Source organism: Vibrio sp. 704, from assembly GCF_033339295.1.
The window spans coordinates 776,522-834,192 of record NZ_JAWOUH010000001.1 but is presented as its reverse complement, the minus strand read 5'-3'; the positions used below and the strand labels follow the sequence as shown (position 1 = coordinate 834,192).

The 57,671-nt window shown below is 42.8% G+C and carries 48 protein-coding genes (1 of these 48 cut by a window edge); 38 read left to right on the top strand and 10 right to left on the bottom strand.

Features of this window, described 5'->3' with window-relative positions; genetic code table 11:
* The 4 genes from R7R24_RS03490 to R7R24_RS03475 form a co-directional block, all read right to left on the bottom strand.
* Positions 1–1,464, bottom strand: the 5' portion of a protein-coding gene (locus R7R24_RS03490; RefSeq protein WP_318119418.1) for a S8 family peptidase. It extends 315 nt beyond the left edge of the window; 1,464 of the gene's 1,779 nt are visible here — the first part of the coding sequence; the start codon lies at positions 1,462–1,464; its stop codon lies off the left edge, out of view.
* 249 nt (positions 1,465–1,713) lie between these two features.
* Positions 1,714–2,055: a hypothetical protein gene (locus R7R24_RS03485; protein ID WP_017820239.1), complete on the bottom strand. Its 342-nt coding sequence runs from the start codon at positions 2,053–2,055 to the stop codon at positions 1,714–1,716.
* Between the two features lie 10 nt (positions 2,056–2,065).
* Positions 2,066–3,979 (bottom strand): tetratricopeptide repeat-containing diguanylate cyclase, encoded by a 1,914-nt coding sequence (locus tag R7R24_RS03480; RefSeq protein ID WP_206946470.1) that lies wholly within the window; start codon positions 3,977–3,979, stop codon positions 2,066–2,068.
* 610 nt (positions 3,980–4,589) lie between these two features.
* Positions 4,590–5,846, bottom strand: coding sequence for an aromatic amino acid transport family protein (locus R7R24_RS03475; RefSeq protein ID WP_206946472.1), 1,257 nt, complete (start codon positions 5,844–5,846; stop codon positions 4,590–4,592).
* Positions 5,847–6,225: 379 nt separating this feature from the next.
* Here R7R24_RS03475 and R7R24_RS03470 point away from each other — a divergent pair, with 379 nt between their 5' ends.
* The 11 genes from R7R24_RS03470 to nirD all read left to right on the top strand — a co-directional run bounded on the left by R7R24_RS03470 (position 6,226) and on the right by nirD (position 19,677).
* On the top strand, positions 6,226–6,660 hold the full coding sequence (locus R7R24_RS03470; RefSeq protein ID WP_031781129.1) for a GNAT family N-acetyltransferase: 435 nt from the start codon (positions 6,226–6,228) through the stop codon (positions 6,658–6,660).
* Between the two features lie 292 nt (positions 6,661–6,952).
* A complete protein-coding gene (locus R7R24_RS03465; protein ID WP_191115826.1) occupies positions 6,953–9,616 on the top strand; it encodes a nitrate reductase in 2,664 nt (887 codons plus the stop codon).
* A gap of 20 nt (positions 9,617–9,636) precedes the next feature.
* On the top strand, positions 9,637–10,542 hold the full coding sequence (cobA, locus tag R7R24_RS03460; RefSeq protein ID WP_191115825.1) for a uroporphyrinogen-III C-methyltransferase: 906 nt from the start codon (positions 9,637–9,639) through the stop codon (positions 10,540–10,542).
* Positions 10,539–11,492 (top strand): glycosyl transferase family protein, encoded by a 954-nt coding sequence (locus R7R24_RS03455; protein WP_191115824.1) that lies wholly within the window; start codon positions 10,539–10,541, stop codon positions 11,490–11,492. Before cobA ends, R7R24_RS03455 begins: the two co-directional genes overlap by 4 nt.
* 229 nt (positions 11,493–11,721) lie before the next feature.
* Complete coding sequence (locus R7R24_RS03450) at positions 11,722–12,639, top strand: dienelactone hydrolase family protein (RefSeq protein WP_191115823.1); 918 nt, start codon at positions 11,722–11,724, stop codon at positions 12,637–12,639.
* A 73-nt stretch (positions 12,640–12,712) separates the two neighbouring features.
* Positions 12,713–13,294 carry an ANTAR domain-containing response regulator gene (locus R7R24_RS03445; protein ID WP_012129218.1) on the top strand — a complete coding sequence of 194 codons (582 nt, stop codon included), beginning with the start codon at positions 12,713–12,715 and terminating at the stop codon, positions 13,292–13,294.
* A gap of 265 nt (positions 13,295–13,559) precedes the next feature.
* A complete protein-coding gene (locus tag R7R24_RS03440; RefSeq protein WP_005375887.1) occupies positions 13,560–14,924 on the top strand; it encodes a CmpA/NrtA family ABC transporter substrate-binding protein in 1,365 nt (454 codons plus the stop codon).
* A gap of 73 nt (positions 14,925–14,997) precedes the next feature.
* On the top strand, positions 14,998–15,963 hold the full coding sequence (locus R7R24_RS03435; protein ID WP_191115821.1) for an ABC transporter permease: 966 nt from the start codon (positions 14,998–15,000) through the stop codon (positions 15,961–15,963).
* A gap of 11 nt (positions 15,964–15,974) precedes the next feature.
* Positions 15,975–16,811: an ABC transporter ATP-binding protein gene (locus R7R24_RS03430; RefSeq protein WP_191115820.1), complete on the top strand. Its 837-nt coding sequence runs from the start codon at positions 15,975–15,977 to the stop codon at positions 16,809–16,811.
* A gap of 10 nt (positions 16,812–16,821) precedes the next feature.
* Entirely contained in the window at positions 16,822–19,341 is a 2,520-nt protein-coding gene (nirB, locus tag R7R24_RS03425; RefSeq protein WP_053307744.1) for a nitrite reductase large subunit NirB, read from the top strand.
* Entirely contained in the window at positions 19,342–19,677 is a 336-nt protein-coding gene (gene nirD, locus R7R24_RS03420) for a nitrite reductase small subunit NirD (RefSeq protein ID WP_053307743.1), read from the top strand.
* Positions 19,678–19,775: 98 nt separating this feature from the next.
* Here the strand turns inward: nirD and R7R24_RS03415 are convergent, their stop codons facing one another.
* Entirely contained in the window at positions 19,776–20,180 is a 405-nt protein-coding gene (locus tag R7R24_RS03415; protein WP_053307742.1) for a PPC domain-containing DNA-binding protein, read from the bottom strand.
* Between the two features lies 1 nt (position 20,181).
* A complete protein-coding gene (locus tag R7R24_RS03410; protein WP_009701863.1) occupies positions 20,182–20,757 on the bottom strand; it encodes a TetR/AcrR family transcriptional regulator in 576 nt (191 codons plus the stop codon).
* A 284-nt stretch (positions 20,758–21,041) separates the two neighbouring features.
* Between R7R24_RS03410 and R7R24_RS03405 the strand changes: the two genes are divergently transcribed.
* From R7R24_RS03405 to R7R24_RS03390, 4 genes are all read left to right on the top strand, one after another.
* Complete coding sequence (locus R7R24_RS03405; protein ID WP_005375905.1) at positions 21,042–21,656, top strand: glutathione S-transferase family protein; 615 nt, start codon at positions 21,042–21,044, stop codon at positions 21,654–21,656.
* Between the two features lie 220 nt (positions 21,657–21,876).
* Positions 21,877–22,137: a hypothetical protein gene (locus R7R24_RS03400; RefSeq protein WP_053303685.1), complete on the top strand. Its 261-nt coding sequence runs from the start codon at positions 21,877–21,879 to the stop codon at positions 22,135–22,137.
* Positions 22,138–22,166: 29 nt separating this feature from the next.
* Complete coding sequence (locus R7R24_RS03395; protein ID WP_053307741.1) at positions 22,167–23,396, top strand: PP2C family protein-serine/threonine phosphatase; 1,230 nt, start codon at positions 22,167–22,169, stop codon at positions 23,394–23,396.
* On the top strand, positions 23,377–23,838 hold the full coding sequence (locus R7R24_RS03390) for an ATP-binding protein (RefSeq protein ID WP_005375914.1): 462 nt from the start codon (positions 23,377–23,379) through the stop codon (positions 23,836–23,838). Before R7R24_RS03395 ends, R7R24_RS03390 begins: the two co-directional genes overlap by 20 nt.
* 70 nt (positions 23,839–23,908) lie before the next feature.
* On the opposite strand, the gene R7R24_RS03385 is transcribed toward R7R24_RS03390, so the two are convergent.
* From R7R24_RS03385 to R7R24_RS03375, 3 genes are all read right to left on the bottom strand, one after another.
* Complete coding sequence (locus tag R7R24_RS03385) at positions 23,909–24,100, bottom strand: hypothetical protein (protein ID WP_005375916.1); 192 nt, start codon at positions 24,098–24,100, stop codon at positions 23,909–23,911.
* A gap of 34 nt (positions 24,101–24,134) precedes the next feature.
* Entirely contained in the window at positions 24,135–24,470 is a 336-nt protein-coding gene (locus R7R24_RS03380) for an Hpt domain-containing protein (RefSeq protein WP_005375918.1), read from the bottom strand.
* A gap of 446 nt (positions 24,471–24,916) precedes the next feature.
* Complete coding sequence (locus tag R7R24_RS03375; protein ID WP_318119417.1) at positions 24,917–27,067, bottom strand: serine/threonine-protein kinase; 2,151 nt, start codon at positions 27,065–27,067, stop codon at positions 24,917–24,919.
* A gap of 312 nt (positions 27,068–27,379) precedes the next feature.
* On the opposite strand from R7R24_RS03375, the gene tagH reads away from it, so the two are divergent.
* The 22 genes from tagH (at position 27,380) to R7R24_RS03265 (ending at position 56,328) form a co-directional block, all read left to right on the top strand.
* Complete coding sequence (tagH, locus tag R7R24_RS03370) at positions 27,380–28,573, top strand: type VI secretion system-associated FHA domain protein TagH (protein ID WP_054578971.1); 1,194 nt, start codon at positions 27,380–27,382, stop codon at positions 28,571–28,573.
* 11 nt (positions 28,574–28,584) lie between these two features.
* Positions 28,585–29,040 carry a type VI secretion system lipoprotein TssJ gene (gene tssJ, locus R7R24_RS03365; RefSeq protein ID WP_005375933.1) on the top strand — a complete coding sequence of 152 codons (456 nt, stop codon included), beginning with the start codon at positions 28,585–28,587 and terminating at the stop codon, positions 29,038–29,040.
* 21 nt (positions 29,041–29,061) lie between these two features.
* Positions 29,062–30,387, top strand: coding sequence for a type VI secretion system baseplate subunit TssK (tssK, locus tag R7R24_RS03360; protein WP_080276943.1), 1,326 nt, complete (start codon positions 29,062–29,064; stop codon positions 30,385–30,387).
* 11 nt (positions 30,388–30,398) lie between these two features.
* Entirely contained in the window at positions 30,399–31,691 is a 1,293-nt protein-coding gene (tssL, locus tag R7R24_RS03355; protein WP_213883570.1) for a type VI secretion system protein TssL, long form, read from the top strand.
* 16 nt (positions 31,692–31,707) lie between these two features.
* Positions 31,708–35,226: a type VI secretion system membrane subunit TssM gene (gene tssM, locus R7R24_RS03350; protein WP_047100988.1), complete on the top strand. Its 3,519-nt coding sequence runs from the start codon at positions 31,708–31,710 to the stop codon at positions 35,224–35,226.
* Complete coding sequence (gene tagF / locus R7R24_RS03345) at positions 35,208–35,903, top strand: type VI secretion system-associated protein TagF (protein WP_005375944.1); 696 nt, start codon at positions 35,208–35,210, stop codon at positions 35,901–35,903. The genes tssM and tagF overlap by 19 nt, the downstream gene beginning before the upstream one ends.
* 9 nt (positions 35,904–35,912) lie before the next feature.
* Positions 35,913–36,707, top strand: a complete 795-nt coding sequence (locus tag R7R24_RS03340) for a PP2C family protein-serine/threonine phosphatase (RefSeq protein WP_005375947.1) — start codon at positions 35,913–35,915, stop codon at positions 36,705–36,707.
* The gene (tssA, locus tag R7R24_RS03335) at positions 36,700–37,815 is read left to right on the top strand and encodes a type VI secretion system protein TssA (protein WP_054578969.1); all 1,116 of its coding nucleotides are present in this window, start codon (positions 36,700–36,702) and stop codon (positions 37,813–37,815) included. The genes R7R24_RS03340 and tssA overlap by 8 nt, the downstream gene beginning before the upstream one ends.
* A 15-nt stretch (positions 37,816–37,830) precedes the next feature.
* Positions 37,831–38,361 carry a type VI secretion system contractile sheath small subunit gene (gene tssB, locus R7R24_RS03330; protein ID WP_005375949.1) on the top strand — a complete coding sequence of 177 codons (531 nt, stop codon included), beginning with the start codon at positions 37,831–37,833 and terminating at the stop codon, positions 38,359–38,361.
* On the top strand, positions 38,361–39,854 hold the full coding sequence (gene tssC, locus R7R24_RS03325; RefSeq protein ID WP_042520999.1) for a type VI secretion system contractile sheath large subunit: 1,494 nt from the start codon (positions 38,361–38,363) through the stop codon (positions 39,852–39,854). The genes tssB and tssC (R7R24_RS03325) overlap by 1 nt, the downstream gene beginning before the upstream one ends.
* A gap of 52 nt (positions 39,855–39,906) precedes the next feature.
* A complete protein-coding gene (gene tssC, locus R7R24_RS03320) occupies positions 39,907–41,418 on the top strand; it encodes a type VI secretion system contractile sheath large subunit (protein WP_021707734.1) in 1,512 nt (503 codons plus the stop codon).
* Positions 41,419–41,428: 10 nt separating this feature from the next.
* Positions 41,429–42,223 (top strand): type VI secretion system accessory protein TagJ, encoded by a 795-nt coding sequence (locus tag R7R24_RS03315; RefSeq protein WP_017820215.1) that lies wholly within the window; start codon positions 41,429–41,431, stop codon positions 42,221–42,223.
* Positions 42,224–42,230: 7 nt separating this feature from the next.
* Positions 42,231–42,695 (top strand): type VI secretion system baseplate subunit TssE, encoded by a 465-nt coding sequence (gene tssE, locus R7R24_RS03310; protein WP_017635621.1) that lies wholly within the window; start codon positions 42,231–42,233, stop codon positions 42,693–42,695.
* Positions 42,692–44,515: a type VI secretion system baseplate subunit TssF gene (gene tssF, locus R7R24_RS03305; RefSeq protein ID WP_017820213.1), complete on the top strand. Its 1,824-nt coding sequence runs from the start codon at positions 42,692–42,694 to the stop codon at positions 44,513–44,515. Before tssE ends, tssF begins: the two co-directional genes overlap by 4 nt.
* Complete coding sequence (tssG, locus tag R7R24_RS03300; protein ID WP_005375963.1) at positions 44,512–45,477, top strand: type VI secretion system baseplate subunit TssG; 966 nt, start codon at positions 44,512–44,514, stop codon at positions 45,475–45,477. The genes tssF and tssG overlap by 4 nt, the downstream gene beginning before the upstream one ends.
* Before the next feature lie 10 nt (positions 45,478–45,487).
* Entirely contained in the window at positions 45,488–48,055 is a 2,568-nt protein-coding gene (gene tssH / locus R7R24_RS03295; RefSeq protein WP_054578968.1) for a type VI secretion system ATPase TssH, read from the top strand.
* A 208-nt stretch (positions 48,056–48,263) separates the two neighbouring features.
* Entirely contained in the window at positions 48,264–48,743 is a 480-nt protein-coding gene (locus R7R24_RS03290) for an Hcp family type VI secretion system effector (RefSeq protein ID WP_005375967.1), read from the top strand.
* A 49-nt stretch (positions 48,744–48,792) separates the two neighbouring features.
* Positions 48,793–50,628: a type VI secretion system tip protein TssI/VgrG gene (tssI, locus tag R7R24_RS03285; protein ID WP_017820211.1), complete on the top strand. Its 1,836-nt coding sequence runs from the start codon at positions 48,793–48,795 to the stop codon at positions 50,626–50,628.
* An 11-nt stretch (positions 50,629–50,639) separates the two neighbouring features.
* The gene (locus R7R24_RS03280; protein ID WP_005375969.1) at positions 50,640–50,930 is read left to right on the top strand and encodes a PAAR domain-containing protein; all 291 of its coding nucleotides are present in this window, start codon (positions 50,640–50,642) and stop codon (positions 50,928–50,930) included.
* Positions 50,931–51,770 (top strand): hypothetical protein, encoded by an 840-nt coding sequence (locus R7R24_RS03275; protein ID WP_054578967.1) that lies wholly within the window; start codon positions 50,931–50,933, stop codon positions 51,768–51,770.
* Positions 51,771–52,128: 358 nt separating this feature from the next.
* A complete protein-coding gene (locus R7R24_RS03270; RefSeq protein ID WP_017820209.1) occupies positions 52,129–53,262 on the top strand; it encodes an exonuclease SbcCD subunit D in 1,134 nt (377 codons plus the stop codon).
* A 9-nt stretch (positions 53,263–53,271) separates the two neighbouring features.
* Complete coding sequence (locus R7R24_RS03265) at positions 53,272–56,328, top strand: SMC family ATPase (RefSeq protein WP_318119416.1); 3,057 nt, start codon at positions 53,272–53,274, stop codon at positions 56,326–56,328.
* A 58-nt stretch (positions 56,329–56,386) separates the two neighbouring features.
* Here R7R24_RS03265 and R7R24_RS03260 read toward each other — a convergent pair whose 3' ends face one another.
* On the bottom strand, positions 56,387–56,767 hold the full coding sequence (locus tag R7R24_RS03260) for a cystatin domain-containing protein (RefSeq protein WP_017633640.1): 381 nt from the start codon (positions 56,765–56,767) through the stop codon (positions 56,387–56,389).
* Between the two features lie 307 nt (positions 56,768–57,074).
* On the opposite strand from R7R24_RS03260, the gene R7R24_RS03255 reads away from it, so the two are divergent.
* On the top strand, positions 57,075–57,608 hold the full coding sequence (locus R7R24_RS03255) for a lipocalin family protein (RefSeq protein ID WP_005375974.1): 534 nt from the start codon (positions 57,075–57,077) through the stop codon (positions 57,606–57,608).
* Positions 57,609–57,671: the final 63 nt, after the last annotated feature.

Here is a 57,671-nt window from a genome sequence, read left to right as displayed (position 1 = left end):
ACGAGCGTGGTCCAGTGTCAATGTCACTTGAACGGATTCTACTGTCAGCTCATCGGCAATGGCGATACTTGAAGAACCACCAACTAGACTTGCATCGGGTACACTTACTTCTGTAGCGTTATTAACCCATGGCGTAATGACTTGAGTTGGCAAAACACGATTCGTCATGCGAGCACGTTGCATCGCTTCATCTAAATCTACAGCGCCGAAGCCATAAAAAGTATGGAAATCTACGCCTGCTGCGTTTTTTTGCCAAGGGGCAATTGCCTCGTAGCTAACCTGTTCACCTTTATGGTTAGTAAATTCAAGCTGTACGCCTGGATGCGCTTTATCCGTTACTTTTGCTGTCTCCGCTAGTAAAGCACGTACATCACGAGCAGAAAGTGCGTGGTTGGTTGACATGATTGCCGCGATGGCACCCGATGTGTTCGGCGCAGCCGATGAGGTTCCGTTCATCGTACTGGTATAGTTACAGTTCGGATCGAGCGCCGTTCCGCCGTGTAACCCATTAATGCCAAGGCCATCACTGGTATTTTGCCCTTCTTCACAACCCATTAAATCAGTGGTGACCATAGCAGGGAAATCTTGCCCATATTCACCTGCTGGTGCTGCAACCCACACGTTCGAACCCACAGATGAGTAACTCGCTCGCGTACCATCCGCTCGTAGTGCACTAGTGACTAAATTGAAGTAATTGGCGTTATCATAAGACTGAGCAGAGTTGTGCATCGGTAAGCCTTGATTGTCTCCACCAGCAAAGAAGTTACTTGGCAATACGAAGAATCGCCCTGCATTGAAATAACGGTAACCATTACCTGCTGACTTTACAAATACAGCACCTCGACCCCAGGCGTTACTCTCGCTGACGTTTTTCATCACGTCCATTTCAAGTTTTAGTTGAGGGTCGCTTTCATCAAAAGTAATCGGGTTTATAGGGCTGAAACCGTAACTTTGGTTAAATACGCGAACATCACGTGTTGCTGGGTCCATGCCATGGGAGATTAACCAGCCTTCTAATGTCTGGTTGGCTAACCAGTTAAAACCGATGAGGGAAGAGAGAGAAGCGACACCGCGTCCGCCTTCACCGTTGTTGCCGACGGCGCTAATCAAACCGGCTACAGCAGTGCCATGACCATTAGTATCAACCGGATAACTTGGTGGGAATGAAGAGTCTTCGACGAAGTTTCTGCTACCTGTAACTATATTACCTGCAAGGTCGGGGTGATCGATCTGCACTCCAGAATCAATAACGGCAACTTTCACACCAACACCTGCAATCCCCATTGCCTGAGTGAGCTTAGTGTTTAAGTCGTTCCCAGCAACAGCAGGATTAGCCGCAAACGCAGTTTGCCCCGTGTTGTCTAAGTGCCATTGTTCAGAATAGAGTGGATCAAACGCCGAGACGGCAGGTGCAATGCCTACTGCCAACATAGCAGCAAATAGGCGATTAATGCGTATTTCCATTTTTGACCTCATGTCTTTGTTTGGAATTTTTTAGTTCCTGTTTCATATTCCGCTAACAGGAACAAACAAAGCTAACGACAAAGAATAAGGACGAAAACCATTTACAACTTGTTTACATTAAAAGTTCGATGGACAACATAAGTCTTTGTTAATTTACTGAAACCATGAGGTTTTTATATGTCGCATCGAACATGCATGAAAAGTGAAAAGCAGAAAATACGAGTGTACCGTCTGCTTCAAGAGGGGGGGTTATTTAGTTGGAGCGGGTTGAATAGTTGCCATTGGTTTCTTAGGTTCGGCTTTTTCCTTAGGCAGCACGTTATCAATCCACTTTTTAATGTACAACTTATCGAATTCTTTATCACACCACTTTTTGTTTAATCCACGTCGATTGAACTCAGCACCAATCGCCACTTTGGTTTGGTTGGTTGCACGGTTGTAGTAGAGAGTTTCACATAGTTGAGTGTTACTCATTTGCTGGGCATATACATTGACACTGCTGCTGCGCATTCCCAGTTGAGATGCTTGCTGATTACTACACGCCATAAGAAATAGAGGCGCAAAAGTAATAATGATTAGATTTTTTTTCATGTGTGCTTTTTTATGATGTAGGATGAATGATGAACTGGTTTCTACCAGCTTGCTTCGCATCATACAAAGCTTGGTCTGCCAAGAAAAACCACTGATCCCATTCTTGTTTAATTGTTTGTGCCGACAGTTTGTCCACTGCTCCAAGGGAAATTGTCGCGCTTAATGGTTTAGAGTCAACCACCAATGGCGTGTTTTCAACAGTATATCTCAATCGCTCCAAAAACTTAGCGCAATCTTCAGCTCGCTGTACTTCGAATAATAGGACAAACTCTTCTCCACCCCAACGAATGAGTAGGTCACCAGAGCGAGTGGATTCATTAAATAGCGTGGCAATATGAGTCAGCATTTTATCGCCAATATCGTGTCCATATTGATCATTAAAGGTTTTAAAATGATCAACATCTAAAACTGCTAAGGCAAATGTTCTATCTGGGCTTCTACGAGCCATTTTGTCCAGCCAAATGTGAAGATAGCGACGGTTATGCAGTTGAGTTAACGGATCGGTAGTATTTTCTTGAGTGAGTGCTTTATTAATACGTCTAACGCGCAGTACGTAACGAAAACCAACGACACCAATTGCCGTAATAGCGATAAAGTAGAACATTTCTCGATAGCGCTGCGAACGCAGTTCAGACGCTTGTAGCGCATTTTTTGTTTCTAGCAATTTGAGTTCTTTCTGGGCTAACTTAGCTTCGAGATCAAACTTAATGTTAATCATCTCTTCACCATGAATATGATGAGAAAACTCAGCCTCTAGCTCTCTTAATTGGGTTAAATAATGAAAAGCAGCTTCATAGTCATTAAGAATTTGATGAGCGTTTACCAGTACCGAAAGCATATCAATACGCTGCCGCAGCTCTAATTCACTGGTTGACTTGGTTTGTTCTAGAACGTTAAGCGCTGTTGTAATAGCTTTATCGTATTGTTTGTTTGCGAGGTAAGCCTCTGCAAATGCCTCGTAACAAGACGTTTTTAGCATTTCTAGATTTTTTGGAATGGGCAGGTCTACGCAACGCTGTGCGACCATTAATGCATCATCAATTTTTCCTACCGAGCTCAACATTTGTGAAAAGCTGGATAAAGAGTGGTGCTTGACTGTGTCCGACCCCGTTTGCATTGAAAGTCGAATGGCTTCATTGAAATAATATTCCGCTTTTTTGTTATCTCCGAGGCTCGAGTGAACGATGCTAAGGTTTGCGTAGATAACCCCCATAAAAAAGCTATTATCGTATTGATATTCGCTCTCTAGGTAAGTGTCGAGAGCTTGCGTTAGGTAACTGTTGGCCCGAGCCCAATCTGATGCATCGATGTAGACCGTCCCAATGTTGTTCAGTGTCATCGCGACTTGTATTTCAAATACTGTTTTTTCTAATAACTCATAGGCATTGCGATAATATTTTAGGCCACTGCGTAGTTGATTTCGAGATACTTCTAGATTGCCTAACCAGCGGTAAGCACGGCCTTCTAATGCTAGATAACCAAGATCACGGGCTGTAGAAACAACGTCATGGAGTAACAATTCTGCGTTCCAGTTATCGTCTTGCTCAATCATTGTTACAGCCTTATTGAGCTGTGCTTCAGCGACGACCCATTCCAAATGGTGCTTTTTACCGAATTCGATTAAATCGGGCATATCTTTCGGTAATGGAACGCCTTCGTAACGCTTAAGGTACTTTCGTGCAAAGTAATACAGAGCAAGAGACTCCGCTGATGCATTCTGTGGCGCATTTAACTCATCTTTTTGAATTGATCGCGGCTTACCCATCGAGCGAAAGTAGAGTTTTAACATGGGCTTGCTTTCTGCTGAAATGTGTTCTTCCAGATAAGCTTGCTTTTCGGTACTCGCCAGTACGTTGGTGGGATGCAAGAAAAGTCCAAGTGCAGTACAAAGTGCGCAAGCCAGTTTTTTAATTGAGAAGTGCATGAGCGTATTAATAAAATGTGATCTCTTAACCGAATACCAGTTAAGTCTACCATTTCTTGTTGGTTAAGTGCGGATGGATTCCCAGTGGCAAAGTGTTTTGGGAGTGAGATACGAGAAGGATCTCTATAATATTATGATTTATAAAACAAAATCTATTGAAAACTTATGCAATGATTAGGCGATGGTATAGATAAGGTAACGATGACAGGTAGGCGAGCATATTCGGTGGACTCAATCTAATGATTTAAGCCGCGGATTCATCGCTCAAAATCAGGGCGAAGTGTAAAAAATTACGTTTCTGTCATAAATATTTAATGTTTGTATGGGTTGTTAAAAAACTGGATATTAGACATAGTGTTATTAAGCCAATAAAAAATGGCTTTTATAATAAATAGGAGATTAACTATGCATAATGAAATGATTCAACCTTCGCACTTCGGCATTATCGGCCGTACCTGCATCGCTTCAGTACTTATGATTGCGGGTGTTTTCGCTCTTATTTAAGAGTCAAGGGTAACGATGATTACCTTTTAAAGAGTAAGAAAATTCAGGGAATCACCTTAACCTTGTGTAAGGTATTCCCCTGAAAATCCAAGCTAGTCTTTAGTTATTAGCTGAAGAAGCTAAAAATCAATGCACTTACCGCCACAATGCCTGCTGCTAGAACAAAGTAAGTAGAGACATTTCCTCGATATTGTTTCATCGCCTCGATTTTATACACCGCTAACATTGGCATAATAAATAAGATCATTGCAATAACAGGCCCTGACAATGCTTCCATCATACCAAGAATACTTGGGTTCATGATCGCGGCCGCCCAGATTGAGAAGAACAGTGCTGCCACGCTGATACGATCAACACGCTTCTCAGATAGGTTAAAATGCTTGTTAATTAAACCATTTAAGCTTTCACGCGCACCTAAAAAATGCCCAAGGAAAGATGAAGTGATAGCAACAAACGCTACTAAAGGACCAAGTGTTGCAATAAATGGATTATCGGTTGCGTTCGCTAAGTAAGACAATACAGATACGTTTTGTTCTTTTGCTTGAGCCAATTGTTCAGGTGACAGTGTTAGCACACAGGAAAATACAAAAATAAGAACAAAGGCAATCAGCATGATGCTAGTGCGGCGAAGAATAACTTCGGATTTGGCATCTGCCTGCTTACCGTAATGGCGACGTTGTACATTTGCAAAGCTTGAAATTGCAGCTGCGTGACTAAACGAAAAAATCACTACAGGAACTGCTAACCACATAGTGCTAGCAAAAGCTGACGCTTCTGGCACATCCATGACAGGCATGGTCCAGTTCGGTATTAAGTAAAATGATAGAAAGGCAAGAATGGCAACAAGTGGGAACACCATAATGGCAAAGGCCCGTAGCATTACTTTTTCACCCGCCATCATAATAGCAATTAGTGCAAACACTAGTACGCCAGAAAGCAAAGGTCTAGGTAAAGAAGCCATATCAGCCTGATTTACCATGAAGCTATCTACTGTGTTTGTTATTCCAACACCATATATCAACAGGATCGGGAAGATCGAAAGAAAATACAGTAGTGAAATAGAACGGCCTGCTTTTGCGCCGAAGTGCTCTTCCACTACATCAGTGAAGTCTGCGTTTTTGATCTTAGAAGATAGTACAAAACGAGCTAAGCCACGGTGCGCAAGATAGGTCATTGGAAAAGCAAGTACTGCCATCGCGACTAAAGGCCAAAAACCACCAATCCCAAGGTTAATTGGCAGAAACAGGATGCCTGCGCCAACGGCTGTTCCAAATAGGCTAAGAACCCAATGTGTATCATGTTTTGACCAAGCTATGGTTGTGTTTATTTCACTAGGATTTAAGGCATTTCGAGATTCTTTCACTTTAAAACTCGCTTTTATAAAAATAATAATGCTGAAAATGGTAAAGGTTTTAGTGTTTATTATCACACGCAAAGCTTGGTGAATAATGCTGTGAATTTGGGGTGGTTGTAAATTATCCAACTATGAATTTTTCAATAAACCAGAATAAAGTTCTTAAATTTAATGCGTTTAATGGTTGTATGTGTTGAAATTTTCATCTTGTGTGGTTTTTGATTTTGCGGTTAAAACTTAATCACGGATGTATGTTCTAAGTGAGTTAGGCCTAATTTTCAGGAAGAATATTACATTTCTTAAGCACTTAATTGAGATGTTTGTGTCCCGTCATTTAGATGAGATTTAGGTATACTGCTGCCATTCATGTTAAAGAAGGAGTCATTGAATGGACATCTTGTCTGCGCAAAAAGAGGACTTATTTGCCATATATAAGCTCGAAAATACTTTATTTGGAGAGCACGCCTATCCTCAATTTTTCTTTCGGCAAGCTTTTGATTGTTGGGGAGAGAGCTTACTGGTAGCAAAAGAGGGAGAGCAGGTCGCAGGGTATATATTGCTAACGACTAGCACAAATGCACATCAATATTGGATCATGTCATTGGCCGTCGATATTCAACATAGAGGTAAAGGTATTGCGCGTTCCCTCCTAGAAAACGTTATTGCGCCGTTGAAGTTAGGCTCAAGCGTGAAATTGACTGTCGATCCTAAGAACCAACCTGCATTGTCTTTATACCTCTCCCTTGGCTTTAAAACGTTAGAAGAAGAAGCGCATTATTTTGGTGACGAAGAATCCAGGTTAGTCATGGAATTAGTAAAGTAATTCTGCACGATAATGATCGAAATTTGCACACAATCAGTGCGTAGCATTACGTTGCTATAATTGGTTTTAAGCTAACCTTTTGTATAGTAAAGGTTTTTAATCTTGGCACCTCACTTGCTTTACATAAACGTTCATCGATAACTCGATGCGCCGCTCTCAATAGCAGGCGAGAGCGGTATAGGGTATTACTTTTTGAAAATGTACTAACAGCGTTAAAGGCATTGCTGCCTCTCTCGATTCGGGAGAGGCTTTTTTTTGCTAGTAAGTTGGGCTGAATCGCACTGGAGGTGTTATGTCGCAAGGATGCAAAAAAACCACTTGTCCCTATTGTGGTGTTGGATGTGGTGTCGAGGTCAATGCGAAAGGAATCGTTGGGGATGCGTGTCATCCTGCAAATGCGGGATCACTGTGCGTAAAGGGCGTCGCGCTGGCAGAGAGTTTGAATATGCCTTCGCGCTTGCTGTATCCAAAGCTTGTCACCAAGCAGCGACCTCAAGGGCAAGAAGTACAATGGCAACAAGCCACGGATCTGATTGCAGAAAAGATTCATCAAGCGAAAGCGGAGTTTGGACCTGATTCCGTCGCTATGTATGTTTCTGGTCAGTTGTTGACGGAAGACTATTACGTCGCCAACAAACTCATGAAAGGCTATGTTGGCAGCGCTAACATCGATACTAACTCCCGTTTGTGTATGTCTTCGGCGGTTGCGGCTCATGTACGAGCATTTGGTGAAGATGTCGTTCCCGTCAATTACGACGATATTGATAAGACTGAGCTATTGATAATTTGCGGTGCTAATACCGCTTGGACGCATCCTGTTTTATTCCGACGTATTCAACAAGCGAGAGAAAACAATCCTAACCTCAAGCTGGTGGTCATTGACCCGCGTGAAACGGTCACTGCACAGCAAGCCGATTTGCATCTATCGATTAAAAACGATGGGGATGTATCACTTTTTAATGGGCTGCTTAAGTTTCTTATTGAGCAGCAATGTATTGATTCTGAATACATAAATTCCTATACCGACGGGTTTGATACACTTAAAGAAGAAGTCTCTGACTTGCGTTACGATGTCACTAATCTAACGTCTTCCATTGGGATTTCAGAAGAAAAACTCACGACATTCTTCCAATGGTTTGCACAAAGCCCAACCGCAATCACGTTGTTTTGCCAAGGGGTTAACCAAGCCGAAAATGGTGTCGATAAAGGCAATGCCATTATTGATGCACACTTGGCGACAGGTAAAATTGCCAAGTCAGGTTGCGGGCCATTTTCTATTACAGGTCAACCGAATGCGATGGGTGGACGAGAAGTGGGTGGTTTGGCAAATCAATTAGCGGTTCATCGTGCTTTTGACGCAGAGTCTATTAAGCAAGTGCAGGCGTTCTGGGATTCACCAGAAATTGCCACTCAGCCCGGTTTAAAAGCCGTTGAACTGTTTGAGGCGGTAGAACGTGGTGAGATTAAAGTTCTGTGGATCATGGCAACCAATCCTGTTGTCTCTTTGCCAGATAACCAATTGGTAAAACGAGCACTAGAGATTTGTCCGTTTGTGATTGTTTCCGATATCACAGCGGATTCGGATGTTGCGCATTACGCGGACCTATTGCTGCCCGCCGCTGGTTGGGGGGAGAAGCAAGGCATGGTGACCAACTCTGAGCGTCGACTTTCAAGGCAGCGCCAGTTTCAAACGCCTCCGGGTGAAGCAAAATCAGATTGGTGGGCGATATGCCAAGTCGGACAAGCTCTGTGTGCATTGGAAAAGACACAAAATGGCTTTGCGTTTACTTCTGAGCGGGCGGTATTCAGGGAATATGCGGCGATGACAGGTATGAATGCAGATTCGCCATTGAAGCTAGATCTTTCTCAATACGCCAACTTAACCGAGCAAGAATACGAAGAGTGGGTGCCAACACAATGGGGAGGAGAGCGTCCTTTTGCTGATGGCGTCTATTCGCACCCAGATGGTAAAGCGCGTTTTGTCGTGACCAGTGAATCTCCAACGCGTTTAGAAAGAACAAAAGGCTGGTGGCTCAATACGGGCAGGCAACGCGATCAATGGCATACCATGACGCGCACAGGTCATATCGCACACCTTGCCGCCTCTGAGTTAGAACCAACCGTGTACATGAACACACTCTCTGCTACTCAAAATCGCTTGAAAGCAGGACAACTCACTAAGCTGTTTCAGCCTACTTCAAACACCGGTATTTATGCCAAAGTTGCCATTGATGAAGGTTTGGGTTTTCAGGAGCTGTTTATGTCAATGCACTGGGCGGGTCGATATGGTGGTGAAAGCAGTGTTAACACGATAGTAAACAGCGCAAAAGACCCTATTTCTGGGCAGCCTGCGTTTAAGTCATCTTATGTTGAAGTGCAAGAGGCGGCGGTAAAAACTTACGGTACGTTCATTGGTACACAGTTTGATTCCGGCAAGTTTCTCTACAGCGCATTTCAAGCAGAAAGTAATTTAGGCATCTGGCGCTTTGCACACGACAAACGACCAAAGAAGCAGAGTTTTTGTCGAACGGAAAAGAGCCGCAGGATTACGATAGATATTGCCCAAGGTTGGCTAGCGGTGGATTACGACCTTGTTGGAGACGTTCGTATCATTCGCTCTGTTTTAGTGGTGTCTAATGAACCGATTCAGACCGACTGCACCAACTTTACCGGCTTGATTGGCAAACCTATGGAGCTATCGCAACTGCTTACCATCACTCAATCGCAAAGCAGTGCCAAACTGGTTTGTAGTTGTTTCCGGGTTACTGATAAACAAATACATGACGCGATGGAGAAGCAAGACTGCACGTCACTGACTCAACTTCAAAACAAACTCAAATGCGGCACTAACTGTGGTTCGTGCGTTTCTCAAATCAAACAAATGGTCGACAGCCATCAGCATCAAAAGGGCAAACAGCAAGCGAACCAGCAAAGTCTGGCTATTCAAATCAAGTAAGTCATAAAGAGGATAAGCACATGGAAGCGCCTTATCAAAAGTCTTGGTTTAAGAAAGGACAAGCGAGTCAGAATCAAGAACGCTCGTCTCGCTTTTCTAAGCATGATCAAGCAAGCAAACTGAACCAACTTTTAGAAGACCATTCAATAGACCTCGACGCGAACCACAAAGGTTTTGTCTCGATTGTCGGAGCAGGGCCCCACGATCCTGACTTGTTAACGGTAAAGGCTGTAAAAGCGATTATGTCGGCAGAGGTTCTGTTGTACGACCGTTTGGTTAACAAAGATATTTTGGAGTTGGCTTCGCCACAAGCCGATTGGATTTACGTGGGCAAACGATGCGGACAACCTAGTATTGGTCAGGAAGAAATTTGTGATTTGATGGTGTCGCTCGCTCAGCAAGGAAAGCGAGTTGTACGCTTAAAAGGGGGAGATCCATTCGTATTTGGCCGTGGAGGCGAAGAGGCGTTAGCACTCGTCAAACACTCAATCGCTTACGAAGTTATTCCCGGCATTACTGCTGCGATTGGATGTTCAGCAAACAGCTTGATTCCGCTGACTCATCGTGGCGTTGCTCGCAGCGTTACCTTTGTTACGGGGCAAGTGGTAACTGGCGCATTTGAGGCTTGGAGCCAACTGATGCAAAGCGGACAAACGTTAGTCTTCTATATGGGGTTAGAAAAGTCATCGCAAATACAAACGGGATTAATCAACTCTGGTTTGAGAGAAGACTTCCCAGTCGCGATCATCACTCATGGTTGCAGCCCTCAACAGCAAGTTCATGTTACCCAACTCAATCAGCTCAATGATTTATCGATTACACTTAAAGGCATCAGCCCAGCATTGATTGTGATGGGAGAAGTTGTCAAACTGCGCGAACAACTAATAGAAACCGTACAGTCAGTGACGGAATACGAGGGAATATGAGCAGCATTTTGGAGTGTATCAGAACAGTCGGTCGTGGCGAACGTGGTAGAAAACCACTGAACTTTGACCAAGCGTTTCGAGTTATGGATGAATACCTAAACGGAGAGTGCGATGATGATCAAATGGCAATGCTGCTGATGCTGATCCGCGTACAAAACGAGACTCAACAAGAAATCGCTGGCTTTGTGAAAGCATTCCAATCCCGCATGCCTGCTATTGGTGCAGACATCGACTGGCCATGTTATGCAGGCAAACGTGAAGCGGCAGGTCAGCCTTGGCACCTGTTAGCAGCGAAGATCCTTGCCGATAATGGTCATAAAGTGCTGATGCATGGCTATCACGACCGTCAATCTGGACGTTTACACGCAGAAGATTACCTCGACAAGTTTGCTATCGAGAAAGCGGAATCAGCAGAAGAAGCAAAGCGTGTCTTAGAAACACAAAACATCGTGTATCTACCGCTCAGCGCATTTGCTCCACAAGCAGAAACCATGACCGGTTGGAAGAATCGTTATGGGCTTAGAACGCCGATTAATACCGTGGTTCGAGCATTGAATCCGGGGCAAGCAACGGTTGGTATTCGTGGTAGCTTCCATCCTGGTTTCCAACAACTTCATGCTGAAGTGGAATATGAGATTGGTCAAACCGCTCATGCCGTTGTGTCATTCAAAGGACAATCGGGTGAGTCCGAATACAACCCGAAAGTAAGCCAAACCGTATGGTTAAGCCAAACAAGCGGCGTGACATCGCATTACTGGACGGAGCAAATGCTGTCTGAGGTGCCAATGCCTGCGAACTGCCCGTTTGGGACGTCAGAAGATGACATGAACCAAATGGCGAATACGGTTCTCGCTACGATGACAGTGGTCTTGTTTGCACAAATGCACGACAGAGAAAAAGCATTCGAACGCGCCTTCTCTTACTGGCAAGCCTATTGCGGCCAGCAATAACGAACTATTGTCAATTAATGTAAAACCAACGACGCAAAGTTGTTGAATCTGAATCCATTATCTATTGTTTGAAGAAGGTAAAAGATCCTAGCTCGCCAATGATGTGTTTCACCACCTTGCTCCGTATCAGAGTGGTGAAACCGCAGTTTTAGCCTCAATCGCGTTCGTTTCTCGCTGCGCTTTTGAGAATGAGAAATTCCCATATGGTAAGACACAGAGGACATGGATAATGGTTCTAAAGCATACCACTCCTAGTGAAAAGGCTTCTCACCCGATCCCGCAAGAAGCCTTCGATTGGTACGACGAATACGCCCACGGAAAAATCACGCGCCGTGAGTTTCTTAATTGGCTGGGTGGCCTTGCTGTGCTCGGCTTTAGTATGACAGCACTGGTCGATGCGTTAACCCCGAATTACGCACTCGCAGAACAAGTTTCATTTAACGATCCTGACATCAAAGCAACTTACGAAACCTTTCCATCTCCAAATGGGCATGGAGAAGGGCGTGGTTATTTGGTGATGCCACAGAAGAAGACCTTGAAATCGCCGACCGTGTTGGTGATTCATGAAAACCGAGGTCTGAACCCTTATATCAAAGATGTCGCAAGACGACTTGCAAAAGATGGCTTTATTGCTTTCGCGCCAGACGCGCTTTATCCACTCGGCGGCTATCCGGGGAACGACGATGAGGGTCGCGCCATGCAGAAAGATATGGACAGAGCCAAGATAGAACAAGACTTTATTGCAGCGGCTAACTTCCTTAAGCAATACGAGGGTGGTAACGGTAAATTGGGCGCGGTTGGATTCTGCTTCGGTGGATACATTGTCAACATGCTTGCGGCGGTAATGCCAGAAGAGCTCGATGCAGGTGTGCCTTTCTATGGAACACCAGCGGCGCAAGAGATCCAAAAGCAAGTCAAAGGGCCTTTGATGATTCACTTTGCAGGGCTCGATAAGCGTGTTAACGACACATGGCCTGCCTATGAGCAGCAGTTAATTGCAACCGACGCTCAGTATCAAGCGTTAATGTATGAGAACGTCAACCACGGCTTCCATAACGACTCAACGGCACGCTACGCACCAGAAGAAGCAGCACTCGCTTGGGAGCGCACACTCGGCTTCTTCAAAGAACATCTCGCCTCTAGTTAAAACGCGTCTACTTTAGTTGGCACATTCCTTGTTATGTCTCTCTTAGTGAGTGAGATATAAACAAGGAATGTGCATGACTCAATCAACGTCAAAAACACCCATCATAGTATGCTGTGATAGCCTCCAAGAGCAGGCTCGATTGTCCGGCTTATTGAGCAAAGATTACGACAACATCATCGGCTGCCAATTGGCACAACTAGAAACGTTAATGCAACGAGAACCGTCGGCAAGCGTTGTGGTTGGATGGCAGCAACCAACCGCGGAACTGCGTTTGATCGTCGATTTCTGCCGCAGAAAATCGGCACCACTTCTTATCGTCTTAAAGCAATTATCATCCAATGATATCAATCGGTTATCAGAAAAAATGGACTATGTTCTTATGCCGCACGATAGTGAGTTTGCTCTTCAACCTTGGATTGAACATGCGACATTAGTGAGAGCGAAATTCGAAAGTATGCAATCGGAAATTGAATCGCTGACCCATAAGATTGAAGAGCGCAAGCTGGTGGAAAAAGCCAAAGGTCTGCTGATGAAGATGCACAGCGTTGATGAAGATCAGGCTTATAAAGCGCTTAGAAACTCAGCCATGCAATCGAGCCAAACGCTCGCACAAGTTGCCAAGAATTTGATAACTACTTTGGAAGTGTTGGATTAGTTGCTCTACCACTTTAGGGTTAGGGGGCATTTTCTAACGTGGTGCGTGTTGCACTATCAGCAAGCAATAACGGGGGATAACGAACTGCGGAATATGCTAATTTATTGTATTTACTGTGAAAAATAAGTTGGCACAGTAATTGGATTAGTAGAATTGGGTTTATTGTTGAATCGCTTATCTCAATTATCAACGGCGGTAATTGTAGACTTAGCAACGGCGCTACTGCTCTTCGGAGTAGTGGCGCTTTTTTTATGGGAGCAAACCAATGAAATGGAGTTCGATGCTGAAAGTGTCAGCAATTTCGTTATCGGTATTCACCACGGTCAGCGTAAAGGCAGAGTTGGGTGAGCCAGAAATTGAAGACCTGAAGTTTGGTTTTATTAAGTTAACCGATATGGCACCGCTGGCGGTTGCTTATGAGAAAGGCTTTTTTGAAGACGAAGGCTTGTACGTCACTTTAGAAGCACAAGCAAACTGGAAGGTGCTATTAGACCGAGTCATCGACGGTGAGCTTGCTGGCGCGCACATGCTTGCTGGTCAGCCATTGGGCGCAACGATTGGTGTTGGCACAAAAGCAGAAGTGATTACTGCGTTCAGTATGGATTTGAACGGCAACGCAATCACGGTTTCCAATGATACTTGGGAGCAGATGAAGCAGTACATTCCAAAACAACCAGATGGTAAACCTGTTCACCCAATCAAAGCGGATGCATTGAAGCCTGTGGTCGACAGCTATCTGGATAAAGGCAAACCGTTCAACATGGGGATGGTGTTCCCTGTATCGACGCACAACTATGAGTTGCGATACTGGTTAGCGGCAGGTGGGATTCATCCAGGCTTTTACGCTCCAGACTCAGGTGATAACAGTGGCCAATTGGATGCTGACGTTCTTTTGAGTGTTACACCGCCACCACAAATGCCAGCAACAATGGAAGCGGGCACGATCAAAGGGTACTGCGTAGGCGAACCATGGAACCAACAAGCCGTATTCAAAGGTATTGGTACGCCAGTCGTGACCGATTACGAGATCTGGAAGAACAACCCAGAGAAAGTATTTGGTGTTTCCAAAGCTTGGGCTGAGAAATATCCAAACACACACATTCGCGTAGTGAAAGCCTTGATTCGAGCGGCACATTGGTTGGATGAAAACGACAATGCCAACCGCCAAGAAGCAGTGAAGATGCTATCAAAAAGCGAGTACGTCGGAGCCGATGCCGAAGTTATCGCCAACTCAATGACCGGCACATTTGAATACGAGAAAGGCGACAAACGAGACGTGCCAGACTTCAACGTGTTCTTCCGTCATAACGCCACTTATCCGTATTACAGCGATGCGATTTGGTATCTGACCCAAATGCGTCGCTGGGGACAGATCTCAAGCGAGAAATCCGATGATTGGTACATGGATGTCGCAAAAGAGGTTTACCGTCCGGACATTTACCAACAAGCGGCTCAAGCGCTAATTGAAGATGGTGTGTTGAGCAAAAAAGACTTCCCAGATTTCAGTGCTGAAGATGGCTTTCGTGCGCCACAAACACACTTTATCGACAACATCGTTTATGACGGTCGCGAGCCAAATAAATATCTAGAGAAGTTCTCTATCGGGCTTAAAGGAAAAGACAAAGTTTAACCATAACGATAAACGCCACAGGCGAGGGGGATTCGCTTGTGGCAACAAGGATGTAAATTTCTTAGGAGTGAGTATGTCTAGTAATGTCATTTCCCTTTTTCCTGCTAAGCAGGTAGTGAACCGAAGTCGGTTGGTGCTTTTGCCCGTCATTGGTTTGCTGATCTTCTTGGCAATGTGGCACTTAGCGGCGAGAGAAGTGCAAACTTCATTAGGTACGCTACCGGGACCAGTGCAAACTTTTCAGCAGTTTAGCAACCTTGTCGATGACCATTGGCAAGAGCGAGAAAAGGAACAAGCGTTTATCGAGCGTCAGGAAAAGCGCAATGCTGCGAAGTTAGCGAAGAATCCAGACGCGGAAGTGAAGATTCGTCCTTACACAGGTAAACCGACGTTTTTCGACCAAATCGTGACTAGCTTAGTGACTGTGACCGCGGGCTTTCTGCTGGCGACGATTATCGCGATTCCGCTTGGCATCGTGCTTGGTCTTACTCAAGGGCTGTATCAAGCGTTCAACCCAATCATTCAACTGCTCAAGCCCGTATCACCTTTAGCTTGGCTACCCATCGTTACCATGGTTGTAAGTGCCACTTATGTGAGTGATGACCCGATGTTTGCTAAGTCGTTCATTAACTCTCTGATCACAGTAGCGCTATGTAGCTTATGGCCGACGCTGATTAATACCGCTGTGGGTGTAACGAGCGTTGATAAAGACTTAATCAACGTGAGCAAAGTGCTCCAACTTTCGTGGTGGCAGCACATTCGCACTATCGTTTTACCTTCTGCCATTCCAATGATCTTCACAGGTTTACGTCTCTCTTTAGGTATCGCTTGGATGGTGTTGATTGCGGCAGAAATGCTCGCTCAGAACCCGGGGTTAGGCAAGTTCGTTTGGGATGAATTCCAGAACGGCAGCTCGGCATCATTGGGGCGCATCATGGTGGCAGTCATCACCATTGGTTTTATCGGTTTGATGCTCGATAGAGGCATGCTGCAACTTCAAAAGTGGTTGTCTTGGAATAAACAACAAGCGTTGAGATAAGGGAAAAGATCATGGAAAAAGCATTATTAGATCTAACGCGATTAGGGATGCGATTCCCAACGCCAGATGGCGAGTTCATCGCGCTTAAGAACGTCGATTTACAAATAAATAAAGGCGAGTTTGTATCCCTAATTGGTCACTCTGGCTGTGGTAAATCAACGGTATTGAACTTAGTTGCAGGGCTGCACATGCCAACAGACGGCGGTGTGATCGTCGATGGACGAGAGGTGGCAGGACCGGGACCTGACCGCGCAGTGGTGTTCCAAAACCATTCATTATTGCCTTGGTTAACCGTGTATCAAAACGTTGAGCTCGCAGTAAAACAAATTGCCGGCAAAAAGGGCAAAGCGTGGATTCAGGAACAAGTGAATCACTACTTGGAGTTGATTCAAATGCAGCATGCCGCGCACAAAAAGCCGGATGAAATCTCGGGCGGTATGAAGCAGCGAGTCGGCATTGCGAGAGCACTGGCACTTCAACCGAAGGTTTTGCTGATGGATGAACCATTTGGTGCGTTGGATGCGTTAACTCGTGCGCACTTACAGGATGCACTGATGAAGATCCAAGCCGAGCTAAACAACACCGTCATCATGATTACTCACGATGTGGATGAAGCGGTGCTGCTATCTGACAAAATCGTGATGATGACTAACGGACCGGCTGCAACTATTGGTGAAGTGTTAGAAGTGAATCTACGTCGCCCTCGTGAGCGTGTAGCACTGGCGGATGATGCGCAGTATCAGAAGTGTCGACAAGCGGTGCTGAAGTTCCTTTACGAGAAGCAATCCAAAGTCGAGATTCCTGCTTCGAAAGAAGACCAACCCAAAAACGCAGCGCAAACGGCATAAGGAGGCAGCGATGAACAGTCCTTTAACGATTCCAGTAAAGAACGCATTGAGCCACATCGTTGTGGTAGGCAACGGTATGGTCGGGCAACACCTCGTCGAGCAATTAGTGCAGAAAAACGCGCATTTGGAGCACCGAATTACCGTGATTGGTGCAGAGCGCTTTATCGCGTATGACCGTGTACAGTTGTCCTCTTTGTTTGCGGGCAAATCTCATGATGATTTGATGCTGAGTAACCAAGAATGGTACGACATGCATGGCATCCAACTCGTACTTGGCTGCCAAGTAACAGGCATCGACAGAGAACAAAAGCGCCTTCTGCTTGATGGTGAAGATGTGCTGGGTTACGACCAACTTGTGCTCGCGACTGGTTCTTACCCGTTTGTGCCTCCAATTGAGGGTAAAGACCGAGACAACGTGTTTGTCTACCGCACGCTTGATGACCTTTCACAAATCAAGAAGGCATGTGAAGGCGCAAGAACAGGCGCAGTGATTGGTGGTGGCTTGTTGGGTTTAGAAGCGGCAAACGCACTCAAACTATTGGGGCTAGAAACTCACGTTATTGAATTTGCACCCCGCCTGATGCCCGTGCAGTTAGACGATGGTGCTGGCTTAGTGCTAAAAGAGAAGATTGAAGCGCTGGGGCTAACTGTTCATACCTCGACGGGTACGGAGCGAATCTGCGATGGTGAAACGGCTAAGCATCGTATGGTGTTTAAAGACAAAGATCCTCTCGAAGTGGATGTGATTGTCTTCTCCGCAGGTATTCGCCCTCAAGATGAGTTGGCAAAAATGGCTGAGCTAGAAGTCGGCGAGCGAGGCGGCATTGTGATTGACAACCAATGCCAAACCAGCGATGAGAATATTTATGCGATTGGCGAATGTGCCCTTTGGGAGCAGAAGATCTTTGGTTTAGTCGCACCCGGTTACACCATGGCGAGAACCACTGCCGATGTCTTGACTGGGATGCCAAGCGAAGGTTTCAAAGGTGCAGACATGAGCACCAAACTCAAGCTGCTTGGGGTGGATGTGGCGTCTATCGGCGATGCACAAATGCAAACCGAAGGCGCACAAGAAATGGTATTGCAAGATGCGGTCGCAGGCATCTACAAAAAGCTGGTGGTTGATGCGAGCGGCACCCAATTGCTCGGTGCAATTCTTGTTGGTGACAACAGCGATTACGATGCGCTCTTACAGTGTTATTTGAACAAAACGGTCCTGCCAGACCACGCGGCGAACCTGCTGTTTGATACCGGAATGCTTGATGGAGAGATGCCAGACAGCGCCATTATCTGTTCTTGTCACAACGTCACAAAAGGCGACTTAGTTGCCGAGATTCAAGCTGGCACCACCAACCTTACGGACCTTAAAGCGAACACCAAAGCCGGTACTGGCTGTGGTGGCTGTAGCAATATGGTGAAGTCGGTATTGGATACTCAACTGGCAGCCATGGGGGTAGAGGTTAACAACCACCTTTGTGAGCACTTTGAGTTAAGTCGCCAAGAGATGTTCCATATTTGCCAAGTGGAACAAATCAAAGACTTCGACACCTTAATTGCACTGCATGGCAAAGGGCATGGGTGTGATATCTGTAAGCCGACAGCGGCATCTGTTTTTGCTTCTTTGTGGAATGAACACATCATGGAGCCGCAGCATCAATCTCTGCAAGACTCTAATGATGCCTTTATGGCGAACCTACAAAAAGATGGCTCTTACTCGATTGTGCCTCGTGTTCCGGGTGGCGAAATCACACCAGACAAACTCATCGTGCTAGGCGAAGTCGCTCAGCAATACGATCTATACACCAAAATCACTGGCGGTCAACGCGTGGATTTATTTGGCGCGCAGTTAGAACAGCTTCCTGAAATCTGGCAAACCTTGATTGATGCTGGTTTTGAAACAGGGCACGCCTACGGCAAGTCGGTGCGCACCGTGAAATCTTGTGTGGGTTCTACTTGGTGTCGCTATGGTGTTGATGACTCGGTCGGATTAGCGATTGAGTTAGAGAACCGCTACAAAGGATTGCGAGCGCCCCATAAGCTTAAGTTTGCCGTATCGGGATGTACTCGCGAGTGTGCAGAAGCGCAAAGTAAAGACATTGGGGTGATCGCCACTGAAAACGGCTGGAATCTATATGTGTGTGGTAATGGCGGCATGAGACCAAGACACGCTGATTTGTTTGCATCCGACTTATCCAAACCAGAGTTGATCATCATGATTGACCGAGTTTTGATGTTCTACGTCAGCACCGCTGATCGCTTGCAGCGCACGTCTGTGTGGATGGAGAATATGGAAGGGGGCCTAGATTACCTTAAACAAGTGATTTTGGATGACTCTCTGAATCTATGTGATTCTTTGGATGAACAAATGGCACGAGTCGTAGATACCTATCAATGTGAGTGGAAGAGTACGTTAGATAATCCTCAAAAATTGCAACGCTTCCGTCCTTTCTTGAACAGCACATCGGGCAGCAAAGTCTTACCGTACCAACGTGTGCGCGGTCAGCGTATTCCAGTGAAACAGGAGGTGTAAATGGCAGCTTTAACCAAAGTGAAATTGTGTCAGCGTGATGACCTAATGCCGTTCATCGGTGCCACGGTGTTGATTGAAGGCGAGCATGTGGCGTTGTTCTACATTCCAGATAGCGGTGTTTACGCCGTTCAAGATTGGGACCCAATTGGTAAGGCTTATGTGATGAGTCGAGGGATTGTCGGTGATATTGATGGTGAGATGTGTGTCGCATCACCACTGTATAAACAGCACTTCAGTTTAAAGAGTGGGCAATGTTTGGAAGACGATGCGCACTGCCTAAAAACGTGGCAAGTAACGATCGACGATAATCAGGTTTGTTATTTAGCCGAAGAATGATCCTCGAAATTAGCTTGCTCGATATGAATAAATTATTGGCATAAGAGAAAAGCGAATAAAGCTCCAGAGACAGCACAGTATCGCTCTGGAGCTTTTTGTTATTTGGAAGGATTCACTTGGAGTTCGGTATAGCCAGTCGAGTCGTCCATCGCTCTAGTGAACTCAAGTTCTGAGTACGAATGGATGATCAACTCTGCGGTAGTATCAATCACTGTGCCTTCCAGCAAATGCCCACCCCAAACTCGTCCTTCACGATCAGACACCGAGATATGAACGTGTTGATGTTCAGGCGTTAGTGTTCCCATCACAGAGACGATTTCAAATGGCTCTCGTTTGGCTAACGTACTCTCTGCACCTGCCAAACGAAGGTTGAGGTCAGAGATACAACCAACGCATGAGGTAATCGAGCCTGCTTTGATACCGTACTGCTCGACCAATTTCGCTAGGCTCAGCTTTAAGTCCATGCCTTTGGTAAGACGTACTGCTATCACTTCAATCGACATGTTATTTCCTAATCAAAACCAGTAAGCAGGAAAGCGCCGTATCCAAGTCGGCATAACGTTTAGCTTTGCCAAGTACGCGCATACCTTGCATGTTGTTGAGAACAAAACGAGCGAGCTCTTCTGGTTTCAGCGTTTTCGGCACTAAGGTTTCTTTTTGCGCATTGGTCAGCGCATCCGCAATGATGTCGATAAGATGGTCAAACAAAAAATGCCCTTTACGCAGTACATCATCGTCTTCACCAGCGTGCTCAATCAACGCATTTTGGATAAAACACCCACAGCTGCGTTTGCGTTGCAGATCAGCAAAAGATTTAAGGAACGATTCCAACTCAGGTAAGGACGCGTCGTCTTTTTCCAAATCATTCAGTGACGGTAGCGAGACCTTTTTCAAGTAGGTATCGAGCGCTTCGTAGTAGAGCTGTTGCTTGTCACCATAGGTGTTGTAAAGACTGAAGCGGTTGATGTTCAACTCGTCGGTGAGATCCGAGATAGACGTGTTCGCAAAGCCCTTGCGCCAAAACACATCCATAGCCACGAGAAGCTTTTCATCTCGGTCGAAGTTGGCTTTTCTTGCCATAAATTACCTGCCTGGGTCTGCTTATCGGGTAATTAAATTGCTTTGGAGGGATGGTACAGAGAACCTCTAGCGTTCGAACTGGACCAATATGATGAATACCCATCTATTCTTGGGTATCAGCCCCCAAATTCATGTGAACTTACAAACGGCATCAAAAATCTCGCTCAGCAAACAGACCCACAACTGTTTGAAAATTTTTGATAGTGAAGTTCTTGACTGATCGTTTATAAACTGGCTACAGTATATCCTAACCAATCGGTTAGAAAAAGATAAAAGGATGTGAAATGAAGCTCTATGAAACCGCAATGACTCCAAGTTGTAAGCGAGTTAGCATTTTTCTAAAGGAAATCGGTGGCGAGGTTGAGCGAATTGCGCTGAACGTTCGTGAGGGCGATAACCTATCTGAACCGTTTAAATCGAAAAGCGTGAACGGTAAAGTGCCTCTGCTCGAACTGGATGATGGTACGACGATCTGTGAAAGTGTGGCGATTTGTCGCTACCTAGATGAAGCGTTTGAAAATGATCTGGCGCTGTTTGGTGCTAACCAGCTCGAACGTGCTCAGGTGGAAATGTGGCATCGCGTTGTCGAATTCCAAGGACTAAATGCGGCATTTCAGGCGTTTCGAAACATGACCGGAGTTTATGGAGACAGAGAACGTTGCGTTGAAGCATGGGGCGAAGAATCAAAACAACGCGTCTACGAATTTCTGCCCGTCTTAGACAAGCGTCTTGAACATAATGATTTTATCGCCGTAGACCATTTTACTATCGTCGATATAACAGGCTTTATTTTGATCAGTTTCGCAATTAAAGGCCTAGAAATTGATGTGCTATCGACGTCGCCAAACATTGCTCGATGGTATAACCAAATTTTAGCTAGACCTGCATTTCAGAGTTAATGTATTGCAGCGAGTGGATGATAGCTCGCTGCTACCACCTTACCGATTCTTAACTCAGCAGGATATTCAAATTTTCTCAGATTTTTCTTATTTTTTCTCCTATCGCCTATAATTGGAAAAACAACCTCAATTTGCTTCGTTGCGTTTTAGAGCCTCGAGCTCTTGGTCCGTAGACGCTCTCTTTCATCATGGAAAGTCTAGTAATAGACAAGGAGAGGTCATGAGTATTCAAGTGAAAACTATCAATAATATTCTAATAGCCCTGTTAATGGTTTCGGTTTTTGGTCTATTCGCACTGTACCTCAATTACATACAGCAGAATGAACAGATTGAAAGGCTGCAAAGTCAGTTAATCGAAAAAGAGCATCAGATACTAATTTCTAATGAAGCGTTGTCTTACACTCGATATCAACACCAATTATTAGCCGAAGACTACAGCCGTTTTAGAAATGAGCAGTCAGTGACTAGTGTTTTGCGTTAGCCAGTATAGCAACTGTATTAAGGAGGAAGATGAAACCCATTCTTTTGGTCGATGACAGTAAAACAGTACTGCTTTACATCAGCAGTGCATTGGAAAAGCAAGGCTATGAAGTGGTTGCAGTTGAAGACGGAAGAGCGGCGCTTGAAGTGCTAACCCACCGCCCTGATATTCAGTTTGTGCTGAGCGATTTAATGATGCCTAGAATTAATGGTATTGAATTGTGTCGCCAATTAAAATCTAAAGTTAGCGAACGTTACATTTTCTTTGTTCTACTGTCTTCTAGAAATGACCAAAGTTCGATCGTGAAAGGCATTGATGCTGGCGCAGATGATTTCGTAGATAAGAAGACGTCTGTAGAGGAACTTCAGGCCAGAATCCGTGCGGGGTTTCGTACTTTAGAACTGCACAACAAACTCGTTGAGAGAAATAAAGAGCTAGATGCGGCCTATCAAACAATCCACCAAGACCTACAGTCTGCTAGTCATCTGATGGAGCAACTACTCCCTGCTGAATCAACTATTCAGAATGTAAATTTTAGCTATGTCTACAAACCATGCTCCCAGATTGGTGGTGATATGTTGGGGTATTTGGAGCTCGATGAACAACATGTTGCGTTTTATGTATTTGATGTTTCTGGTCATGGTATTTCTTCAGCTTTGATGGCTTTTTCTATTCAACAGACGCTATCTCAAAGTCAGGGGCCTGATTCGATCACGATGGAGTTGAGAGATGACTGCTATTGCGTAAGTGAGCCAGCATCTGTGATTGAACGGCTAAATCGGCGTTATCAGCAAACTAGAAACAGTCAACTTTACTTTACTATGGCTTACGCCATTCTTAACACAAAATCAGGGCGACTTAGCTATTGCACGGCTGGCCACCCCAGGATCTTAGTTTGGCGAGCGAGTACGAACACGATGGAACAGATAGGTGACGATAACTTTATCGTTGGTGCAATGCAGCCGATAGAATATAGCGGTAACCAAATTAGTCTAGATGAGGGCGATGCATTGTGGCTTTATTCGGATGGTTTGATTGAAGCGAGGCAGGGTGAGGAGATGTTTTCACTACAACGATTGGCATCGAGTATAAAAGCTGTTTGCACGCTGCCAGTTGAAGATCAAGTGGGAGACGTCTTTAAAAAAGTACAATCTTGGCACAACGAAGATGAGTTTGATGATGATGCCAGCCTTTTACAGGTAAAATGGCATGGTGAGAGGCTCGATTTTAAGGAAAAGAATGTCAAAGAGCGAATTTAAACGAACTTACGGGAGCTCCCTTACTCACTCACGAAGTGCGAGCAAAGACGTTGTTCGGTTTTTGATGGGTCATCAAATCCCCTTAAATGCAATTCAATCATTGGAGCTTTGTGTCGTTGAGCTCATGAATAACGCTTATATTCATTCTTACAGTGAAATAGAAGGCCTGCCAATTGAAGTGGAGTGTAGGGTTGGGGATGACCAAGTGTCCGGTTTCGTGGAACTGAGAGTCTCTGATTGCGGAGCGCCGATCAATGAGAAGACGTTCATCCAACATAAAAATAAACAGATTGAGGCACCTAACTTAATGGATGACGATAGTTGGTCCTCCTCTGGTCGCGGACTGATGTTAGTCGCTCAATTATCTGACCTGTTTAAATTGGAAAAAGGTTTCGAAAACAATACGTTTGTTGTAGTGAAAAGGAATTGGGAGAGAAACTAACAACCAAGCAAAGTCGATTTGCTTCACTTGGTCCCTAGCGTTAATCTGACGGTTGCGTTGTATATCATTGTTATTTTGTATTCGTTGTTGGTGCTGGTGATAGTAACGCCTCCAACTCTTCTGGTGTTAGAATATCACTGATGTTTAACATATTATTTTCATCATCTAGCGCCATCTTTGTACGGCTAAGTAAGTACCTTTTTTGAGTTGGTGTTAGGTCTTTGAGAGACTCAATCAACTCCCTGAAATTGCTATTATTCATTGCCATATTTCCCCCAGTTAAGCCTTGAATTTCTTTATTGCATATTCTTCAAGTAAGCGAAGATTTGTTGATTAATTGCAGCTAGCTCTTCAGTAACTATAGCTATATCTGAGCTATCTGGCGCTGTATCGTTTCTGGTTTTTTCTTCTATTCTTTGAAACGCAATGACCGCGGTGTCTTCTCCGAAACTCTCTAGAATGCCCTTTAAACTATGCGCTAATAGATAGAGTTCTGACCAACATCTGCTTGTATATAGCTCATCTATACGCTCTATATCATTCGTGTGATCTTCAAGGTATGTAGAAAAAACAGTGACGATCAGATCTACGTCGTTATCCATGTATGTATTGAGAACATCAAAATTAATCATGTATACCCCTATTAAACGTTGCGGTAGAGGAATGTTTCGGATAATGAAGGCTTAGCCGAAGGTATGAATGGCATAACCAGTATTTGAGCAGAAATAGTTTGCTTGTCGCTTGAGATAAACTTACAAAAAGAAAGTCATTGTTAAAGATATTTTGACTTATATCCAAACGGCAATGGTCGAAATGTAGGGGTGAAAAAACTTCAACTCGCGTGTTTTTAACACAAGTAGCAAAGGGGACGTTTCCAAGTAAAACGCCGAGTCGGTAAGTGTCTTGCAGTCCTAGTTTAAGGCTATCGTTACATACGGACGCCAGACGTTCGCCAACTTTGACTATTCCTTCAGTCAAGGCTAACTCTCCTCATTAAGTACAAGTATAAATTAGCAATCTAGTTGCATATTGGCAAGTGATCTGCGGCAAAAAAGGGACTCGCGTCCCTTTTGTATTACTAGCTTTGCTTAGAGTCCTGTTCTATTTGCTTCATAAGCTCGTTGGCTTTCTTCATAGCGCGTCTTGCGCTTGAAGTCCTTCGCTTATTAAGTAATATATCGGAGAAGCGTAAGTATTTATCAGCAGTTTTGAATCTTAAATCGTTAACATCCTGAAAACCAATAGGAAAGTTTTTCGAGAACAGATCCACATCCTTCACCAAGTTATCGAGATGAGTTGTCGTCCTTGCCTTTTCTAGGCGAGAATAAAAGTTTTCAAACTCTTTTTGGAACAGGATTCTAGCGGCATCTTCTGGAAACGGTAGAGGGCTGTTGGAATCTAGCGCTGTCTCATATAATTTCATTTCCAGCACTGCATCTTTCATCGCATTACTTATCTGTAAGTTCTCTTGATGCTCTTCTACGTTTGAAAAGAAGGTGTTCCCAACCTTAATAAGAGCAACAAGTGCAGCTGCGTCTTTCTTTTGGAGTGCTTCAGTGAGGTGCTGACCGAAAACATCGCTAGATAACGAACTTGGCGTGAAAGGATAACCTTGATGAATCTGATTTAACTCATCCTTGAGCTCATAGATGGATTTACTGCCGTCTTCTTTACTGTACCGAGACTTTTCAAGTTGACTGTTGATTTGCCTTGCTATCGAAAGTAACGTGGAGTGCTTGCTTGACTGAATATCTAAGGCAAGAACTTCTATTTTATGTGAGTCAGGGTAGTAGGTTTTTGCTTTATCAAGTATGGACTCAATTTCATCATAATTCGGGTAGTTGTTGGCATCAGAATTCAAAACCTGATCAATTTCAGATTCAAACTCGCTGAGAATATAGGTCTTGTGTAAGCGTAATAAGCCAGCCTTAACGACTGGATGTAAGCTTTTTTCACTATCAATCAGTGCCAAACTTTTTTCTGCTAGCGTATCAAGCTGCCACTCTTGTCCGGCAATTTGATCATTTTGCTTGCTAATAACGGTTTCCAAATTGGCGATGGTTTCTTGTTGCTGCTGATAACCAAATACAATGCCGCTAACTAATAATATACTCGCTGCCGCGCCGCTAGCGATAGGCCAATAGCGCATATTCAATTTGCGTTTCAACTGCTCAGGGGTCAGCTCGTTCGGAATGATGCCAGTTGAAAATACGCTTGAAAATATTGGCCACTTAGATGCAGGCATGTTAGTTGGTTTAGAGACCTTGATCTTCTTTTTGAGAGCTTCATTAACTGGAGTTCTTGCGTAAGGGTGTTTGCAACTCAATAGCTCGTAAGCAATACAAAATAGAGCAAACATATCGTCGCTTAAGTTCGGTTCCTTACCGGATAACAGGTTGAGTGATGCATAGTTGGGAGTATAACCAAGCGTTTCAACATTTTCGGATTTACGTTTAGCCGCATATTGATCCTGCTTTAATTGATGAGTTTTAGATACACCAAAATCAAGCAACTTAACGTTACCCTCAGACGTTAAAATCACATTAGCGGGCTTTAGGTCGGCGTGCACTACACCAAGAGAGTGAGCATATGAGAGTGCATCGAGTACCTGATTTAGGATTGATAAAGTTGCATTAAACTTCAGCCCATGGGGCCTAGAACGCTGTATTAAACTCTCTAATGTTTCTCCGTTAATATACTCCATAACTAAAAAGTATATTTCGCCATCAACACCAAAATCAAAAACCCTAATGATATTAGGGTGGCTTAACCTTTGAGTTTGTTGAGCTTCACGTATTAACATGCGTGCAGTCTCTGGTTGAGAAGCAAACTCTTTCTGTAATATTTTTAACGCAACGTAGGGTGTTTCTGAACCTGAAGATTCAAGAATCCTATCTTTAGCTAAGTAAACATCGCAAAGCCCACCATGCCCAATAACCGACTCAATTTCATACCGATTTTTAACGGTCGCTCCTATTAAGCTTTCGTTAATAACATCTTTGTTATTATTTAATGAGTCATCTTTATTGTTTTTTTTCTTATTAACTAACGGAGTGTTTTCTTTTTGAGACAGTTTTGTATTTGTTTCATTTTTATTTTTAACGGAGGTTTCATTATTAGTGAGTTTGGTTGATTTAATTGCATTGTCTCGTTTTTGAGTCTTTACAATTTTAGTTTTATCTCCGCTTTCTTCGCTATTTATAGAATTGTTTTTATTACTGTCTTCCATCACAAGAACTCCGTATAAATGATGGGGGAATATATACCTTTCTGCTCAATGAAAAGTCATTATGTTAGAATTTCTCGGCCAAACTAACATTCGTTTTTTTATTGATGAAAGTCTAAGTGTCAAAAATTTGAACTTGGTTGGATAATTAAAATTGTTGAACAATACGTGATTGCTTTGATAAAAAAATGATTCATTATTCCGTGCATGATTTTCAATGGCAGTATTAAGATTTTTATTAATCTTACTGTTAATAAGAAAGTAGTTAATAATAAAATTAAAAATAATATCTAGCAGGTCTTTGGCGAGGTTTACATGAAGTTGGTTTTAACCATAACAAGTTTTCACAAATTTACTCCAGAGATTGAGAGTGAGTTCGTGTTTGAATCAAGTGATGAACATGCCAAGGTTACATTTGGTAGGTCTGAACAATGTGATTGGACACTACCAGATCCTGAAAGAGTGGTATCCGGAACCCACGGAGAACTGATTAAGTTTGGTGACAAATACTTGATAAAAGACCTCTCAACTAATGGTACTTTTGTAAATAATGCTGTAACTCCTGTGGGTCAAGGAAATGAAATAGCACTAAGCGATGACGATATGGTTAGCTTAGGGGATTATCAAATTTCAGTTTCTATTCAAACAGATACAGATGTAGTCAGTCTTGAGACAAGTAAAAGTCTTTCTAGCGCACCCCCTGAAGTAGTCTCAAGTCCATCGGAAGCAGAATTTGTTGACCTAGGCCTTAGTGCTAGTGAACTCTTAAACGAAAGTGTTCCTTCTGATTTTCAGCTAGATATTGGTTTAGTCGATGATTTTATTGATATCCCAAAGCCCGAAAAACAGAGCACCGTATCTGAAACTTTACCGAAAGTTAACCGACAATCAGAACACCTATCGACTCCCAACTTTGATACCAATGGGGGTGAACTTGCGGCTTTTGTTAGAGGGGTGGGTATAGATCCAATGATGATTCCCAGCGATAACCGAGAGGAATGGTTCGAACAACTGGGGGAGTCATTTTCTTTGATGCTAGTTGGTTTAATGGAAACACTGCATAACAGAGCAGTGTTTAAACAAACAAATCGACTTAGTCATACCGCATTTCGTAAGTCAGAAAATAACCCTTTAAAGTTTTCTGCAAACTTAGAAGATGCGATTCATAACTTATATAACCGTCAAACCGCTAGCTTCTTAAAGCCAAATGCAGCCATTAAAGAAGCATTTAATGACATCGAAAGTCATGAGCAAGCCTTAATGAAAGGTGTTGAAGGTACGGTTTCGAGTGTTATGTCACTTGTTGAACCTACTTCTATATACTCAGATGCTTTAGCGAAAGACACGGTTATTAATAAGGTTATTCCAGCTAGGAAATATGCTCAAAGTTGGAAGAGGTTTGAGGATATTCATGAAAAGCTATCCGATGATATTATCAATAAAGAGTCTCCGTTCTATTTAGAAGACTTCGCTAAGCACTATGAATTAGCATTAAAAAACAAAGGCTAGGAATTAGGGTGATGAAAAAGTTTTACCAATATATTTTGTTATTAATTTCAATAGCTTTATTTGGGTGCTCAGCAGCGAACCTAGTTGTTGATCCATACTCAGATTTAGAAATAGCAGCAAGTCATAACATTAATCCTGATTCAAACGGCAGGCCTTCTCCTGTAGTGGTGTATGTATTTGAATTAACGTCAAATACCATTTTCGAAAGCCAGGACTTTTTTTCTATTTATGAAGAAAGTGAAAAAGTCTTAGGACCTGATTTAGTGAATAAATATGAAGTTTCATTAACTCCAGGTCAGAAAGAAACATATCAAGCAAGTATGTCTCCAAAGACAGAATATTTAGGCATTGTCGTAGCGTTTCGAGATATTGAAAACTCAAATTGGCGACAAGTCATTAAAGTGGATAAGACCGGTTACAACACATATCAAGTATTGTTAGAAGATCTGTCTTTGGTCGTTAAATAACGTTTAGTTGGCTAATTATAAATGACGCAATACTCCAAGACGGCTTGGTGCGAAGGAATGTTTTTACGTCCCCAGCACTTCCAACAACAAGAACGCGCAACCTCTCAAGAATTCAAGGGCTTACATCAGTTAGGTGGGGCTTACAATTGGGGAGTTTGGAAATGTCGAGTAAAAAAACACGCGCTAAAAGATGGTCTTATTGAACTTGAGCATCTTGAAGCTGTTTTGCCAGATATGACGTTGGTTAATACGTTAATATCCAACGATTCAGTTTCGCCTCTACTTATTGATAAAAACACTGAAAATACGTTAGTAAAAATAACTCTCCCTCTTTCAAGTGTTACAGGTAAAAACGTTTCGGATGTAAGCGAATCGATCGTCTCTCGTTATGTACTTCAAGATATCGACGTGATAGATAACCTTACAGGACAAGATGAAGAAACCATCCAAGTTGCAGCCCTTAACCTAGAGTTGAAAGCGAGTAATGACAAATTAGCGGGTTATGTGGAGTTACCTATCTTAAGGATCAAAGAGGTAACTCCTGAAGGGGAAGTTATACTAGACGATGAGTACGTTCCTCCGCTTATCAACCTCCTTAGCGACAAAGTTATGTCAGCTTATCTACGTAACGTTATCGCGATGACAAAGATGCGTGCTGACGTTATTGCACAGCGCTTGATTAAGGGTAAATCTGCATCGGCATCTGCTGTTGATTTCATCATGCTCCAAATGCTGAACCGATATGAGGCGAAGTTAAAGCATTTCAGTGAGTTAGATAGGTTACATCCACTGGAATTAGCGACGACACTTAAAGGTTACATTGGTGAGTTAGCCACTTTTTCTAATAAAACTAAAAGAGTCCCAAGTTTGCTTGCGTATGATCACTTAGATGTATCAAGTGTCTATAGCGAGTTGAATCAGATACTCAGTCAGTACCTCAGTGTTGTCCTTGACCAAACTGCGACCAAACTTCCGTTGGAGCCTCGCCAATACGGTATTCAAGTGACGCCGCTTCCAGATAAACGCTTGCTTGAGTCATGCCAATTTGTGCTAGCAATTAAAGCAGACACCACAACAGATGAAATAAGACGCCTGGTCCCAGCGCAACTCAAGTTTGGCCCGGCAGAACAGATTCGCGATCTAATTAATAATCAGATCAACGGTATAAACGTAGTGCCGTTGAGTGTCGTCCCGAGACAGATTCCTTACCAAACGGGCTATGTTTATTTCGAAGTTGTCAAGAAAGGGCCATTTTGGATGAGGCTAAAAGATAGTGGCGGTATTGCGCTTCACCTATCAGGGCATTTTCCGAATGCTGAACTTGAGCTTTGGAGTATTAATCAATAGGCGCGCTCTGTATGGAACAAACGATAGTAAAACCAACACCGGGTGGAAGAGCACCCGCATCGAAACCACAATCAGAAAAGTCTGTGGATAATACCGTAGTTATCTCAAAAAGTCCTGAATTGGTGAACAATGATTCAGTGGTCGCTTATGGGAATAACTCTCTACTAGCAGAGGCGAATGGCCTGTTATCTATTATCGGTCAAATTCGCTCGACAGCGACTCATTCCGATCCGTTGTTTCTAAAAGAGACATTGGCACAAAAGCTTAGAGATTATGAGAACCGATTACGTCAGCATGACGTTGATTTGGATACCATTGATACAGCTCGTTATTGTTTATGCTGTTCACTAGATGAAGTTGTCCTTAACACCAATTGGGGTGGGAATTCATTCTGGAGTCACGATTCATTACTTAGCTCCTTCTATGCTAGCAGTCAAGGTGGGGAAGCGTTCTTTAAGCATCTTGATAAGTGCATGGCGAAACCAGATGTGAACTTAGATTTGCTTGAACTAATGTATGTGTGCTTATCTCTCGGGTTTCTGGGTCAATACCGTTTAGAAAAAAATGGACTGGAATCGCACCGGAAATTGAGAAGACAGGTTATTGCTACTCTTAAGACTTATGGGAGAGGAGTCCCTCAGGAACTAAGCAATAGTATCGACCAACACATTTTGAATGGCTCAAAGGCTTCTGATAGAGCTCCTCTTTGGGTTGTATGTTCTGTAACGGCGGCACTATTGGTCTGCATATATATGTATTTTAGTTATGAGCTAAATAAGGCATCCAATCGCACCTTTTCTCAATTAGTCAATTTGATTCAACCGCAACAACTTAACCAAGATGCAACGTCAGGATCAAAATCAGCGCCAATTGCAGAAAAGATTTCAATGTATCTAGCAACTGAGATCGGTAAGGGGCTAATCAATGTTGAGCCGCTGCAAGACAGGGTAAGAATTTCGTTAAAGTCTCAAGATCTATTTGAATCAGGTAGTGCTGATGTTGTCGCTTACATCCAACCCGTTATTTCTAAGCTTGCGAGAACATTGGAGTCGACCCAAGGCAAGATCATTGTTACTGGTCACACCGACGATAGGCCTATTTTCACGAGTAAATATCCCTCGAACTGGCACCTATCATTAGCTCGAGCCACTGCTATGTCTGAACAACTGATCTCGAATAGTGCATTAGAAGGGCGAGTGATACCCGAGGGATTGGGGGATGCAAGACCATTAGTTGAAAACAGTAGTGATGAAAACCGAGCTATTAACCGCCGGATTGAAATCGACCTTCTTGTCGCGAATTAATAATAGGTAGATAGAGATGCGTATTAAAGAAATTGGCAGAATATTTACTCAAAGATGGTTTCTCGGTCTTATAGGTGTCGCTGCTTGTTCTATTTTCATTTGGGTTGTTGGTCCACTTATTGCGATAGCGGGATATGAGCCCCTAAAGAGTGACTTTCAACGGCTAGTCACTATTCTAGTGTTGGTGTTGCTTTGGGCGATATTTAACGTTACCAAGCAGCATAAGCAAAAGGTGAAAGAAGACGAAAGTATTCAAACGTTGCTTGAGGTTGATAGCCTATCAGATAAAGAAGCGGCAAGTGAAATTGACTTAATGCGCGAGCGTATTGAGCAAGCTGTCAAAGTAGTGACGAAAACACACAAAGGCAAGAGAAGCTTGTATGACTTACCGTGGTATGTGTTGATTGGCCCTCCTGGAACGGGGAAAACAACCGTATTAAAGCAGTCGGGGTTAGAGTTTCCATTAGGAGACAGCCTTGGCTCTGACTCTATTGCCGGTGTAGGTGGCACTCGCCACTGTGATTGGTGGTTTGCAAATAAAGCAGTTCTTATAGATACGGCTGGCCGGTATACGACACAAGACAGTCAAGAAAAGGTCGACTCTAAAGCGTGGCATGGTTTCTTAGGATTGTTGAAAAAGTATAGAACTCAAAGACCAATTAATGGTGCGATTGTTACGATAAGTTTAGCCAGCGTGATGTCTCAGACTCGAACCGAGCGAAGTCTTCATGCTCGAGCAATTAAGTCGAGACTTCAAGAACTGAAAAACCAGTTAGGCATGCAGTTTCCGATTTACGTATTGCTCACCAAAATGGATTTAGTTGCCGGTTTCAATGAGTTTTTTGCCGATTTAAGTAAGGAAGAGCGAGAGGAATTATTTGGTTTCATGTTCCCTCGTGAAGTGGATGATGAAAGAGGCGTTATTTCTCTATTCAACAAAGAATTTCATGGCATGTTGGAGCGCCTTGATGCCCGTATGCTTAGAATACTTGAAACAGAGGACGATTTAGATAAACGCGCGCTTATCTTTGAATTTCCAAAGCAATTAAGAGTGCTACAAGCTAATCTTGACGAGTTTTTAGCTGAAATTTTTGCACAAAACAGTTTTGAAGAGCCTGCCTTGATTCGTGGTGTGTTTATGTTGAGTTCGGTTCAAGAAGGCTTACCAGTCGATAAGCTGATGAATGAATCAACCAATGGACTTGGGTTAAATCGTTTAGCTCTAGCAAAGAGTCAGACTGGTTCTCATAGTTATTTCGTAAAGAATCTTTTTGACAAGGTTATTTTCAAAGAGCAACTGTTAGGAACAGTTAATCGTCACTATCAAAAGCAGTCAGGTTGGATGCGTCGAGGTGTTTACATTGGATGTACAACGCTACTGCTAGGAGCTTCTGCGCTTTGGTTTATGAGTTATAAGTGGAACTCACAGTTAATTGTCGATACCAATGAACAAGCGAGCCATATTGATGCAATGATTGGCGCTCAAAGTTTAGATTTTGAAGCGGATATTGTTTCAGCTGTAGAAACATTAGATAGGTTGATGACGCTTCCTCTCGGAAAGCAAAGCGACTACGGTGATGCCGACTCTGTAAAGAGGTTTGGTCTCTATCAAGGAGACAAAGTGTCTCAGGCGGCAAACAATGCATATTCTGATGCTTTGACCCAATATTACGCCCCTCTGCTTCTTGATAGCTTGGTGTCAGAAATGGAGAGCAATCAACAGCATCGTGAGTATTTGTACGAAACGTTAAAAACGTATTTGATGTTATTCAATCCAGACAAATATCAACAAGATGAAGTGTTGGCTTGGTTTAACTTTTATTTCGAACGTCAATATCCGGGTGAGCTAAACGCAGACTTAAGAAGACGTTTGCTACAGCACACTCAATATTTATTAGGCAACGATGGACAAGGCTTTACTTACAACACTGCTGCCGTGACGAGTGCTCGAGAAGTGTTGACTCAAATGTCTCTACCTGAACGTGCTTATCAGCGAATGAAAATACAATTTTCTAAGAGTCATGTACCTTCATTTCGCTTGACTGATGTATTGGGACCTAAAGGGCTTGAGCAGTTCGAGCGAGCTAGTGGAAAACCGCTATCACAAGGCATTTCGGGTTTCTACACGTACAATGGTTTTCATAGCATTTTTCAGATTCAGATCAACCGTACAGTAAAAAGCTTAATGGAAGAGAACTGGGTTTATGGTGACGATCTTAAGGCTCATGAAATTGATCAAGATAGTGCCATCCAAGGCGTTCAGTCTCGATACTATCAAGATTATGTTAATGAATGGAAAACGTTGATCGAAGATATTCAATTGAAGCAGGCTCCGAGCCTAGAACTTGCGACAGAGCAAGCGAGGGTTTTATCTGGAGTTGAAAGACCAATCGAATCTTTGTTGAGAGCAATCCAAAAAGAGGTTGCTCTATCAAAAGTATCATTGTCAGAAAATCAAAAAGCCGCTTCTGAAGTTGCTGGTAAAGTTGCCAAAGTTAAGTTTTCAAATACGGCAGATAGACTAGACATGTATTTACCTGAAGAAAACGGTTTCAATGTTGCTCTGCCAGGTAAAGAAGTCGAATCGCATTTTTCAGAGATCTTACGCCTTGGTGAGCAAGACTTTGATGATATTCAACAAGCAATGGTTAACTTGCGTTCGTATTTAAGTGACTTATCAAGCTCTGGTAACAATCAGAAAATTGCCTACAAAAGTATTTTAGATGGAACCGTTACACAAGATGTCGCAGCTTCCTTTGCTCGTGCTAAAGAACTTTTGCCGAGACCATTTAATCAATGGCTAGGTGAGCTTTCTCAAGAGTCGGTTAAGTTTGCGGAGAGCGGTTCGAAGGATCATCTAAATCAACTTTGGGTAACACAAGTGGTCCGCCCTTATCAGCGGACTATTGCTGGCAGATATCCATTCGAGCCCAACGCGAGCAGAGAAGTTAGATTGAAAGACTTTAAGCGATTCTTTGGTTATGGAGGTACGCTTGACGCATTCTTCCAAGAATACCTCGAACCGTTTGTGGATACTTCGAAAAGTCGTTGGCGATTAGAAAAGGAAATTGGAGTTCGTCCAGAAACACTAATGGTCTTTCAAAGAGCGCAACGTATCAGGCAGTCTTTCTTTGAATCTGATAATTCATTACGCGTAGAGTTTGGGATGAAGCCTGTTTATCTAGACCAGCACATTACTCGATTTGTCTTAGAGTTGGGTGGACAAGATTTGGTTTATAAGCATGGACCAGCAAGAGCTAAATCGTTGAGTTGGCCTGCCGGTCAAGATCAGACTCGAATTGTGTTCACACCACCTGAATCTAAACGCGAAATTGCGCATACCTATGAAGGTGAGTGGGGCATATTCAAGCTTTTGGATCAATCACTTAAAGCAAGGCCAGAATCGCGTAAAGACAATATAGTTATGATTGATTTAAAGGGAAATAAGGTGCAGCTAGAGCTTATTCCTTCTAGTGCCATTAATCCGTTTTGGTCAAATGAAATGGAGAGGTTCAGATGTCCACGAACCTTATAACATCAGGCTGGGGCTATATCGGTAAAATGCCTGCAAAAGGGGACTTTGTGAAAGATGGTTTATCACAAGATTTCTCGGAGCGTTGGCATGATTGGCAACAGGCGGTTATTGCAGTCAGCAGGGAACAACTGGGTGAAAGCTGGAATGAGCACTTTTTAACGGCTCCTGTGTGGCACTTTGCTTTGGATATTAGCTATTTAGAAGACTCAACCTACATTGGTAGCATGATTCCTAGTGTTGATGCATGCGGTAGATACTTTTTCTTTACTATAGCTCGTGCCGTAAAAGGTGAAGCTGCGCAATATTGGGGTGACAGAGCTTGGACCGAGGACAGTGCCGCTCTTGCTCTTTCAGTACTTGAGGACGACTTTGTCTTTGATGTTTGGCATAAGAGTACTCAAGAAAAAAATGACCTCGTTGCGAATGTAACAAGTGAAGTGAAGCCTCTAGAGTTTCTTTATCAAAGCCAAATATCTACAGTTTTTCATGATCACGGCAATACTGATCAAAACACGCTTTTGAATTACCTCATTAAAGAAAAATTGAGTAAACCATGTTTTTGGTGGACTGAAGGTTCAACGAAGGTTGAACCATGCATGTTCATTACTAGTGGATTTCCTTCAATTGGTCAGTTTTCAGCCATGCTTGATGGAGGCTGGAAAAAGTGGAATTGGTAGGATAGAAGAATGAATTGGAACTATTTTACCTTTGCTAAATCGCACGCAGGAAAAGTACGCCCTTATAACGAGGATGCTCTGTTGGATATGACAGAACAGCATATTTGGGTGGTTGCCGATGGAATGGGTGGACACAGTGCTGGCGATATAGCAAGCCAGATGCTAGTGGATAGAGTCGCGCGTCACATGCAGGATGTCTCCAATACTAATATCGATGATATCCGAAGAGTGGTTCAAGAAGCGAACTTAGAAATTTACCAATACGCACAAAATCACTTAGACGGTAAAACGATGGGAACAACACTTGTTTTGTTGTTTATTCAGGATGGGTATTACCACTGTCTTTGGGTGGGTGATAGCCGAATTTACCAGCTTAGAAGTGGTAATTTTGTCCAAAAAACACGTGATCATAGTCAAGTCATGGACTTAGTGGATCAGGGCTTATTGGCATTTGAAGATGCCGAATCGCACCCTCTTGCAAATGTTATTACCAGAGCTGTTGGGGTCGACGAAAGTGTCACTATTGATCAAGTTTCAGGGCAGTTGGCTGACGGCGATCAGTTTCTACTCTGTAGCGATGGACTCTCTAAGGAACTTACGAGTGATGAAATTCATCGGACATTGTATGCAGACTCAGTCAACCAAGCTGGATTAGCGCTCATGCATTCGGCTTTGGTTCGGGGCGCAAGTGATAACGTAACTTGTGCTTTGATCAAAGTTCGCCAAGCGCAAACGGAGTGCGAAACAGTAACTAGAGAAGACGCGACGATACCTGTCTTTCTAAGAGGGAGAGCTTATGAGTAATGAAATGTTTGATTGGTATGAACAAGCGTTGGCTCCTATATCTCAAGAAAATCCTACAGGTATTGATCCTAGAGAGGATGTATCACCACAGTCTGCTTACTATCGGTTGAAAGATCAGCGTATGGCCGCCCGCAACGCTGAACGTAATGCTCTTATAGAAGAAGAAAGTATCTATACCCACAGTAATTTATGGCGAGTATTTATTGAAGATGTCCCAGAAATACTCACGAATCAGTCTAAAGATTTGGAATTTGTTGCCTGGCTTATAGAAGCCCTAACTCGATTGTATGGTTTTCGTGGTATGGGCGTTGGCTACAAACTCGCAACCAGTTTAATTGAGAACTTTTGGGATGATCTGTACCCAATGCCTGATGAAGATGGTATTGAGACAAGAATATCGGCGATTATTGGCCTCAATGGTATCGATAGTGAAGGAACACTTATTTTTCCAATTGCTTGTATACCATTGACTGACTTAGGCGTGGAGCAAGCTTATGCCTATTGGGAATATCAGCAAGCTATAGAGCTTGAGCGCTTAGACGAAGATAAGCGCCGAAATCGAGTCGAGCTTGGGGCTGTTGAGCTATCTGAAATTATAACTACGGTTAAGTCGACTTCTGATACGTTTTATCAAGAATTAATCACGGATTTGGAGTTCGCTACGGAATCATTTAATGAATTCAGTCAGCGATTAGATGAAGCGGTCGGTGATGTGACTCCTAGCTCTTATATATCAAAAAGACTTGAATCAATACACTCGGCATTAAAGCACCTTCTTGGAGATCGTTTTAATCAACCACAAGCAGTGATTGAAGAGCTAGAGGATCTTGATGAATCTTCTTCTGAACAACCGTTAAGTGCACAAAGTTGTGATGCATTATTAGCGACAAACATGAAATCACGAGAGCAGGCAATTAGACAATTGCAGCAAGTAGCTGATTTCTTCCGAGAGAGTGAACCTCACTCACCAGTTTCTTACTCCATCGAACAGATCATTCGTTGGTGTGGGATGCCTCTGCCGGAGTTACTGGCGGAACTTATCTCCGACGGGGATGCAAAGAAAAGCTACTTCCGTTTGGTTGGCATAGCAGAACAAAATGAAAATTAATAAAGGGAGAATGGTATGACGAGTATCCACTCGAAACTATCACGAGTACGGAAGCCTCGTGTCCACATTACCTATGATGTTGAAACTGAAGGTACAACTCTTAAGAAAGAACTGCCTTTTGTTGTAGGTGTAATGGGTGACTTCGCTGGTCAAAACACAGAAGCGTTGAAGCCATTAAAAGACCGCCGTTTTATTCAGATCGATCGAGATAACTTTGACGATGTACTCAAAAAAATGAATCCATCGGTGAAGTTTAAAGTTGCGAATAAGCTTGCGAATGACGATTCACAGTTTGAGGTCGATTTAAACTTTAAATCAATGCAAGACTTTGAGCCTGCTGCGATCGTAAATCAAGTTGATCCACTACGCCAATTGATGGAAACGCGTAATAAACTGCGTGATTTGATGACAAAAGTTGACCGCTCAGAAGAGCTTGAAAATATCCTAGAGGATGTTTTGAACAATACAGACAATCTGGCAAGACTTGCAGGCGAGTTAGATCTTGGCAAGAAAGCGAAGTCAGACAGTACTGAAGGAGCGGAATAATGACGACTGAAGCTGAAAAACAGTTAGATCCAACTGTTAATGAACAGACAACTTCATTCTTAGATCAAGCTATTGGTGCGACTAAGCAGACCGAAGCTTCTCGTGCTGAGGAGCTGATTAAAACGCTCGCTGAAGAAGCAATGAAAGGGACAGTTACTTGGAACAAAAACCTAACAGTAACTTTTCGTGAAGCGATTAATTTGCTCGATAGGCAGATTTCTGAACAGTTGTCTGAAGTAATGCATCACCCAGAATTACAGAAACTCGAAGGTTCTTGGCGCGGCTTAAATTATCTAGTGATGAATTCAGAGACCAGTTCTACTCTGAAAGTTCGCATGATGAGTATGACCAAGAAAGAACTACATAAAGACTTGAGCAAAGCTGTTGAGTTTGATCAAAGCCAGATCTTTAAAAAGGTTTACGAGTCTGAGTTTGGTAGTGCTGGTGGTGAACCGTATGGTGCATTGATTGGAGACTATGAGTTTACCAACCACCCAGAAGATATTGAGTCGTTACGCCTAATGTCAAATGTAGCGGCTTCTGGCTTCTCTCCATTCTTGTCCGCGGCTTCACCAGCACTATTCGGCTTTGATGAGTGGACTGAGCTGTCAAAACCACGCGACCTAGATAAGGTATTTGAATCACTAGAATACGCCCAATGGCGTTCGTTCCGCGAGAGTGCCGATTCGCGCTTCGTTAGTCTGACGATGCCAAAAGTCCTTGCTCGTTTGCCATACGGACAAGCTACCGCTCCAGTCGAAGAGTTTGGGTTTGAAGAGTTCGAAGTAGATCCTGTTTCAGGTATTGCTGTTAACGCTGAACATAACGACTACTGTTGGATGAACTCTTCGTATGTTCTTGGTGTTAAGTTAACCGACGCATTTTCAAAATATGGATTTTGTACTGCCATCCGTGGTGCAGAAGGCGGCGGTCGAGTGGATAACTTGCCAACGCATTTCTTCATGAGTGATGATGGCGACCCTGATATGAAGTGCCCAACAGAGATTGGTATTACCGACAGACGTGAGGCGGAGCTTGGTAAGCTTGGTTTCTTACCGCTTTGTCACTACAAAAACACCAACTATGCAGTATTCTTTGGTGCGCAAACCTGTCAAAAACCAGCGAACCATGAATCCCCTGAAGCAACGGCCAATGCGGCCATTTCTGCCCGCCTACCTTATATGATGGCAACATCTCGTTTTGCGCATTATTTGAAAGTAATGGCTCGAGATAAAATTGGTAGCTTTATGGAAGCAGAAGACGTTGAGTCTTGGCTGAACCGCTGGATCCTAGGTTACGTCAATGCTTCTGAAGGCGGTGGTCAAGAGATCAGAGCGAAATACCCTCTAGCAGACGCTCGTGTTCAGGTTAAGGAAATTCCTGGCGCACCTGGTTCTTACAATGCCGTAGCATGGCTGAAGCCTTGGTTACAAATGGAAGAACTGACCACATCTTTGCGACTTGTGGCAAAAATCCCTCAGTCAGGTGGATAAGAAATGAATTGGCTGGTCGAAAGGCCAGCCATGACCAATCTTTATGTTCTAGATGGAATTAGCAGTGTCACTTAACTTTCGCGACCCTAGCAAGCTAAAACATGAGTTCAGTACCGGAGGCTATGCTGAACTTGATAGCCCGTGGTTGACTCGATTCAATGAATCTTCTGATCTTGTAGCGTCAGCGCGAATTTGGCTAGAAGGTACACGTTCAAGAGATTTGGACAGCTTTCGTCATAGTGTGATGAACACAATTAACCGCATTGATGAGCTATTAGAATCTCAACTAAATGAAATATTACATCATCCTGAGTTTCAACAGCTCGAAAGGGGGTGGGTTGGAGTTAGGTATTTATGTGAACAGGTTGATTCTCGTTCATCGGACTCTGTAAAAGTTAAGGTTTTAACGGCGACATGGAATGAAATCAGTAAAGATGCTTTAAAAGCCATCGAGTTTGACCAATCAGCACTATTTAAGTTGCTCTATCAAAATGAATATGGCATGGCAGGGGGAGAACCCTTTGGTGTGGTGGTTGGAGATTATCAGCTTCGCTGTGATCCTAGTAAAAATTATTTTGATAGAGATCTGTCTGTGTTGAGTAAGATCTCTCAGTCTGCAGCTGCAGCATTCAGCCCATTTATCATGTCTGCATCGCCAGAGATGTTTGGTGTTGATAGTTTCGCTCAACTCTCTGCGATAAGAGATATAGCAGCCCAATTTGAACAGGAAGATTATGCAAAGTGGCGTAGTTTGAGAGATAACGATGACGCTAAATTTATTGGTTTGACTGCACCTAACGTCTTGTTCCGTCAGCCATACAAAAGTGATGGCTCGCGGAATGATAAATTCAATTTTCAAGAACACATCTACGACTCCAACCGAGATTTGCTATGGGGGAGTAGTGCGTACTGTTTTGCTGCTGTATCAATTAGAGCATTTCAGGAACATGGTTGGTTCACGCATATGCGAGGGATTAAACAAGGCGATTACAGTCAGGGTATTATCGCCGCTCCTACAAGGAGCACGATGCGTGTTAATGGCAAGAATGATCGTGAAAGATGTCCGTTAAACTTGAAAATCACTGAGAGAAAAGAGCAAGAATTGTCTGAGTGCGGTTTTATTTCTATTTCTCCAATACCTGAGACTGATATGGTAGGGATGACCTCGAATGTATCTCTCTACAAGCCCAAACAATACGCAGAAAAGCATATTTCAACGAATGCAAAACTGACATCGATGTTGCAATACACATTGTGTGTATCGCGAGTCGCACATTATCTCAAGGTTATGGGGCGTGACAAAATTGGTGGGTATCAAGACGCAGAAAGCCTAGAGCGTGACTTTCAACGCTGGTTACATCAGTACACTACCGCATCAGATGAAGCGTCTGATGAGCTTCGAGCTAAATACCCCCTAAATGAAGCGAAAATTACAGTTCGAGAGAAAAGAGAAACTCCTGGACATTATTACTCAGTTATCCATTTGCGACCGCATTTTCAACTCGATCAAATGGTATCTAGCATTAAATTAATTACCGAATTATCACCAGAGCACATGGTGTAAGGAAATAACAATGACTCAATGGAAAAATGCTTTGTCCCAAGGCCTATTGCAACACGCTCTAGAGCAATTAATTGATGAAATTAAAGCAACCCCTAAAGATGCGAGCTTGAGAAGTTCCTTCATTGAGCTTCTTTGCATTGATGGGGACTTCGAGCGTGCGGACGCTCAGCTCATGCAATCGATTAAATTGTTTCCTGAGTATCTGCCTGGTGCAAGTCAGCTACGACATTTAGTGAAAGCAGCTCAAGCTAGAAAGGATTTTATCAATGGTGCGGCTAGTGCCAAAGTATTAGGTGATGAGGAATTAACTAAAGAGCTTGTTCGATTTAATCTTGCTCTCGGAAATCAAGAGTACGAAGAAGCGTCACGTCTATCGCATCGCATTGAAGAGCGTCGTACTATTAAAGGGTTTAACGTAAACGGCACAAACTACGAAGATGCTAGAGATATTGATGATCGTTTAGGTGGTTACATTGAACTGTTTTCTACAGCAGGTAACTATTTTCTTGTACCCATATCGAGCATCCATACGCTAGAAGTTAAAGCACCTACTTCTTTGTTAGAAAGTATTTGGCGACCTGTCGAGTTTGATATCGATGGACTTGGTGAAGGCGAAGGCCATATGCCTTTGACGTATGTCGACTCAGAGACCGATGCACAAAAGTTAGGCCGAGAAACGGATTGGAAGCAGATTGGTGAGCAAGAATCTTTTGTTGGCTTGGGTCAAAAATGTTGGTTAGTCGGTGACTCAGCGCTTCCAATCTGTGATTTGACTACATTATTAGAACAGAAACAAATAGCGTAGAAATATCATGTCGTTAACCGTTTCTCTGCTCGACAAATTGATAGATAGTGATCCTCTCACTCGAGATGAGAAAGACTTCCCTGCAAGCCAGCAACAGATGTTGAGCAGCTTACTTAGAGATCTAGAGTCGATGCTGAATAGTCGTATTGGATGGAAAAATATTCCTGATGATCTTCTAGAGGTTCGTTATTCAATATTGAACTATGGGCTGCCAGATTTTTCCTCAATGCCCTATAGCAGCCAAGAAGGGCAGAATCAGCTTTGCGACATCGTTCATGATGCAATTAAAGAGTTTGAGCCGAGGTTAAGGAACCCTCATGTCCAGATTTCGGACGAGAAAAACGCTATTGATAGGGTATTGAGGTTACAGATAAATGCCACTTGCTTAATTGATAACAGTATTCATGAAGTGCGATTCAATTCTGAAGTAGAGCCGGTAAATTTAGGTATGAAACTGAGTAGAGCAAAATGAGTGAAGAGTTTCTCAAGTACTATAATCGCGAGTTAGCTTATTTGCGTCACAAAGGGCAAGAGTTTGGTGAGCAGTATCCCAAGATTGCCGCGAGACTTCGTATTAGTGAGGAACAGGTTGACGATCCACACGTAGAAAGATTGTTAGAAGGCTGCGCATTTCTAACAGCAAGGATTAGACAAAGCTTAGACAATAGTTACCCTCAGTTTACAGAGTCTTTGATGGGACAGTTATATCCGGATTTTCACGCCCCAATCCCGTCAATGTCAGTCATTAAAATGAGCTGTTCTAACTCCACTTCCTCTTATTTTGATGTAGAAGAAGGCGAGCGAGTTGTTATCGGTGCTACTGGATATCATGAATGCGAGTTTAGAACTTGTTATCCGGTCAGAATGTATCCTGTTGATGTGACCTCTGGCGTTTTTAAAAATGCGCCTTTCAAGCCAGTTGGCTCACGATGGGAAAGCAATGCTCATTCAGTTTTGAAAGTACAGCTCACGGCTCAAGATGAAGAGACTCCTCTTGGTGAAATGGGGATAGAACGGCTGCGCTTCTATTTAAACGGTCAATCTCAATTGACTTTTAAGCTCTACCAAATGCTGTTTCAAAACCTAATTGGTTTATCTGTTGTTGTGGATGGCAAAGAAGTTCGTCCTTTAACCAAAAGACATCTTTCTGAAGTAGGATTTTCAGAAGATGAGAAAGTTGTGCCATACAGTAAAAGAAGCTTTTCAGGAGCAAGATTACTTGTTGAGTATTTGCACTTTCCTGAGAAGTTTATGTTCTTTGATATCACCGAACTTGGATTATCTGAGCTAGATCTTGGAGAGCAAGTCGAACTGTATTTTTACTTTGATACCAACGATGACTGGCTTCCAAAGCAAGTGGACGAAGAAAGCTTAATGGTAGGTTGTGTGCCTGTAATCAACTTATTTAAAAGTATTATGGAGCCTAAGCGTATTCTACCAACTGAATACGATTACCACTTGTCTCCGCAATACCAAGAATCTGAAAGTAATGAGGTTGTCTCAATTTCTGACGTAACGTTGAGAAACTGGAACAAAACGTACCACAATTTGCCATGTTATCACGCTGGTGAGCACACGCATTATACAAACACTAGTGAGATTTATTGGTTGATGAGACGTGAGGATAAGAACTGGGCTGGTGGGTATGATGAGCCAGGTAGAGAAACTTACATTTCTTTTGTTGATAAAAAACATCAATTGTTCAGCCCGGATAGCCGGGAAAACTGGTTAATGTACGTGGAAGCTGAGTGCTGTAACCGCAACTTAGCGCAGAAACTTCCATTTGGAGGTGGGCTGCCGCAAGTATCTTTACCGGAGGTAAATGACAATTTCGAATCTGTTCGTTGTTTAGTTTCTTTATCAGAAACTATTCGGCCAGAAATGGATGAAAGCACACGATGGCAGTTAACTAAGCTTTTAACTTTAAACCATTTTACCGAGGAAGATGGTTTAGCAACTTTGAAGCAGACCCTTAATCTCTATGCATTTTCTGGGACAGCAGAAACGAAAGCGGTAATCGATGCTTTAACTAAGTTAGAGTTTGAGCCTACTACAGGAAGAATTAGTCAGAAAGGCAAAGTTGGATTTGCGCACGGTATAAAAATTATTTTGACGGTTTCTGATCAAATTTTACCTAAAGAGCAGATCTTTCTCTTAGGTAGTGTTTTATCTGTTTACTTCTCGCAATATGCTGAAATTAACATTTTTACGCAGTTAGAAATAAGAATTAAGTCCACGGGAAAGTCTTTCCACCTATGGCCCGCATTAACTGGCGATAAGGTGTTGCTATGAGCGCGGAACAATTTTATCGAGAATTAAAGCAACATCCATTGTTTGAAGCGATTCATCTTATTGAACACGAAGTTCTGCAAGCAGAGGCGCAAATAGGAACAGATGCGTTACCGAAGCATGAAAAGCTAAACTTAAAGGTTAATCCATCATTAGGTTTTGAAAATGCTCAGCTTTGTGAACTGAAAAATATAGATGACAGCAAGTTAGAGATTGAGACCAATTTAATAGGCCTAACGGGTGAGCAAGGTGTGCTTCCCCAGCACTATAGTGAATTAGCTTTACATCGCCAAAAAGAAGGCGATACGGCTATGGTGGACTTCTACGATATTTTCAATCATCGCTTATTATCTCTTTATTATCGATGTTGGCAACTGAGTCAGCTGACTGTTCAGTCTCGTGCGCATGCGCAGGGCGCGCGTTCGCCGTTAGAAAGCTGTAAATCGGCATTAACTGGGAAAGGGAGTTCACTGTCCCGGCACTATGGTGGTGTGTTTGCTTCACCAGTGAGAAGTAAAGGTGGACTGAAAAGTATTCTTGAATGTTTATCTGGATGCCAAGTAAAAGTTCATGAATTTCAAGGACAATGGTTACACCTTACGAAAGAAGAGCAAACACGCCTTGCATCCCGAACTATGCCTGAAGGGCAGTTTGCTCAACTTGGTTTAGGAGCGTCTTTGGGTTCGAAAGCATGGAACATCAACGCGGGGACAACAATAGAATTTCTGCCAAAAGATAAACAGCTAGTTAGTAAATTGCTTCCTAACCAACCCAATATAGCAATCATTAAGAACGCTGCTTATGAGTTGATTGGAAAACATAAACAACTGAAGTGGCAGCTCACCACCAAACATAGTTTGCTACCACAAGCTTGTTTATCGAAACAGCAGGGGCAGTTAGGTATTGGTTCTGTGCTTAAAAAACACGAACGTACAAAAGATCGAACTATAACAATTACTATTTAAAGGAAATGTAATGGCTTCACTCTCACTTTCAGCGTTGGTCGAAAGATTGTCTCCTCAGGCTAAGGAAACACTTGAACAGGCAGCTGCGATGGCAAGCTCCCGAACTCATCACAGTATTGAAATGTCTCACTGGTTAATGATGATTATCCGCCATCCTGACGATATTTACTCTGAAGTTTTTGACGAATTTGATGTCGATAAAATCAAGGTTGAAACCGATATTCAAAAGGCATTAGAAAAATACAAAACAGGATGCCAGTCGGTGCCTGGGCTATCAGCTCATACGGTGACTGTTATGCAAAATGCCTTGTTGTCTGCAACCATTGAATTCAATCAAGAACAGTTGGGGTGCATCCATCTTTTATTTGCCTACTTGTCTGATGATACGTTAGTCAACATGGCTGGTTCGATTAGTCCTGAACTAAACAAGATAGAACCATCTCGCTTATTGAACTTTAAAGAAAGTAATGCGCCTCAATCAAGATCGAATGACTTAGCGCAGTCAAACGCGAATTCCGCCTTGAATCAATTTACAACAGACCTTACTGAGCAAGCTAGGGAAGGTAAAATAGATCCGGTGATTGGTAGAGATAATGAAATTCGCCTAATGCTCGATATTTTATTAAGACGCCGACAAAACAACCCGATTCTTACGGGAGAAGCTGGTGTTGGAAAAACAGCCGTTGTTGAAGGTTTGGCGCAAAAGATCATTGATGGCGATGTACCTCCCGCTCTGCAAAATGTGGCAATTAAGTCTCTGGATTTGGCGTTACTGCAAGCCGGCGCAGGCATGAAAGGTGAGTTTGAAAACAGGCTTAAGAACCTTGTTAAGGAAGTAAACGACGCTCCACAGCCTATTATATTGTTCATTGATGAAGCTCATGGCCTAATTGGCGGTGGTGGGCAAGCGGGCCAAGGTGATGCGGCGAATATTCTGAAGCCAGCATTAGCGAGAGGTGAACTCAGAACGATCGCAGCAACAACGTGGGCAGAGTATAAAAAGTATTTTGAAAAAGATGCAGCTTTAACTAGGCGTTTTCAAGTCGTAAAGGTTGATGAGCCTGCCCCTGAACTCGCGATCGAAATGTTACGAGGCTTACTTGATGTAATGGCACAACACCACGATGTTCATATCACTAACCAAGCTCTCAATGCAGCGGTCCAACTGTCAGCTCGATACATTAATGGTCGTCAACTGCCAGATAAAGCGGTTTCTGTTTTGGATACGGCCTGTTCTCGAGTTGCGTTAAGTCAGTCATCTACACCGGGAGGCCTAGATGCGAAAAGAAACAAACTTAAAGCAAAGCAAGCTGAGTATGAGCATCTTAGCCAAGAGAGTCGGCTAGGAGCATCTCTTGATGTGCAGCTGCAAGGTGTCCGAAAAGAGATTGATGCGCTATCTAATGACATTATTGAATTAGAAGTACTTTGGGAAAAAGAAAAAGAATGGGTAAATGAAGCTAAGTCACTTAGAACCCAAATAATCCAGGAGGGTTCTGAAACTGCTAGAGACAAGTTACAAGAGCTTGAAAATAACCTTTCCGCTAACTCACAGCCCTTAGTTTTTTCGCATGTAAATGAAGCGCTAATCGCAGAAGTTATTTCGGATTGGACCGGTATACCGCTAGGTAAACTTCAGGATGATGAAATCCAAGCAGTATTGGGTTTGAAAGAAAGTTTGTGTAAGCGAGTTGTCGGGCAGGATCACGCTTTAGAGCTCATGTCTGAAGTGATAAAAACCGCGAGTGCGCAGCTCACGGATGAGACACGACCAAATGGTGTATTTCTCCTAACCGGACCAAGCGGAGTGGGTAAAACCGAATCGGCTTTGGCGATTGCAGAGAAAGTCTATGGTAGTGAAGAAAATGTCACGACTATCAATATGTCGGAATTTAAGGAAGAGCATAAAGTCTCATTGCTATTAGGTTCTCCTCCTGGTTATGTCGGTTATGGAGAAGGAGGTGTACTGACTGAAGCTGTTAGACGTAAACCTTATAGTGTAATTCTCCTCGATGAAATGGAAAAAGCGCACCCTGGTGTTCAAGATATTTTTTATCAGGTGTTTGATAAAGGCTCAATTAAAGACGGTGAAGGTCGAGATATAGACTTTAAAAACACTATTATTATTATGACCGCGAACACAGGGACCGAAACGACGATGTCTTTGTATTCTGATCCTGATTTATCTCCTGAGCCGTCAGCACTAAAAGATGCTTTACGCGATGATTTGTTGGTCGACTTTAAACCTGCATTTTTAGGGCGTGTGAACGTATTACCTTATTTGCCTCTATCAAGAAAAGTATTGATAGAAATAACAAAATTAAAGTTGGATAAAATTACGACTCGTATTCGTAAGCACTATAACGCTGACCTGTTTTTTGATGAGGAACTAATTAATGATATTGTAGACAATAGCAATGAGTCTGGCAGTGGTGCGCGTGTGGTACAAACAACCATAGAAAATACATTGCTTCCGAAGATTTCTCATGAAATATTGCATGCAATTCTTAATGATAAGACGTTTGATGAAATTATTGTTAAAGGTACAACTAGTGGACTTGATGTCTCAATAGTTTAACATCCTTTACACTCTCAATAATAATTGGGAGTTGGTTCATATTAACTATTATTTTTTATAAAAAACGCTTAAATTAAATCTTATTTAAAGATATAACAGGGCGTATTTAAAATGAAGTTTTTGATACATTAATCACTAATTATCACCAAACGTCAGATAATTAAATTACTACGATATATGTCAATTAATAATGCTATAGGAGATTAGCATGCAGTCTAATACGTATCTTAAATACGCAGATATTAAGGGTGAGGCAACAGCCGAGCAATACAAAGATTTGATTACACTACTATCTGTAGATTGGAGTGTAGGTCGTGAGATCTCATCATACACTGGTACAGCGATGGACCGTGAAGCGAGCGCTACTCGTCTATATGATTTGACTATCACTAAACTTCAAGACCGTTCTTCTCCTGACTTATTTAAAGAAGCGACGATTGGTAAAGGTAAACCAGCGGTTTTCCATATTACTAAGCAGGGTGAGAAGGTTGAAGAGATCATGAAGATCGAACTGACTGATGCGATGATTTCTAACTACTCAGTTTCTATCCAAGACGATCGTCCAGTTGAAACTATCACAATTTCTTACACAGAAATGATGATGACAGTGACTCCTACTGACGATAAGAACAACACTTCTGCTCCATTGGTATACGGCTACAGCGGTGTTAAAGGTCAACAAATGTAATTTTCATGCGGGGGAGTATTCCTCCGCATTTTTTTGAAAGAAGTATTTAATGAAAAGAGCAACTCAAGATAACAATTTCATCCGAATTTCTTCCCCATTCGGTAAAGATGCCATCATACTAAACTCGTTTGAGTATAAAGAAGAGATCTCAGAACTTTTTTCATTGCGTGCTAAAGCTTACTTTAATGATCAACGAAGTGAGTTAAACGAAATTATTGGTAAGGAAGTTACCATTACCCTTGAAAATAATGAGGATGTTTCTTCAAATCCTCGTTATATGCATGGTTACGTTTCTGCTGCAAGATTAGAAGGGAAAAGGGTTTCTAATACACATAAAGGCGAAAATTATAAAAACATAGAATTATTAATAGAGCCTAAATTACGTTTCGCTGAATATCGAAAAAATTGCAGAATATTTCAGCATAAAGATATAAAGGAAATTATCTCTGAAGTACTATCGGAGCATAGTGTTGCCTTTAGTTTTGAGCTAACCAAGTCCTATCCTAAATACACGTACAAAGTACAATATGAAGAATCAGATCTTGAATTTGTTCGACGTCTGTTATCGGAAGAGGGGCTATCATTTTGTTTTACACATACTAAGTCTGCCCATACGCTCAATATTTTTGATGACATCAGTTTTTATAAGCCGGGTACTGAGTTTTTAGTCGATTTTGATACAGGTACGGCGAAATCTAGCCACATTTCTTCTTGGCATGAAACGCAAATTCTGACTACTAAAGCGAGTCAAAAGTCAGGCTATAACATGCTCAAGCCTTCTTCGAATCCTAAAAATACTGCAAAGGGTGAAAGTGATTTTTTTACAGTGCCTGAAAGCGAGTATTTTGAATACATGGGTGAAATGGAGAGCAATGATCAATACGCACTGAGAAACACGCATGCAATAGAAGCACTACAGCAAAATGCATATTTGTGTCGTGGCGAGGCTACGTGCAGAACATTCAGCGTAGGCAAGTGCTTCAAGTTTAAAAAACATGAAGATAAATCTCGAGTTGGCAAAGAATATGTACTGTCTTCTGTTTTTTTGTCTGCTGCTGTTTATAACCAGACTGGTCAAGGTGGCACCGGTGCGCAAGGTGTCAAAGTCTCGTTTAGTTGTGTTGACTCAAAGACAATCCTTCGTCCTTCAGTTAACTATCCGAAACCTCAGATGAAAGGTTTGCAAACTGCAATAGTTACGGGGAACAAAGATGGTGAAATTTACATAGACAAACATGGCCGTATCAAAGTTCAGTTTCACTGGGACCGTGTTGGTAAATACGATGTAAATAGTTCATGTTGGATTCGTGTTGCGCAAAATATCGCAGGTAACGGATGGGGGTCGGTGTTTCACCCTAGAGTCGGACAAGAGGTCATCGTCGAGTTTGTCAACGGAGACCCTGATCAACCAATCGTTACGGGGTCACTATATAACGGTAGTCAACTCCCTCCTTACGCTTTACCAGAGCAAAGTTCTCAGAGTGGTTATAAATCACGCTCTGTACAAAAAGGTACATCCAATTTTAATGAGTTGCGCTTCGATGATAAGCCTGGTGAAGAGCACATTTATCTTCATGCTGAAAAACTGTTCCAAATGCTAGTTGAAGACTGTGTTGATATCGCCGTTGAAAACAGTAAAACCGAAAAAGTGACCAATGATGTTAATCAAGAGGTTGGTCAGAACGCGAGCTTGAAAGTAGGTAAAAACTTTTCGAATGAAACGGGTGAAGTACTGTCTTTTAATGCAGGAAAGAGCGTCGAGATCAAAGTAGGTGGTGCTTCTATTCAGATGTCTAGCTCTGGAGAAATCAATATCAAAGGTAATAAAATATCCATTAACGGCTCAGCTATTGCTCTTAAAGCTGGGCAAATTTCATTGAACTAAGGTGATTTAAAGTGGGTAAACCAGCCGCAATTTTGGGCAGCTTTCATCTTTGCCCTAAAAAAACAGGAAAGATACCGCATGTCGGTGGTCCCGTCGTTGTTGGTTCACCAAACGTAACGATTGGCGGGATACCTGCGGCAAGACAAGGCGACAAGCTTATTTGTATCGGTCCTCCGGATAGTATCTCAGCAGGTTCTTCTAGCGTAACAATCAACGGTAAACCAGCCGCAAGAGTCGGCGATTCAACGTCTCATGGTGGCAAAATTCTATCTGGTATGCCTACGGTTTTAATCGGAGGCTAGATGCCACTCGCATTTCAAACGCATCTTCTATCCTTTAATGGCCGTTCACACACCGTTCGCGAGATAGCTGATGATTCTTTTAGATTGTCCGAGGAAATCCGACCCCCTGACTTTGCTCAATCAATAGATGAGCATATATTAAGCCTCGTGCGCTCTGAGCGCGAGAGTCTTGAGCAAGTTGATATCAAAGGGAATCTCTGTGTTCTTTTACCATCTTCGGTAGACAAAAGCTTGCTTAAAGCATTGATAAGCGAGCTTTCTATTTTCGTTGGCCAAACTGTCAATACTGAAATTTACTTTTATCCTTATGGCCAAGCTGCATTTTTGATGGCACTAAATCGGATAAATCGTGAAGTTAATGAAACGCAAGCGACTTGGATACTGGCTATAGAGGTTACGAGCGATGTAGAAGGGCATGTCAAACCTCAAAGCTCTATCATTTTAACCAAGTGTTTTTTTCGACATTCAGGTCTTGTGCCTGATGTTGTTCGAATTGATTTAGATGCCAAACAACAACGCATCGCCGTGGACAAGGTGTTTAAGCAATTAGGAGTAAGTTGTGAACATCCACTCAGTCAATTGTATTTATCCGTTAATGAGGAAGAGCCGCAATGGTTAAACTCAATGCAATTCTTGTCTCCGTGGGTGACCGATCAAACTCAGTATCAATTTGTTGATATAAAACTTGGCGGATTGGGTGCATGTGGCGGAGTTTTAAAAGCGTTAGTGATTGATGAGCTTCAAAGAAGCAGCCCCTGCCCAGACTTTCACGTTTTGCAAGCCGACATCGAGCCAGATGGCTATGCGGTAGGAGTAATATACAATTGGCGTAGCGAATAGGTCTGGCTATTGCTTTTCCTTCTAGTAGCTGAGGTTTTAGTGATGCAAATGTTATGGGGGATTAACTCGAAACTGGCCCTTTAATGATGTTTGGACAATGACTAGGCGCAGCTTGCTTTTCAAAATAGCTTTGCTCACCGCGTTTTTACAGTGTTCTTCTCGCTTTCTGATTAAATAGCCAGCCATAGAACACAAACCACATGAAAAGCTGTTCGACTCAAGATATCCTTACCGATATAAAATAACTTGAGTTTTGGCTTGTTCGAGATCCCACCCGTGACGCATTCCTTTTTATAAACGGTACATGGACTCTGACAGAAGCAAGCCTACTCATAGAATTGGCGGAAAGTGAATTCGAATGAAGTTTATCCACACCTCAGATTGGCATCTTGGTCGACAATTCCACAACGTATCACTACTCGAAGATCAACAAGCAGTACTCGAACAACTGATTAACTATATTGAACGCAACCCCGTCGATGCAGTTGTAGTGGCGGGAGATATCTATGACCGTTCGGTGCCACCAACGGTTGCAATAGAACTGTTAGATCGAGTCGTGAAACGCATTTGTACCGAGTTAGAAACACCAATGATATTTATATCTGGCAACCATGATGGTGCAGAAAGGCTAGGTTTCGGCTCAGAGCAAATGAAAAATGCAGGTCTCCATATTGTTAGCAACTTTGAAGATATGCTCACTCCCATAATCATAAAAACGGACTCTGCGGACGAGGTCGCGTTTTATGGTATGCCTTATAACGACCCTGAACAGGTCAGGTTTGCCTACAAAGCCTCGGTATCCACTCATGATGAGGCTCATCAATTGCTTGTTGAGCAAATTAAAGAGCGCTTTATCTCTAAGCAAAAGCGCGTGCTCGTGAGTCACTGTTTTGTTGATGGGGCTATCGAGTCAGACTCTGAACGACCATTATCTATTGGTGGTTCTGATCGCGTGAGTCATGAACACTTCTTAGATTTTGACTACGTCGCACTTGGTCATTTGCATCAGCCTCAAAAGAAAGGCGCAGAGCATATCCGTTACTCTGGCTCTCTCATGAAGTATAGCTTTGGTGAACAGAACCAGAGAAAAGGTTTCACGTTAGTTGAACTGGACAAGAAAGGATTCGTTTCTGCAAAGCATATTGATCTTACGGCTCCTCATGAAATGCGTATTGTAGAGGGCGAGCTGGATAAAGTTATTGAGCAAGGGAAAACAGACCCCAAGAATGAAGATTATTTGTTAGTTCGTTTGATGGATAAACATGCGATTTTAAACCCAATGGAAAAACTTCGTTCAGTGTATCCAAACGTTTTACACCTTGAGAAACCTGGCATGTTAATTGGGGTAGAGCAGGAAATGGCGCAAGCAAAGTTGGCGCGAAGCGAAATTGATATGTTCCGAGATTTTTTTATTGAGGCGCAAGATAGCCAGTTGTCTAAAGAGCAAGAGCAAGCTGTTACTGACATTATTAAGCAATTATCACAGCAATAGGGACCAAAGATGAAACCAATTAAACTAACCATGCAAGCCTTTGGTCCGTTTGCAAAAACTGAAATCATTCATTTTGAGAAGCTTGGCAGTAACCCTCTATTTTTGATTAATGGTCCTACAGGTTCCGGTAAAACGTCGATCTTAGATGCCATTTGCTTCGCCCTTTATGGTGAAACCACAGGTAATGAGCGACAAGGTATTCAGATGCGGTGTGACTTATCCGCGCAAGACTTACCAACCGAAGTAGTTCTCGAATTTTCGTTACACGGCAAACAATACCGAGTTGTTCGATCCCCTGAGCAGGAAGCGCCCAAGGCCCGTGGTGAAGGGATGACGATTAAAAAGCACACTGCGGCTCTTTATGAACTCGGTGAGACTGAAACGCTTATCACCAGCAAGACGACTCAGGTTAAAACTGAAGTTAGCAATATTATTGGCTTGAATGAAACTCAATTTCGTCAAGTTATGGTGTTGCCTCAAGGAAAATTCCGAGAACTGTTGCTTGCTAGCTCTAAAGAGCGTGAAGAAATTTTTGGCCAGCTCTTTCAAACTGACATATATAAAAAAATTGAGTACGCGCTCAAAGATAAAGCGAGTGCAATTAGTAAAGCGAAAGGCGAATTTGATAATCAAATTCGAGGTGCTTTACAAGTTGCAGAAGCGAGTTCTGAACAAGAACTATTACAACAACTGGAACAAGTAACTAAGCAATTAGAGTCTGATAAAAAGAATGAGCAAGCAGCGTTAGATAAGCTCAATACTGCTAAATCTGAATTGCAAAAAGCGGAAACCTTGAATGGAGAGTTTTCGAAACGAGAGCAAGCAGAAAGCGCACTCAAGCTGCATCTAGAACACGCAGATTCGATAAAAGCTCGTCAACAGCAATTAGAAAACGCTAAAAATGCCAATAAGATAGAGTTGCCCTACATCTCATTACAAAATGCAAAAGCTCAAACGCAAGAGCTTAGGCAAAAAATCGTAGCTTTGGAAGAGAGTCTCGAAAAAGCTAATGTCGTTGCGAGAGAACAAGAAAACTTGCAGCAAAGTGCAAAAGAGGCAGCGGCAAAGGTCCCGCAGTTAACGCAACTGCAGTATCAGCTTGAAAGTATGAAAAACAAGTTGGTCGAGAAAGACAATTTGGAAAGTAAAATAACGGCGGGTTATCAACAAAAACAACAATTTGAAGCAACGTTAAAACAGTACATAGAACTAAAAGATAAGTTAACGTTACAGGCCCAGCAGGGACAGAAGGAGCTAGAGAAAGCACGAGTTGATGTTGCGCTTATTGGCAGCATCGATGCGGAAATAAAACAAAAACAACGGCTGTTACAGGATCTACAAAAGCTGCATGATCTTACTTTAGAGCTCTCTAAACTCAATGCGCTAACTGTAGGCAAGCAGCAGTCACTACACGAAGCCAGTCAGCGCTATATGCAGCGTCAACAAGCCGCTGATACGATAGAGCTTAAGTGGCACAACGCTCAAGCGGCAGTATTAGCGCAGCGACTAAAAGCAGGTGAAGCATGCCCGGTGTGTGGTAGCGAAACGCATCCTAACCCCGCAACGTTTGTTGAAGAAGCCGTTACAAAAGAGCAAGTTCAGGCGGCTAGAGCTAAAGAGCGAGAAGCTCAAACCTTGTTGAACCAACTAAGCAATCAGCTAGAACAACATAACGTTGTCATTAGTCAGTATCAGAATCAGTGTAACCAGTTGAAAGAGGAGTTGGGTGAGTATGCTACATCTGAGATCTCGACGGTTCAAAATGATTTGCAAGCGATCAATGCTCAACTCCTACGTCTACAAGCTATTGATATTGAAAAGCTAGAAAAGAACGTTGAACAGCTTAATCAACGCTGCGTCGTGGGTGAAAATAAAATTCATGAGCTGCAGAATAAAATGGCGGCAAATGAATCAACCGTTAAAGCGAACCAAGAACAATTGGCTCAATTACAAGCTTCTATTGACCCAAAATACAGTTCCGCTGACTTGCTTGAACGTGAAATTTTGCTGACAAAAGAGCAAATTCTGAGTTTGAACACAGGCTTAGAAAAGGCGCAAACCGCTTTGCAGCAAGCGATATTGGAGAAATCAAATGCGGAAAGTCACTTAGCGACGAACAAGCAGTGGTTATCTGAGTCAGAGCAAAAACTTAGCCAAGCAGAATTAGCGTGGAATGAGGCACTACAGGCGAGTAAATTTGAGGATGAAAGCCATTATCTAAGTAGTCGAGTGGGAGATGATGAACTTCAAGCCTGGCAGCAAGAAATAGACAGCTTCAAACAGGCACAAACCAAGCTTGAGCAAACACTACATGATTTAAATCATGCATTGAAAGATCTTGAAAGGCCTAATTTAGAGTTGTTTAATGACAGGTTAACCACTCTGCAGGTGCAATATATTGAAGTAAGGAATCAACTTGATACCACACGCTCAATATTTGAACGTCTTGAAAAGGTTCGTAAAGATATTGCCGTGTTGCATGAGAAAAATAGTAAGTTAGAAGAAGAATACAAAGTCTTTGGTACGTTGTACGACGTTGCTAGTGGTAAAACAGGCAGCAGGGTTAGCCTACATCGCTTTGTTCTTGGTGTACTGTTGGATGATGTGCTGATTCAGGCCTCCCAACGTTTAAGCCTTATGAGTAAAGGGCGCTATATTCTTGCTCGAAAAACAGAGGGCTTCAAAGGTGCTGCGGGTCGCGGCTTAGATTTAATGGTTGAAGATGGCTACACAGGAAAAACGCGTGATGTTGCGACACTTTCCGGCGGTGAATCATTTATGGCAGCGCTTGCTCTGGCACTTGGTTTGTCGGATGTTGTGCAATCCTATAGTGGCGGTATTCGTTTAGACACTTTATTTATTGATGAGGGCTTCGGTAGTTTAGACCCAGAGTCTTTAGATCTTGCTATTCAAACGCTAGTGGACCTGCAACAGACTGGGCGCATGATCGGTGTTATTTCTCACGTTTCTGAGTTGAAAGAACAAATGGCGCAGAGGATTGATGTAGAACCATCAAGACTTGGTTCAACGGTGTCGATTAAATCTCAATGTCGCTTCGCTGTCTAATTCAGTGACTACTGTTAGATCAAAAAGCCCCTAATGTTGGGGCTTTCTGACTAAGTCGCTACTGTTCGCAAAAGTGGCCTTCTTTTGGCGATTGGGTAATCGCATATTCGCCATCGAGGTTGCGATAAACAATCGTGTTCCAAACAGAGCCATCATCCAATTCAAACTCAATAGCATAGTTGACGCCGCTAACGATTTGCGCGTGAACATTCAGTATTTGTTTAAACGACGCTATTGTGTCCATTTTCTTTAAAACAAAGGCCATTGCCTTTTGTGCATCAGGGGTCGCGTTAAACTCATTCCACCCACCTGGCATGTTTCCTTGTGCATTACATACATCTGCCGAGGTCGTTAATTGTGTCGTTGCGCTCGGCTTTTCCTGCTGACAACCTGCAAGTAACACCAAAAGTGCACAAACTGACACTGTTTTTAATTTCATAACAATAACCTCTGTCTATAACGCAACGTATTATAGGAGGGTGATATGCCTACGAATGTCTATGTTGTGCAAAGTTTCTATATGCATAGGGTTAAATGCTGACAAAATGTACAAGCATGGTCAGCTTGTAAGTCAAAAATAGAGCAATCTTGTTATCGATTTGCTGAGATGACGAGGTTTCGGTGTTCAGCGCGCTATTGATGATGAAGAATTGTGATGTGTACCTATTAGGGCGATGGTGCGGCTTAGTGATCGATTTGTTATCTTCTAGAGTAAAATCAATCACTAATTAAAATTTAGGTGTTGTATGAAATCGATAAAAATATTTTTACTTTTGTCACTTGCAACTTTATTTGGTTGTACCTCGAAGCCGGATGGGGTGGAACCCGTCAATAATTTCGATTTAGAGCCATATCTAGGTAAGTGGTACGAAATTGCACGCCTAGACCATTCATTTGAGCGAGGCTTATCCAACGTTACCGCTGAGTATCAGGTTCGCGAGGATGGTGGGGTTAAGGTGATAAACCGTGGATATTCCGAAGAAGAGCGACAGTGGTCAGAAGCTGAAGGCAAAGCTTATTTTGTTGAAGATAAAACGGTTGGACACTTAAAGGTTTCCTTTTTTGGGCCAATATACTCTTCTTACATTGTTTTTGAGCTAGGTGAAAACTATAACTATGCGTTTGTTTCCGGTTACAACCACGACTATTTGTGGCTATTGTCTAGAACGCCTAACGTTGATGAGAAAGTAGTGGAGCGCTTTAAGTACGTAGCTAAAGAGAAAGGTTTCGCTATAGACGAGCTCATTTTTGTTGAACAAGAGAAACAAAGACAGCTTTAAGTTCATCAGCGTGGCTGAAAAAGCGGACAGAGGGGAAGCTTCCTAATTAAGAGCTCAGTTTGT

Excerpts from the sequence above, each read along its gene's own strand:
- R7R24_RS03485 (WP_017820239.1), bottom strand. The coding sequence starts at position 2,055 with ATGAAAAAAAATCTAATCATTATTACTTTTGCGCCTCTATTTCTTATG.
- R7R24_RS03480 (WP_206946470.1), bottom strand. The coding sequence starts at position 3,979 with ATGCACTTCTCAATTAAAAAACTGGCTTGCGCACTTTGTACTGCACTT.
- R7R24_RS03470 (WP_031781129.1), top strand. The coding sequence starts at position 6,226 with ATGGACATCTTGTCTGCGCAAAAAGAGGACTTATTTGCCATATATAAG.
- R7R24_RS03465 (WP_191115826.1), top strand. The coding sequence starts at position 6,953 with ATGTCGCAAGGATGCAAAAAAACCACTTGTCCCTATTGTGGTGTTGGA.
- cobA (WP_191115825.1), top strand. The coding sequence starts at position 9,637 with ATGGAAGCGCCTTATCAAAAGTCTTGGTTTAAGAAAGGACAAGCGAGT.
- R7R24_RS03455 (WP_191115824.1), top strand. The coding sequence starts at position 10,539 with ATGAGCAGCATTTTGGAGTGTATCAGAACAGTCGGTCGTGGCGAACGT.
- R7R24_RS03450 (WP_191115823.1), top strand. The coding sequence starts at position 11,722 with ATGGTTCTAAAGCATACCACTCCTAGTGAAAAGGCTTCTCACCCGATC.
- R7R24_RS03445 (WP_012129218.1), top strand. The coding sequence starts at position 12,713 with ATGACTCAATCAACGTCAAAAACACCCATCATAGTATGCTGTGATAGC.
- R7R24_RS03440 (WP_005375887.1), top strand. The coding sequence starts at position 13,560 with ATGAAATGGAGTTCGATGCTGAAAGTGTCAGCAATTTCGTTATCGGTA.
- R7R24_RS03435 (WP_191115821.1), top strand. The coding sequence starts at position 14,998 with ATGTCTAGTAATGTCATTTCCCTTTTTCCTGCTAAGCAGGTAGTGAAC.
- R7R24_RS03430 (WP_191115820.1), top strand. The coding sequence starts at position 15,975 with ATGGAAAAAGCATTATTAGATCTAACGCGATTAGGGATGCGATTCCCA.
- nirB (WP_053307744.1), top strand. The coding sequence starts at position 16,822 with ATGAACAGTCCTTTAACGATTCCAGTAAAGAACGCATTGAGCCACATC.
- nirD (WP_053307743.1), top strand. The coding sequence starts at position 19,342 with ATGGCAGCTTTAACCAAAGTGAAATTGTGTCAGCGTGATGACCTAATG.
- R7R24_RS03415 (WP_053307742.1), bottom strand. The coding sequence starts at position 20,180 with ATGTCGATTGAAGTGATAGCAGTACGTCTTACCAAAGGCATGGACTTA.
- R7R24_RS03410 (WP_009701863.1), bottom strand. The coding sequence starts at position 20,757 with ATGGCAAGAAAAGCCAACTTCGACCGAGATGAAAAGCTTCTCGTGGCT.
- R7R24_RS03405 (WP_005375905.1), top strand. The coding sequence starts at position 21,042 with ATGAAGCTCTATGAAACCGCAATGACTCCAAGTTGTAAGCGAGTTAGC.
- R7R24_RS03400 (WP_053303685.1), top strand. The coding sequence starts at position 21,877 with ATGAGTATTCAAGTGAAAACTATCAATAATATTCTAATAGCCCTGTTA.
- R7R24_RS03395 (WP_053307741.1), top strand. The coding sequence starts at position 22,167 with ATGAAACCCATTCTTTTGGTCGATGACAGTAAAACAGTACTGCTTTAC.
- R7R24_RS03390 (WP_005375914.1), top strand. The coding sequence starts at position 23,377 with ATGTCAAAGAGCGAATTTAAACGAACTTACGGGAGCTCCCTTACTCAC.
- R7R24_RS03385 (WP_005375916.1), bottom strand. The coding sequence starts at position 24,100 with ATGAATAATAGCAATTTCAGGGAGTTGATTGAGTCTCTCAAAGACCTA.
- R7R24_RS03380 (WP_005375918.1), bottom strand. The coding sequence starts at position 24,470 with ATGATTAATTTTGATGTTCTCAATACATACATGGATAACGACGTAGAT.
- R7R24_RS03375 (WP_318119417.1), bottom strand. The coding sequence starts at position 27,067 with ATGGAAGACAGTAATAAAAACAATTCTATAAATAGCGAAGAAAGCGGA.
- tagH (WP_054578971.1), top strand. The coding sequence starts at position 27,380 with ATGAAGTTGGTTTTAACCATAACAAGTTTTCACAAATTTACTCCAGAG.
- tssJ (WP_005375933.1), top strand. The coding sequence starts at position 28,585 with ATGAAAAAGTTTTACCAATATATTTTGTTATTAATTTCAATAGCTTTA.
- tssK (WP_080276943.1), top strand. The coding sequence starts at position 29,062 with ATGACGCAATACTCCAAGACGGCTTGGTGCGAAGGAATGTTTTTACGT.
- tssL (WP_213883570.1), top strand. The coding sequence starts at position 30,399 with ATGGAACAAACGATAGTAAAACCAACACCGGGTGGAAGAGCACCCGCA.
- tssM (WP_047100988.1), top strand. The coding sequence starts at position 31,708 with ATGCGTATTAAAGAAATTGGCAGAATATTTACTCAAAGATGGTTTCTC.
- tagF (WP_005375944.1), top strand. The coding sequence starts at position 35,208 with ATGTCCACGAACCTTATAACATCAGGCTGGGGCTATATCGGTAAAATG.
- R7R24_RS03340 (WP_005375947.1), top strand. The coding sequence starts at position 35,913 with ATGAATTGGAACTATTTTACCTTTGCTAAATCGCACGCAGGAAAAGTA.
- tssA (WP_054578969.1), top strand. The coding sequence starts at position 36,700 with ATGAGTAATGAAATGTTTGATTGGTATGAACAAGCGTTGGCTCCTATA.
- tssB (WP_005375949.1), top strand. The coding sequence starts at position 37,831 with ATGACGAGTATCCACTCGAAACTATCACGAGTACGGAAGCCTCGTGTC.
- tssC (WP_042520999.1), top strand. The coding sequence starts at position 38,361 with ATGACGACTGAAGCTGAAAAACAGTTAGATCCAACTGTTAATGAACAG.
- tssC (WP_021707734.1), top strand. The coding sequence starts at position 39,907 with ATGGAATTAGCAGTGTCACTTAACTTTCGCGACCCTAGCAAGCTAAAA.
- R7R24_RS03315 (WP_017820215.1), top strand. The coding sequence starts at position 41,429 with ATGACTCAATGGAAAAATGCTTTGTCCCAAGGCCTATTGCAACACGCT.
- tssE (WP_017635621.1), top strand. The coding sequence starts at position 42,231 with ATGTCGTTAACCGTTTCTCTGCTCGACAAATTGATAGATAGTGATCCT.
- tssF (WP_017820213.1), top strand. The coding sequence starts at position 42,692 with ATGAGTGAAGAGTTTCTCAAGTACTATAATCGCGAGTTAGCTTATTTG.
- tssG (WP_005375963.1), top strand. The coding sequence starts at position 44,512 with ATGAGCGCGGAACAATTTTATCGAGAATTAAAGCAACATCCATTGTTT.
- tssH (WP_054578968.1), top strand. The coding sequence starts at position 45,488 with ATGGCTTCACTCTCACTTTCAGCGTTGGTCGAAAGATTGTCTCCTCAG.
- R7R24_RS03290 (WP_005375967.1), top strand. The coding sequence starts at position 48,264 with ATGCAGTCTAATACGTATCTTAAATACGCAGATATTAAGGGTGAGGCA.
- tssI (WP_017820211.1), top strand. The coding sequence starts at position 48,793 with ATGAAAAGAGCAACTCAAGATAACAATTTCATCCGAATTTCTTCCCCA.
- R7R24_RS03275 (WP_054578967.1), top strand. The coding sequence starts at position 50,931 with ATGCCACTCGCATTTCAAACGCATCTTCTATCCTTTAATGGCCGTTCA.
- R7R24_RS03270 (WP_017820209.1), top strand. The coding sequence starts at position 52,129 with ATGAAGTTTATCCACACCTCAGATTGGCATCTTGGTCGACAATTCCAC.
- R7R24_RS03265 (WP_318119416.1), top strand. The coding sequence starts at position 53,272 with ATGAAACCAATTAAACTAACCATGCAAGCCTTTGGTCCGTTTGCAAAA.
- R7R24_RS03260 (WP_017633640.1), bottom strand. The coding sequence starts at position 56,767 with ATGAAATTAAAAACAGTGTCAGTTTGTGCACTTTTGGTGTTACTTGCA.
- R7R24_RS03255 (WP_005375974.1), top strand. The coding sequence starts at position 57,075 with ATGAAATCGATAAAAATATTTTTACTTTTGTCACTTGCAACTTTATTT.